The sequence below is a fragment of the Streptomyces sp. cg40 genome, assembly GCF_050320165.1.
GTDB lineage: Bacteria > Actinomycetota > Actinomycetes > Streptomycetales > Streptomycetaceae > Streptomyces > Streptomyces hokutonensis.
In genome coordinates, this window is the sequence record NZ_CP190128.1 from 3,667,861 (window position 1) to 3,724,073 (window position 56,213).

The 56,213-nt window shown below is 69.6% G+C and carries 53 protein-coding genes and 1 pseudogene (2 of these 54 only partly in view); 26 read left to right on the plus strand and 28 right to left on the minus strand.

Annotation, left to right across the window (positions count from 1 at the left end):
- The 3 genes in view from ACQHII_RS15915 to ACQHII_RS15925 are tightly spaced (at most 42 nt apart) and all read right to left on the minus strand, a layout consistent with a single transcriptional unit that may run on beyond the window.
- Positions 1–536: the 5' portion of a hypothetical protein gene (locus ACQHII_RS15915; protein ID WP_427919934.1), read on the minus strand. Its footprint begins 16 nt before the window's first position; 536 of the gene's 552 nt are visible here — the first part of the coding sequence; it begins with the start codon at positions 534–536; its stop codon lies beyond the left edge, outside the window.
- A 42-nt stretch (positions 537–578) separates the two neighbouring features.
- Positions 579–842 (minus strand): type II toxin-antitoxin system RelE family toxin, encoded by a 264-nt coding sequence (locus ACQHII_RS15920; protein WP_427919935.1) that lies wholly within the window; start codon positions 840–842, stop codon positions 579–581.
- A complete protein-coding gene (locus ACQHII_RS15925; RefSeq protein ID WP_427919936.1) occupies positions 835–1,101 on the minus strand; it encodes a type II toxin-antitoxin system Phd/YefM family antitoxin in 267 nt (88 codons plus the stop codon). The genes ACQHII_RS15920 and ACQHII_RS15925 overlap by 8 nt, the downstream gene beginning before the upstream one ends.
- 141 nt (positions 1,102–1,242) lie before the next feature.
- On the opposite strand from ACQHII_RS15925, the gene ACQHII_RS15930 reads away from it, so the two are divergent.
- Positions 1,243–2,115, plus strand: a complete 873-nt coding sequence (locus tag ACQHII_RS15930) for a nucleosidase (protein WP_427919937.1) — start codon at positions 1,243–1,245, stop codon at positions 2,113–2,115.
- A 103-nt stretch (positions 2,116–2,218) separates the two neighbouring features.
- A complete protein-coding gene (locus tag ACQHII_RS15935; protein ID WP_427919938.1) occupies positions 2,219–4,189 on the plus strand; it encodes a tetratricopeptide repeat protein in 1,971 nt (656 codons plus the stop codon).
- A 15-nt stretch (positions 4,190–4,204) separates the two neighbouring features.
- On the opposite strand, the pseudogene ACQHII_RS15940 reads toward ACQHII_RS15935, so the two are convergent.
- The 5 genes and pseudogenes from ACQHII_RS15940 to ACQHII_RS15960 all read right to left on the minus strand — a co-directional run.
- Positions 4,205–4,379: pseudogene (locus ACQHII_RS15940) on the minus strand (ATP-binding protein); the annotation flags it as partial.
- Positions 4,380–4,772: 393 nt separating this feature from the next.
- Positions 4,773–5,426 (minus strand): class I SAM-dependent methyltransferase, encoded by a 654-nt coding sequence (locus tag ACQHII_RS15945; protein WP_427919939.1) that lies wholly within the window; start codon positions 5,424–5,426, stop codon positions 4,773–4,775.
- 86 nt (positions 5,427–5,512) lie between these two features.
- A complete protein-coding gene (locus ACQHII_RS15950; protein WP_427919940.1) occupies positions 5,513–6,013 on the minus strand; it encodes a hypothetical protein in 501 nt (166 codons plus the stop codon).
- 117 nt (positions 6,014–6,130) lie between these two features.
- Complete coding sequence (locus ACQHII_RS15955) at positions 6,131–6,772, minus strand: DUF6415 family natural product biosynthesis protein (RefSeq protein ID WP_427919941.1); 642 nt, start codon at positions 6,770–6,772, stop codon at positions 6,131–6,133.
- Between the two features lie 214 nt (positions 6,773–6,986).
- Complete coding sequence (locus ACQHII_RS15960; RefSeq protein WP_427919942.1) at positions 6,987–8,171, minus strand: helix-turn-helix domain-containing protein; 1,185 nt, start codon at positions 8,169–8,171, stop codon at positions 6,987–6,989.
- 116 nt (positions 8,172–8,287) lie between these two features.
- Here ACQHII_RS15960 and ACQHII_RS15965 point away from each other — a divergent pair, with 116 nt between their 5' ends.
- From ACQHII_RS15965 to ACQHII_RS15975, 3 genes are all read left to right on the plus strand, one after another.
- Positions 8,288–8,836 carry a flavoprotein gene (locus ACQHII_RS15965; RefSeq protein WP_427919943.1) on the plus strand — a complete coding sequence of 183 codons (549 nt, stop codon included), beginning with the start codon at positions 8,288–8,290 and terminating at the stop codon, positions 8,834–8,836.
- A gap of 467 nt (positions 8,837–9,303) precedes the next feature.
- Complete coding sequence (locus ACQHII_RS15970; RefSeq protein ID WP_427925321.1) at positions 9,304–9,933, plus strand: XRE family transcriptional regulator; 630 nt, start codon at positions 9,304–9,306, stop codon at positions 9,931–9,933.
- Positions 9,934–10,250: 317 nt separating this feature from the next.
- On the plus strand, positions 10,251–11,135 hold the full coding sequence (locus ACQHII_RS15975) for a hypothetical protein (protein WP_427919944.1): 885 nt from the start codon (positions 10,251–10,253) through the stop codon (positions 11,133–11,135).
- 34 nt (positions 11,136–11,169) lie between these two features.
- On the opposite strand, the gene ACQHII_RS15980 is transcribed toward ACQHII_RS15975, so the two are convergent.
- On the minus strand, positions 11,170–12,195 hold the full coding sequence (locus ACQHII_RS15980) for an ATP-dependent 6-phosphofructokinase (RefSeq protein WP_427919945.1): 1,026 nt from the start codon (positions 12,193–12,195) through the stop codon (positions 11,170–11,172).
- Between the two features lie 211 nt (positions 12,196–12,406).
- Here ACQHII_RS15980 and pta point away from each other — a divergent pair, with 211 nt between their 5' ends.
- The 3 genes from pta (at position 12,407) to pyk (ending at position 17,218) form a co-directional block, all read left to right on the plus strand.
- Positions 12,407–14,506 (plus strand): phosphate acetyltransferase, encoded by a 2,100-nt coding sequence (pta, locus tag ACQHII_RS15985; protein WP_427919946.1) that lies wholly within the window; start codon positions 12,407–12,409, stop codon positions 14,504–14,506.
- Complete coding sequence (locus ACQHII_RS15990; RefSeq protein ID WP_427919947.1) at positions 14,503–15,714, plus strand: acetate kinase; 1,212 nt, start codon at positions 14,503–14,505, stop codon at positions 15,712–15,714. Before pta ends, ACQHII_RS15990 begins: the two co-directional genes overlap by 4 nt.
- Positions 15,715–15,787: 73 nt before the next feature.
- Positions 15,788–17,218: a pyruvate kinase gene (pyk, locus tag ACQHII_RS15995; protein ID WP_427919948.1), complete on the plus strand. Its 1,431-nt coding sequence runs from the start codon at positions 15,788–15,790 to the stop codon at positions 17,216–17,218.
- A gap of 98 nt (positions 17,219–17,316) precedes the next feature.
- On the opposite strand, the gene ACQHII_RS16000 is transcribed toward pyk, so the two are convergent.
- The 4 genes from ACQHII_RS16000 to ACQHII_RS16015 form a co-directional block, all read right to left on the minus strand.
- Positions 17,317–18,627, minus strand: a complete 1,311-nt coding sequence (locus ACQHII_RS16000) for a hypothetical protein (protein WP_427919949.1) — start codon at positions 18,625–18,627, stop codon at positions 17,317–17,319.
- Entirely contained in the window at positions 18,617–19,246 is a 630-nt protein-coding gene (locus ACQHII_RS16005) for a DUF6114 domain-containing protein (protein WP_427919950.1), read from the minus strand. The genes ACQHII_RS16000 and ACQHII_RS16005 overlap by 11 nt, the downstream gene beginning before the upstream one ends.
- Positions 19,247–19,363: 117 nt before the next feature.
- Positions 19,364–19,999, minus strand: coding sequence for a DUF6230 family protein (locus ACQHII_RS16010; protein ID WP_427919951.1), 636 nt, complete (start codon positions 19,997–19,999; stop codon positions 19,364–19,366).
- Positions 20,000–20,646: 647 nt separating this feature from the next.
- Positions 20,647–21,624, minus strand: a complete 978-nt coding sequence (locus tag ACQHII_RS16015; protein WP_427919952.1) for a tetratricopeptide repeat protein — start codon at positions 21,622–21,624, stop codon at positions 20,647–20,649.
- A 202-nt stretch (positions 21,625–21,826) separates the two neighbouring features.
- On the opposite strand from ACQHII_RS16015, the gene ACQHII_RS16020 reads away from it, so the two are divergent.
- Positions 21,827–22,468 carry a TetR/AcrR family transcriptional regulator gene (locus ACQHII_RS16020; RefSeq protein ID WP_427919954.1) on the plus strand — a complete coding sequence of 214 codons (642 nt, stop codon included), beginning with the start codon at positions 21,827–21,829 and terminating at the stop codon, positions 22,466–22,468.
- Positions 22,469–22,617: 149 nt separating this feature from the next.
- On the opposite strand, the gene ACQHII_RS16025 is transcribed toward ACQHII_RS16020, so the two are convergent.
- The 4 genes from ACQHII_RS16025 to ACQHII_RS16040 all read right to left on the minus strand — a co-directional run bounded on the left by ACQHII_RS16025 (position 22,618) and on the right by ACQHII_RS16040 (position 26,591).
- A complete protein-coding gene (locus tag ACQHII_RS16025; RefSeq protein ID WP_427919955.1) occupies positions 22,618–24,318 on the minus strand; it encodes an acyl-CoA mutase large subunit family protein in 1,701 nt (566 codons plus the stop codon).
- A gap of 73 nt (positions 24,319–24,391) precedes the next feature.
- Positions 24,392–24,730 carry a DUF3817 domain-containing protein gene (locus ACQHII_RS16030; RefSeq protein ID WP_200715382.1) on the minus strand — a complete coding sequence of 113 codons (339 nt, stop codon included), beginning with the start codon at positions 24,728–24,730 and terminating at the stop codon, positions 24,392–24,394.
- A gap of 66 nt (positions 24,731–24,796) precedes the next feature.
- Entirely contained in the window at positions 24,797–25,306 is a 510-nt protein-coding gene (locus ACQHII_RS16035) for a MarR family winged helix-turn-helix transcriptional regulator (RefSeq protein WP_019073137.1), read from the minus strand.
- A 22-nt stretch (positions 25,307–25,328) separates the two neighbouring features.
- Complete coding sequence (locus tag ACQHII_RS16040; protein ID WP_427919956.1) at positions 25,329–26,591, minus strand: MFS transporter; 1,263 nt, start codon at positions 26,589–26,591, stop codon at positions 25,329–25,331.
- Between the two features lie 73 nt (positions 26,592–26,664).
- On the opposite strand from ACQHII_RS16040, the gene ACQHII_RS16045 reads away from it, so the two are divergent.
- On the plus strand, positions 26,665–27,648 hold the full coding sequence (locus ACQHII_RS16045) for a DUF5937 family protein (protein ID WP_427919957.1): 984 nt from the start codon (positions 26,665–26,667) through the stop codon (positions 27,646–27,648).
- Between the two features lie 117 nt (positions 27,649–27,765).
- Positions 27,766–28,758 (plus strand): glycoside hydrolase family 6 protein, encoded by a 993-nt coding sequence (locus ACQHII_RS16050; protein ID WP_427919958.1) that lies wholly within the window; start codon positions 27,766–27,768, stop codon positions 28,756–28,758.
- A gap of 38 nt (positions 28,759–28,796) precedes the next feature.
- Here the strand turns inward: ACQHII_RS16050 and ACQHII_RS16055 are convergent, their stop codons facing one another.
- Together ACQHII_RS16055 and ACQHII_RS16060 are read right to left on the minus strand one after the other, a co-directional pair.
- Complete coding sequence (locus ACQHII_RS16055; protein ID WP_427919959.1) at positions 28,797–30,752, minus strand: galactose oxidase-like domain-containing protein; 1,956 nt, start codon at positions 30,750–30,752, stop codon at positions 28,797–28,799.
- 3 nt (positions 30,753–30,755) lie between these two features.
- Entirely contained in the window at positions 30,756–32,540 is a 1,785-nt protein-coding gene (locus ACQHII_RS16060; protein WP_427919960.1) for a glycosyltransferase family 2 protein, read from the minus strand.
- Between the two features lie 233 nt (positions 32,541–32,773).
- On the opposite strand from ACQHII_RS16060, the gene ACQHII_RS16065 reads away from it, so the two are divergent.
- Positions 32,774–33,742: a phosphotransferase enzyme family protein gene (locus ACQHII_RS16065; protein ID WP_427925322.1), complete on the plus strand. Its 969-nt coding sequence runs from the start codon at positions 32,774–32,776 to the stop codon at positions 33,740–33,742.
- 8 nt (positions 33,743–33,750) lie between these two features.
- On the opposite strand, the gene ACQHII_RS16070 is transcribed toward ACQHII_RS16065, so the two are convergent.
- Both ACQHII_RS16070 and ACQHII_RS16075 read right to left on the minus strand, forming a co-directional pair.
- Positions 33,751–34,044, minus strand: coding sequence for an MTH1187 family thiamine-binding protein (locus tag ACQHII_RS16070; protein WP_427919961.1), 294 nt, complete (start codon positions 34,042–34,044; stop codon positions 33,751–33,753).
- Entirely contained in the window at positions 34,041–34,391 is a 351-nt protein-coding gene (locus ACQHII_RS16075; RefSeq protein WP_427919962.1) for a DUF3817 domain-containing protein, read from the minus strand. The genes ACQHII_RS16070 and ACQHII_RS16075 overlap by 4 nt, the downstream gene beginning before the upstream one ends.
- A 301-nt stretch (positions 34,392–34,692) precedes the next feature.
- On the opposite strand from ACQHII_RS16075, the gene ACQHII_RS16080 reads away from it, so the two are divergent.
- The 4 genes from ACQHII_RS16080 (at position 34,693) to ACQHII_RS16095 (ending at position 37,340) form a co-directional block, all read left to right on the plus strand.
- Entirely contained in the window at positions 34,693–35,325 is a 633-nt protein-coding gene (locus tag ACQHII_RS16080) for an AIM24 family protein (protein ID WP_427925323.1), read from the plus strand.
- Position 35,326: 1 nt separating this feature from the next.
- Positions 35,327–35,977 carry an AIM24 family protein gene (locus tag ACQHII_RS16085; protein ID WP_019073147.1) on the plus strand — a complete coding sequence of 217 codons (651 nt, stop codon included), beginning with the start codon at positions 35,327–35,329 and terminating at the stop codon, positions 35,975–35,977.
- On the plus strand, positions 35,974–36,771 hold the full coding sequence (locus ACQHII_RS16090) for an AIM24 family protein (protein ID WP_427919963.1): 798 nt from the start codon (positions 35,974–35,976) through the stop codon (positions 36,769–36,771). Before ACQHII_RS16085 ends, ACQHII_RS16090 begins: the two co-directional genes overlap by 4 nt.
- A 92-nt stretch (positions 36,772–36,863) precedes the next feature.
- Positions 36,864–37,340, plus strand: coding sequence for a MarR family winged helix-turn-helix transcriptional regulator (locus tag ACQHII_RS16095; RefSeq protein ID WP_427919964.1), 477 nt, complete (start codon positions 36,864–36,866; stop codon positions 37,338–37,340).
- A gap of 77 nt (positions 37,341–37,417) precedes the next feature.
- Here the strand turns inward: ACQHII_RS16095 and ACQHII_RS16100 are convergent, their stop codons facing one another.
- The 3 genes from ACQHII_RS16100 to ACQHII_RS16110 form a co-directional block, all read right to left on the minus strand.
- Positions 37,418–38,674 carry an MFS transporter gene (locus ACQHII_RS16100; protein WP_427919965.1) on the minus strand — a complete coding sequence of 419 codons (1,257 nt, stop codon included), beginning with the start codon at positions 38,672–38,674 and terminating at the stop codon, positions 37,418–37,420.
- A gap of 119 nt (positions 38,675–38,793) precedes the next feature.
- A complete protein-coding gene (gene meaB, locus ACQHII_RS16105) occupies positions 38,794–39,750 on the minus strand; it encodes a methylmalonyl Co-A mutase-associated GTPase MeaB (protein ID WP_427925324.1) in 957 nt (318 codons plus the stop codon).
- A gap of 44 nt (positions 39,751–39,794) precedes the next feature.
- On the minus strand, positions 39,795–40,997 hold the full coding sequence (locus tag ACQHII_RS16110; protein WP_427919966.1) for an acetyl-CoA C-acetyltransferase: 1,203 nt from the start codon (positions 40,995–40,997) through the stop codon (positions 39,795–39,797).
- A gap of 149 nt (positions 40,998–41,146) precedes the next feature.
- Between ACQHII_RS16110 and mce the strand changes: the two genes are divergently transcribed.
- The 3 genes from mce (at position 41,147) to ACQHII_RS16125 (ending at position 46,774) form a co-directional block, all read left to right on the plus strand.
- Positions 41,147–41,587, plus strand: coding sequence for a methylmalonyl-CoA epimerase (gene mce, locus ACQHII_RS16115; protein ID WP_019073152.1), 441 nt, complete (start codon positions 41,147–41,149; stop codon positions 41,585–41,587).
- A gap of 209 nt (positions 41,588–41,796) precedes the next feature.
- A complete protein-coding gene (scy, locus tag ACQHII_RS16120; RefSeq protein ID WP_427919967.1) occupies positions 41,797–45,645 on the plus strand; it encodes a polarized growth protein Scy in 3,849 nt (1,282 codons plus the stop codon).
- Positions 45,646–45,838: 193 nt separating this feature from the next.
- Positions 45,839–46,774: a cellulose-binding protein gene (locus tag ACQHII_RS16125; RefSeq protein ID WP_019060749.1), complete on the plus strand. Its 936-nt coding sequence runs from the start codon at positions 45,839–45,841 to the stop codon at positions 46,772–46,774.
- Positions 46,775–46,831: 57 nt separating this feature from the next.
- On the opposite strand, the gene ACQHII_RS16130 is transcribed toward ACQHII_RS16125, so the two are convergent.
- The gene (locus ACQHII_RS16130; protein WP_427919968.1) at positions 46,832–47,398 is read right to left on the minus strand and encodes a TetR/AcrR family transcriptional regulator; all 567 of its coding nucleotides are present in this window, start codon (positions 47,396–47,398) and stop codon (positions 46,832–46,834) included.
- 93 nt (positions 47,399–47,491) lie between these two features.
- Here ACQHII_RS16130 and ACQHII_RS16135 point away from each other — a divergent pair, with 93 nt between their 5' ends.
- The 5 genes from ACQHII_RS16135 to ACQHII_RS16155 all read left to right on the plus strand — a co-directional run bounded on the left by ACQHII_RS16135 (position 47,492) and on the right by ACQHII_RS16155 (position 53,049).
- Positions 47,492–48,856 (plus strand): MDR family MFS transporter, encoded by a 1,365-nt coding sequence (locus tag ACQHII_RS16135; RefSeq protein ID WP_427919969.1) that lies wholly within the window; start codon positions 47,492–47,494, stop codon positions 48,854–48,856.
- A gap of 9 nt (positions 48,857–48,865) precedes the next feature.
- Positions 48,866–49,837 carry an ABC transporter ATP-binding protein gene (locus ACQHII_RS16140; RefSeq protein WP_427919970.1) on the plus strand — a complete coding sequence of 324 codons (972 nt, stop codon included), beginning with the start codon at positions 48,866–48,868 and terminating at the stop codon, positions 49,835–49,837.
- A 1-nt stretch (position 49,838) separates the two neighbouring features.
- Positions 49,839–50,609, plus strand: coding sequence for an ABC transporter permease (locus tag ACQHII_RS16145; RefSeq protein WP_427919971.1), 771 nt, complete (start codon positions 49,839–49,841; stop codon positions 50,607–50,609).
- Positions 50,610–50,920: 311 nt separating this feature from the next.
- The gene (locus ACQHII_RS16150) at positions 50,921–52,180 is read left to right on the plus strand and encodes an ABC transporter ATP-binding protein (RefSeq protein WP_427919972.1); all 1,260 of its coding nucleotides are present in this window, start codon (positions 50,921–50,923) and stop codon (positions 52,178–52,180) included.
- The gene (locus tag ACQHII_RS16155) at positions 52,177–53,049 is read left to right on the plus strand and encodes an ABC transporter permease (RefSeq protein WP_427919973.1); all 873 of its coding nucleotides are present in this window, start codon (positions 52,177–52,179) and stop codon (positions 53,047–53,049) included. The genes ACQHII_RS16150 and ACQHII_RS16155 overlap by 4 nt, the downstream gene beginning before the upstream one ends.
- A gap of 13 nt (positions 53,050–53,062) precedes the next feature.
- On the opposite strand, the gene ACQHII_RS16160 is transcribed toward ACQHII_RS16155, so the two are convergent.
- Positions 53,063–53,395, minus strand: coding sequence for an ATP/GTP-binding protein (locus ACQHII_RS16160; protein WP_427919974.1), 333 nt, complete (start codon positions 53,393–53,395; stop codon positions 53,063–53,065).
- A 221-nt stretch (positions 53,396–53,616) separates the two neighbouring features.
- On the opposite strand from ACQHII_RS16160, the gene ACQHII_RS16165 reads away from it, so the two are divergent.
- Positions 53,617–54,645, plus strand: coding sequence for an LLM class flavin-dependent oxidoreductase (locus ACQHII_RS16165; protein ID WP_427919975.1), 1,029 nt, complete (start codon positions 53,617–53,619; stop codon positions 54,643–54,645).
- A gap of 79 nt (positions 54,646–54,724) precedes the next feature.
- Here the strand turns inward: ACQHII_RS16165 and ACQHII_RS16170 are convergent, their stop codons facing one another.
- Positions 54,725–55,117 (minus strand): SCO5389 family protein, encoded by a 393-nt coding sequence (locus tag ACQHII_RS16170; RefSeq protein WP_019060740.1) that lies wholly within the window; start codon positions 55,115–55,117, stop codon positions 54,725–54,727.
- Between the two features lie 253 nt (positions 55,118–55,370).
- Here ACQHII_RS16170 and nucS point away from each other — a divergent pair, with 253 nt between their 5' ends.
- On the plus strand, positions 55,371–56,042 hold the full coding sequence (gene nucS, locus ACQHII_RS16175; protein WP_427919976.1) for an endonuclease NucS: 672 nt from the start codon (positions 55,371–55,373) through the stop codon (positions 56,040–56,042).
- 75 nt (positions 56,043–56,117) lie between these two features.
- Here nucS and ACQHII_RS16180 read toward each other — a convergent pair whose 3' ends face one another.
- On the minus strand, positions 56,118–56,213 hold the 3' portion of the coding sequence (locus tag ACQHII_RS16180) for an ATP-binding protein (protein WP_427919977.1). 2,400 nt of this gene lie beyond the right edge of the window; only the last 96 of its 2,496 coding nucleotides appear in the window; the start codon falls outside the window, past its right edge; it ends in the stop codon at positions 56,118–56,120.

The following is a 56,213-nucleotide window of genomic DNA, read 5'->3' on the forward strand; positions in this document are numbered from 1 at the left end:
TACCACACGACCTGCCACGCAAGCCCACCCACGGCAAGCGCCTCCACCACCGACAGGGCGACGAGCGCCCCGCTGCTCCCGCTGGCCACCCAGAACACCCCCAACGCGGCGAGCGGCACCGCACAGAACGCCATGAGATCGACGCTCAGTTGCACGACCTTCCGCGACTTCCTCCGCGTGTCCCCACGATGAGCCGTCTCCCACCCGAACACCTCGACCCCACCCCGACCACCCCCACCCTGCGCTGCCAACTCCCCCAGCCGAGGCCCGAGTTCATCCCGCACATACGCCCCGATCGCCGAGATCTTCTGGTCGTTGACGAGATAGGTCCACCCGAGCACGACACACACCGGCGGCAACGCAAGCAGCATCGACGCCTGCCCGGCCTGCGCGGCGGCGGCGATGACGGCGGCCACGACGGTCAGGGTCACGTACAGCAGATTGTCCCGGAACCCGATCCGCGCCTTCTGCTCGTCCTTGATCGTCTGATACTCGGCGAGCAGCAACTGCCCTACGGTGACGCCTTGTTGCGACACGTGCGCCCCTCCCCCAGGCCGGCTTCCGGAACGTCCAGAACCTCAGGTGTCGTAGACAGTGGAACGGTGGCCCACGTGTACCACCCAGACCACGAGTTCACCGTTGTCGATGGTGTAGATGACGCGATAGTCGCCGACACGCAGGCGACGCCGGTCCGGCTGGGAGACGAGCGCAGTGGTGTTGAAGCCGAGCGGGTCGGTCTCCAACTCCGTCAGTTTGACCAAGATGCGCAACGCCATGTCACGAGGGACCTTGCGCAGTTCCGCCTGAGCTTCGGGCCGGAAGAGGGTGCGGTACTTACTCACTGCGCGCCAGCGTCTCCTTCATGATGTCCTCAATGGGGACACCGACGGCAGGATTCGCCATGCGCTCGTCGATGATCCGGTTGATCTCGCGCTCTTCCCACTCCTGATACCTGCGCAGGACCTCGATCGACACGACCGCCGCGACCTCCTTGCCCCTCCTGGTAATGACCGTCGGGGTGTCGTCACGATCGGCCCGCTCAACCACCTCGGCAAGGTGGGCGCGCACATCACGGATGGACTCTATGGGCATCTGTGTCATACATTCAAGGTACCGAATGAACCAAGTGTACACAAGAGCTCACTGTGGACCTTGCGCACTTCAGTACACTCCACCGCACCGTTGCGGCTTGCCACCACCAACACCCCACCCGGACCGATGACCGGGCAGTACCTTGGAGAAGTGCCGGAGACCCAGCCCACCGCCCTCGTCCTGACCGCACTCCCCCTCGAATACACTGCCGTCCGTGCGTACGTCGAGCAGCGCCAAGAACGCGTCCACCCCGACGGAACCCGAGTCGAAGAGGGCCAACTCCCCGGCACCGACTGGCGCGTGGCCATCAGCGAACTCGGCGTGGGTGCCGAGCGCACCGCCGCACTCACCACGCAGCTCATCAACTGGCTGCGCCCGCAGGCCGTGTTCTTCGTCGGAGTCGCCGGCAGCCTGAAGGACGACATCGGGATCGGGGACGTCGTCGTGGGAACGCAGGTGTACGAGATCCACGGCGGCAAGCAGACACCCGAGGACTTCCTGGTCCGCCCGAAGGCCCTCCCGGGCTCGCACGCACTGGAACAGGCGGCCCGTTCCGCCGTACGCGACATGCCCGATGTCCGGGCCCACTTCATGCCGATCGCCACGGGCGACATCGTCCTCGCGGACGCCGCCTCCGAGATCGCCCAGTTCATCCGCCGCCACTACAACGACGCCGGCGCCATCGAGATGGAGGGCTCCGGCGCCGCCCAAGCCGCCCATCTCAACGGCCAGTTGGACGCCCTCGTCATCCGGGGCATCAGCGACCGCGCCAACGCCGAGAAGTCCAAGGCCGACGCCTCGGGAACCCAGGAGAGGGCCGCCGCGCAAGCCGCTTCGGTGACGGTGGCGGTACTGCGCAAACACCGGCCGCGCGGGAGTTCCACCGACACCGAGGAGGGGCCCCAACGACGCGGCGACGAACGCCGAGGGGACGACGGAGCGTCGTACGGCGGAGACCACATCGACTTCCGGGGCGGCACCTTCTACGGGCCCGTCGTCGGGAAGAGGGTCGACGGAAGGTAGGGGGACCGCCCACGGTCCGGTCCCTCGCGCGACTGCGACCCTGCCGCCCCGGCCGCCGGGTTTCACGGGCCGCTCAGCCGAACTCGACCGCCTGCTACCGCACTTGGCGCCAAGCGAGGACGACTCGACCGCCCTCCCGCTCCTCATCTTCGCCGTCACCGGCATGGGCGGCATAGGCAAGACGGCGCTGGCGTTGGAGGCGGCGCATCGGGCGCGTAGGGAGGGCTGGTTTCCGGGCGGGACGCTGTTCGTGGACCTGCGGGGGTACGACGAGGACCCGGTCACGGCCGATCAGGCGGTACTGGCGCTGCTGGACGCGCTCGGTGTGCGGGACCGGGATCTGCCGACGACTGCGGAGCGACAGTACGACGCGTATCGCGCGCTGCTGGGCGAGCGTCGGGACCGGATGCTCGTGGTCCTGGACAACGCGTCCGACCCGTCCCAGTACCTGCCACTGCTCCCCGGCACAGACCACCACAGGGTGATCATCACGTCCCGTGATCGACCTGTCTCGCTGCCTATACGCCTCATCGACCTTGAGACACTCGCCCCGGACGAGTCCGTGGCCCTGGTGACACGTGCCCTGCACGAGACCGACGAACGCGACGAACGCGCGGCACGCGAAACGGACGCGTTGCGTGAACTGACCGAGCTTTGCGGCTATTTGCCGCTGGCGCTTCAAATCGCGGCGGGGATGCTGCGGCTACGGCATCGGGGCATCGCCTCCCTGGTGACCGAGATCAAGACGGCCGGGGACCCGACTGCGATTCTCGACAACGGAAGCCCTGGCGTTGATGTGTACGGCCGCTCACTCGTGCTGCGCCCTGTACTGGAGACGTCGTATCGCCGACTACCACCTGATCAGGCCCGACTACTGCGTCTGCTGTGCCTTGCCCCGGGGGCGGAAACCAGCACAGAGGCGATTGCCGCTCTAACCGATCTCGACGCTGAAGCTGTTTTGTCCCTTCTGGACTGCCTGGCCGCCACGCATCTCGTCACGCCGGTGTGGAGCGTCGCCAGGACGGCTTCCGCTATGAGGTGGCGAGTTCATGACCTCGTGCGGGCATTCGGGGCGAGAGTGACGGCAGGGGAGACGGAGTTGCGGGAGGAGGGGGAACTGGCAAGGGAGCGGATACTCGCCTTCTACCTCCGGTGGGCAGACGCATCGGACGACCGGCTGCGGTGGCTACCGGGGAAGGACAAGCCGGAGCAGTTCACTGACCGGGCGCAGGCGTTGGCGTGGCTGGACTCGGAGCGGGCCAATCTGGTGCCGGTGGTGCAGTGGGCGCGGGAGGAACGGTTCACGACCGTGGCAGTGAAGCTCTCCGAGTGCCTGGGGGTGTATCTGGAGTGGCGGCGGTACTTCGACGACTGGATCACGGTCTGCCGGACCGCCCAGGACGCCGCCCGGCACGCCGGGAATGCGCTGGGCGAGGCGGTTGCGTGGAACAGCCTCGGCCTCGCCCTGCGGGAGGCAGGTCGGACAGAAGAAGCCATCGACGCGTACATCCGCGCCCGCGACATGCACAAGAACAGGGGGGACCACCACCGCGAAGCCATCGTGTGGGGCAATCTCGGCCTGGCCCTGCGAGACTCCGGCCGGACAGAAGAAGCCATCAATGCGCATACCCGGGCCCGCGACATGCACAAGAACACTGGGCACCACCACCTCGAAGCCAGTGCGTGGAACAACCTCGGCAGCGCCCTGCGGATGGCGGGCCGGGCGGAGGAGGCGGTCGAGGCCCACACCCGCGCCCGCGACCAGTACCAGGCCACCGGGGACCGCAGTCGCGAAGCCATTGCGTGGAACAACCTCGGCCTCGCTCTGCAGGACGCGGGCCGGGTGGAAGAGGCGATCGAGGCGTACGGCACATCCCTGGAGGCACGCCAGGAGTTCGACGACTGGTACGGCAAGGGCCAGACCTTCGAAAACCTGGGCCAGGCCTTAAAGGAAGCCCACCGCCCCGCCGAGGCCCGCACCGCCTACCTCCAGTCCGCCGACGCCTTCACCAGCGCCAACGCTCCCGCCGATGCCGCCCAAGCCCGCACCCGAGCCACCGAACTCCCGGAATAACCCCCACCACCCTCCTCACCCCCGCCGAGGCACCATCGCCCACATCCGCGTCCCACCCCCGGGCTCCCGCGCCTCCCCGAACCCCCACTCCCCCTCACACGCCCGCACCACGCACCCCAACACCCGTAGCGCCGCCCGCCTTCGCGCATCCGCAGGCCGCCGCCAGCCGGGGATGGGAGTGCCGGTCGTGTCCTTGAAGGCCGTACGGCGCCGCCCCATGCTGGTGGTACTCCACCTGTTTCGCGATGAAGGGGCCATTGAACTCCCCGTCCCGACAATCCTGGTGATCCCCGCTGTACTGCTCACCCATCGTGCCGCTGCCCCCGAATCGCGTGCCAACACGGTACGCCTACGGCCACCACCCAACACCCGCTCTGGCCAGGCGACTTGGGAGCACCGCGAAGAGGTGCTCGACACACCACCCGCGGTCGCCGTCCTGACCGCACAGTCGCTGGAATACACGGCAGTACGTGCCCATCTGACGGACATCGAGAAGCAGGTACCTCCCACCAGCCCGCGCGCAGAGACCGGCCAACTCGCCGGCACCTTCTGGCGCGTAGCCCTGCTGGACCGTGGACCGCTGCTAAGCCTCGCCTCTCACGATCAACGTCCCAATATGGCCAGGCACAGGCGCATCAAGAACAACCGCCCGAGCCGACGAGAACCCGGCTCGCACCAGCAACCGTTCCCAAACGGCAGGTCGATAGCTGTACCGATACGTGAACATGGCCTTGCCCGCGAAGCCCCCCTTGTACATACCCTGCGGACCGTACGCACCAGGGATCGCCGGAGGCTGAGAGAACACAAAGACACCACCTGGGTTAAGTCGAGCCCGTACGAGCGGAAAGAGCCGACTCGGGTCGGTGAACCAGGCCGCGCCGAAGATCGAGTAGACCGCGTCGTAGGTGTCCTCGCACGAGCCGAGATACTCCAGGACCTCCCCGCAAACGAACTTGGCGCCAGTACCGCCCCACCGTTCGCTCACCTTCTTGACCATGACCGGCGAGAGGTCGACGCCCTGTGCACTGACGCCCCGCCCTGCAAGGTACGCGAGCGCACGACCGGTCCCGCACCCGATCTCCAGCACGCTGCGTGGATCGCCGAGCAGTTCGGGACCGGGGCCATGGCCGGCGTACTGCGTCCAGCAGAACGAGGTCTCGGCATCGTCCTTGAACGCGGACTCGGCGTAGGCGTCCCACAGTTCGGTCTCGGCCGGGATGTCGTGGGGTACGGGCACGGCGTCATTCCTCTGCGTCATATCGAGATACTGGAGCCCCCGCCCTCCCGGAGAACGGGAGAGCGGGGGCCGACTGTAGCGGGCGGTCAGTGGCTGTCGGGGACCTTGTCGTCGCACGGCGAGCAGTCCGCGCCGTCGATGGCCCACAACTCCTCGTCCACGGGCCAGCCTTGGCTCTTCAGGAAGTCGCCGGTGCGCAGACACAGTCCGTCGTTGCGGCGTTGGATGAACGGGGCGTGGTGCTTGTAGCGGCCGTCGTTGTACAGGCGGCAGATGCCGAACCAGACGGGTGTGTCGAGGATGAGCTGATGCACTCCGATGTCCACCAGCTTGCCGACGCCCAGGTGCGCGTCGGGATTTTCGATGGAGCCGATCACGTACATGACGGCGTTGCCCAAAATGCGTTCGGCCATGTCGCGGACCATCGTGTGCTCGCGTAGCAGCAGCGCTGTCTCGCGGTCCCAGATACTCATGCCCGAGTCGAAGATGTTCACGGTCAGTTCCGTGATGTGCGGAGCGACGGAGTTGAGGAGTTCCTGGGGGTCCCGGGTACGGGTACCGGCAGGTCGTTCGAGAGCAACGGTCATAGAAATTCCCATCTGAGGTGTCGTGCCCCCCGTCCACGGCGAGACAGGGAGCGTGGGCGCGGCCCTGACCCGAAACGGCCGCCATGGGGCCCTGTTGCCGGGGCGGGAAGATACTCGTCAGCGGCGGCGCGGTTTGTCGGCGCAACGGGCATGGATACGTCCCGCCCTCGCCACGCCGCCCGAGTGACTTACCGTCTCGTACAGCACGGCCTCTTCACCGCCCTGGATTGGGCCGTCGCAGGCCAGGCACATCGTCAAGCCGGTCAGCGAGTCGTGGTGATCGCAGAGTGCGAGGACGGAACGGGCCAGTCGTTGGACCCGCTTGACCTCACCGTCCAGGCCCACGGCCTCGATCTCGTCGAGGCGGCGCCGGGCTTCTGCGACTCCGGCTTGCGCCACCTTGGACGGGATGTCGTCATCCGGGAGGCGTCCCGCGAGCTGCTCGACTTCCGGGACCAACTTCAGCAGGTCGCGATGGCACTGGGCCGCGAAGTTCTGTACGTCCTCGTAGCGCGGCAACGGCAGGCACTCGCCAAGGAATTCGGCAGCGTCGGCTCGCATGCGTGCGATGCCGGGAAGGGGCGGCGCCTCCTCGTGGAAGGCCCCGGTGGGCCGGTCCCCCTGTGCCGTGCAGCGGTGGCACCGGCACGGCAGGACAGGAGAGCTCAGCGGCAACTCCTGCCCCTCCAGGATGTTTACGACACCCCGATCCTCGGTGACTGTGCCGTCGCCGTTCACGGAATACACCCGGATGGTCATCTTGACCTCCGGCTTTCGCAGGGCAGTACCGTTCGTCATGTCGACGCTCCTCAGCAGCGTTGGCCGGCCCCGGAGTCGTTCGCGCGACTGCCGGGGCGCACCTTGCTGTCGAGCGAGGCCCGACAGCAAGGGTGTTGACCAGGTGTGACTACAGCGTGACGCTGCGAGAAGAGCGGAACGCTCACAGATCCGTGAGCGCTGTGAGCGCAGCGCGCTACATACCGACCCAGGCCGCCATATGACTGAGTGTCTCCGGTGTTCGCCGGGACAGGTGCACCAGACCCGTGATCGTGTCCCGGGCCGCCGGGTGGTAGCGGGTCTGCTCGGGAGCCAGACGGCGCGCCTCGACCAGCGACTTCAGGGCCGCCTCGGTGTGCCCGGTCTCCATTTCGGTGCGTGCCTGGTCGATCAGGAAGTGCGCGCGACGGGATGTGGCCAACTGCGAGGACAGCCTGATCTTCCGGGCCTGTTTGAGCGCGTCGTCGTAGCGTCGCATCTCGACGGCCGCGGACATCTGGTGAAGGGCGACGTTGGTCGGGCCGAAGCTGAGCCAGTGCACCTCGGAGGCGTCTCCGATGCGCTTCGCGATCCTGTCGGCCTCGGCGAGGTGCCCGCCGACACCCGTCTCGTCCTCGGCGCGCGCGGCGATGACCGAGCCTCCGAGATGGAGTTGCCCGGTGACGGCCAGGGCCTCACGGGTCTTGTCGGCCTGGCCGACCACCGCATGTCCCGAGGTGATCAGCCGTTGTCCGATCCCGTACTCCCCCTCGCGGAAGTAGACCAACGCCCGCATGTACTGGCGCACCGCGCCGAGGCAGGCGTCGGAAGCGCGCTCGGCCGCCCAGGCCATTCGGTCCAGGGCGACCGAGGAGAGGTCGTAGTAGCCGAGCTTCACGCTGATGTCGTGTGCCGTGCGATAGGCCGAGGCCAGTGTCTGCCACAGTTCGGTCGAGGGCGTCGACCACGCGGTGTGGGTGAGTTCGGCGATCAGATCCGGGAGTTCGCGGGCCGCATTGCGCAGGTGCGTCGCCCGGACCTCCGCGCACAGGTGATCGGCCCCCGCCATGAGCTGATCCGTGGGCCGGACGGTCAGGTCCGGGTTCGGACCGAGGTCGTAGAGGTCGAGGGACTCCCGGATGGGCCGCACCAGTTCGGCGAGCCGATCTCGCTGCAACTCGGTCACATAGGGCTGCCCAGTAAGCACGGTGACGTCGATCTGGAGCACGCGGGCGACGGCGGCGACGAAGTCTGCCGTGGCCGGACGGGCGCCGCATTCCACCTGATTCAGCAGGCTGTAGGAATAGGGCAGCCGAGCGGCAAGCTGGCGCTGGGTGAGTCGGGCCAGTCTGCGCTGTTCTCTGATACGGGCGCCCGTGTGGTTCTCGTCCAGCGTCGGCATACGGTCTCCGTTCTGAGCAGCCACTGGAACAGTACCCAGACTGGGCCGGTCAGCCGCGCCCTTCCACCCCGACTCCCTCCGAAGCAGGGACGGTTGCATGTGATCGGATGGCCCGCATGACGACCGCCTCTCATGTCCTTTACCTCTTCGCCTCCGCCGCACCCCCCGTCCTCGACATCGCCGAGGTCGTCGAAGACGCCCAGTCCCGCGGCTTCGACGTGTGCCTCGGCCTCACCCCCACCGCCGCCCGCTGGCTCGAACACCGACCCGGCGAACTGGCACGGCTCACTGGCCACCCCGTGCGCAGCGAGTACAAGATGCCGGGCGAGCCTGATGTGTGGCCGAAGGCGGACGTGATCGCGGTCGCGCCAGCGACCTTCAACACGATCAACTCGTGGGCACTCGGGCTGACTCACGACTTCGTGGTCGGTGTCGTCGCCGAGGGCATCGGGAAGGGCATCCCGATCGTCGCTATGCCCTGCGTCAACTCGGCCTATGTCCAGCACCGGCAATTCGAGCGCAGCATCGCCGAGTTGCGCGCGATGGGCGTACAACTCCTCTACGGCGAGGGCGGCTTCGTGCCGAACCAACCAGGGCAGGGCAAGCCGAAGGAGTTCCCCTGGGGACTGGTGCTCGACGCCGTGGAGGGCGCGACGCACACCTGAGCATCCGCCCGGCGAACCCCCGCAGACAGCGACCGTCGATATCCCGCCACCCCCCACTTCCCCCCACACCCGATCATCACCCCCACCACAAACGCACTCCCCTTCGACCCCCGCCCAAACACCCGACACCGAGCCCCCGCCCCCGCCCGCCCGGCCAGTGCCCGCCACCCACGCAAATGGCAAGGTAGATCGGCATATTCACCGCACCTCGGCCACCAGTCACCCCTTCCGGCCGCCACGCACCGTCACCACAGCCACCACCCCCGGCCGCATTCGATCTCCCCCGCCCGACCGAATCCGTACGTTCATACAATCCGTAATCCTGGCCGAACAGACCGTAGTCACCGCACCCAGGCGCCCCTAACTTGTGCCCCGTGCGCCGACCCCCAGTTGATCCCAGCCAGTCCACGCCGCCCACGCCGCCGTTCAACGCCCCCGCCGCCCGCAGGCTCAGGACCGCTCTGAACATGGGTCCCGAACATGTCGCGTACGGGATGCGTGCCTCGTTCGGGCTGCCCTACGTCACTCCGGACCTGGTCATCGCCTGGGAGCGTGGGCTCACCGCTCCGTCCGGCCCCGAACTCACCGCGCTCGCGGGCGTGTTGTGGTGTTCCGCGAGTGAACTCATCGGCAGGCCACGTACGCTGCGTGAGCACCGGCTCGCCCGGGGCCTCGCGCCGGAGGACGTCGCGCGTGCCGTCGGGCTCGAACTCCTCGTGTATTTACGGATGGAGGAGAACGACGAGTGGCGCGGCACCGAGCGCCAGTCCGCCGCGCTCGCCGATCTGCTCGACCTCTCGCTGCCCGACTTCATCACCCTCACTGGACGCGACGCCAGGCTCGCGGAGCTGCTGCGCAGCGCGATGACCACCCGCTGGCAGGCCTACGTGCGGCCGATCGGCAAAATGGTGCCCCTGGACCGGCACCTCCTGGAGGACGCCCTCAAGGAGCTCCACCAGGAGTACCAGGGGCAGATGGTCGCCACCCTCAGCTGGGCCGGCGGCAACTCCCCCGGCGACGCGAGCGAGGCCGGGCGCGACTTCCTCGACCAGATCATCAACCGTTTCTGGGCCGTGGTCGGGAAAGAGTCGTACTGATCGGGAAGTGACGGACGACCTGGTCGGAAAGAGACGGGCGGCCCGGTTGGAAAGCGACGGGCGGCCCGGTCTGAATGAGGCAGGGGGCCCGGTCGGAAGGAGGCGGGCGGTCGCGCACGCTTCCGCGACCACCGACACCACACCCGCCCTCAATCTCCGCGCGGCCCCGCACTCGCCCCGCGCTCGCCCCGGGCCGCCGACATGCGCGAGCGTCCGGTGACAAATGGGTAGGCGGTACTCACGTCGCCCCGCGGCCGCTCCGGCCACCATCCCTCTTACTCAACCGCAGCAACCAAGGGGGATATGTGTTACGGCACTTGAGAGGGCGATTCGCCACGCTGATCGGAATCGTCGTGGCGGTCCTGGCCCTGAACGCGATCGGCGTCGCACCGGCGTCGGCGGCCACGATTCCGCTGAAGTCCGTAAAGGGCTTCAGCACCCCGCCCGTCTTCAGCTCGGAGAACAAGCAGGCGCAGGCGTTCTGCCAGGACGGCCTGCGGGTTGTCGGCGGCGGCGCCCAGGTCTCCGGCAGCAACCACGTCGTCATCGTCGAGGCGCGCCCGTTCGTCAACGCGGGTCAGGACAGTTATCTGGTCACCGCGATCGAGGACCAGACCCACCCCACCGAGCAGTGGGCGGTGTCGGCGTTCGTGCTCTGCGCACCCCAGCCGCCCGGCTGGGAGATCCCGCCAGGGGTCAACGGGAACCCGACCTCGAACGCGGTCGGCTCGCTGACCTCCCCGTGTCCGGCGGGAAAGGCCGTGACCGGGTCAGGCGGTCTCGTCCAGGGCGTCACCGCGTCCACCAACGGTGAAGTGGACCTGGGCCTGATTCCGACCACCACCGGATTCGCCACGAGCTCCACCGTGATCGCCAAGGAGGACGCGGACGGGTTCACCGGCCAGTACCAGCTCTTCTCGTCCGTGGTGTGCGCGACGGTGAACTTCTCGCCCGTCGACAACCTGTCCGACCTCGTGGTCGCCACCGGCTCGGTGACCGGCACAGGCCCCCAGCACGTGTCCGTCACCTGCCCGAGCGGCTACGGAGTCACCGGCGTCAACGGCTTCAGCAGCGCGCCCGGCACCCACGTGATCTCCTTCAAGCCGACCACGAACGACGCCCCGACCGCGGCCGAAGTGGCCGCCGTCTCGGGGATCGGCAGCACTTGGACGCTGACGGCGTACGCCTACTGCGCCAGGTGAACCGACCGAAGGACCGGATGGATAGAAGGCCCGGCTAGAAGACCGACTCCGCCTCGTCCATCCGGTCCTTCGGTACCGTCTTCAGCTCCGTGACCGCCTCCGCCAGCGGCACCATCACCACGTCCGTGCCGCGCAGCGCCGTCATGCGGCCGAACTCGCCCCGGTGCGCGGCCTCCACCGCGTGCCAGCCGAAGCGCGTCGCGAGGACCCGGTCGTACGCGGTCGGTACGCCGCCGCGCTGGATGTGGCCGAGGATGACCGGCTTGGCCTCCTTGCCGAGGCGGCGCTCCAGTTCGTACGCCAGTGCCGTGCCGATGCCCTGGAAGCGCTCGTGGCCGAACGCGTCGATCTCGCCCTTGCCGTAGTCCATGGAGCCCTCGGCGGGGTGCGCGCCCTCGGCGACGCAGACGACGGCGAACCGCTTGCCGCGGGCGAAGCGCTCCTCGACCATCTTGACCAGGTCGGCGGGGTCGAAGGGCCGCTCGGGCAGGCAGATGCCGTGGGCGCCCGCCGCCATCCCGGACTCCAGCGCGATCCAGCCCGCGTGCCGGCCCATGACTTCGACGACCATCACCCGCTGGTGGGACTCGGCGGTCGTCTTGAGGCGGTCCATCGCCTCGGTCGCGACCCCCACCGCCGTGTCGAAACCGAAGGTGCGGTCCGTGGCCGAGATGTCGTTGTCGATCGTCTTGGGGACGCCCACCACCGGCAGCCCGGCTTCGGACAGCATGTGCGCCGCCGTGAGCGTGCCCTCGCCGCCGATCGGGATCAGCGCGTCGATGCCGAAGGCCTCGACCATGTCCTCGGCCCGTTCACAGGCCTCGCGCAGCCGGTCGCGCTCCAGCCGGGAGGAGCCGAGGATGGTGCCGCCGCGGGCGAGGATGCCGCTGACCGCGTTCAGGTCGAGGGTGCGGTAGCGGCTCTCCAGCAGGCCCGCGTAGCCGTCCTCGAAGCCGATCACCTCGTCGTCGTAGTGATCGACCGCCCGGTGCACGACCGATCGGATCACTGCGTTCAGGCCGGGGCAGTCGCCGCCTGCGGTGAGAACTCCGATGCGCATCGTGCTGTGTCTCCTGCTCGCTGTCGGTACCGGTGAGCCGGATCCGATTGTTTCACGTCCCCCAGGGCGATGCCGCTCCCGTCCGACCGGCGGGCGCCTTAACTACCCCCAGAGGTATTGTCAAGAGGCTTCCGCTCACCCCGGTGGGCGATTTTTATGACCATCGAAACGACCACCGAAACGACCACCGAAACGAAGCGAGGTAGCACGCGTGACCCGCAGCGTGTACGTGACCGGGATCGACCGCGGCGACGGCCGTCAGGTCGTCGAGCTGGGGGTCATGGAGCTCCTGACCCGCCAGGTCGACCGGGTGGGGGTGTTCCGTCCCCTCGTCCACGACGATCCCGATCGATTGTTCGAGCTGCTGCGCGCCCGCTACCGGCTCTCCCAGGACCCGGCGACCGTCTACGGCATGGACTACCACGAGGCGTCCGCCCTCCAGGCCGAGCAGGGCACGGACGAGCTGGTGTCGACGCTCGTCGAGCGGTTCCATCTGGTCGCCCGCGACTACGACGTCGTCCTGGTCCTCGGCACCGACTTCGCGGACACCCAGTTCCCGGACGAGCTGGCCCTCAACGCCCGGCTCGCGAACGAGTTCGGCGCGTCCGTGATCCCCGTCGTCGGCGGCCGCAAGCAGACCTCGGAGTCCGTGCTCGCGGAGACCCGCAACGCGTACCGCGCCTACGACGGCCTCGGCTGCGACGTCCTCGCCATGGTCACCAACCGGGTCGCCCGCGAGGACCGGGAGGAGATCGCCCAGCGCCTCACCACCCGGCTCCCGGTGCCCTGTTACGTCGTACCGGACGAGCCCGCGCTCTCCGCGCCGACCGTCGCGCAGATCACCCACGCCCTCGGCGGCCGGGTGCTGCTCGGGGACGACTCGGGGCTCGCGCGGGACGCGCTGGACTTCGTGTTCGGCGGGGCGATGCTGCCCAACTTCCTCAAGGCGCTGACCCCGGGCGCGCTGGTCGTCACCCCCGGCGACCGCGCCGACCTCGTCATCGGGGCGCTGGCCGCGCACAGCGCCGGCACCCCGCCGATAGCCGGTGTCCTGCTCACCCTGAACGAGGTGCCGAGCGACGGGATCCTCACCCTCGCCGCCCGCCTCGCCCCGGGCACCCCGGTGGTCTCGGTGGCCGGGAACTCCTTCCCCACCGCCGGCGAACTCTTCGCCCTGGAGGGGAAGTTGAACGCGGCCACCCCGCGCAAGGCGGAGACCGCGCTCGGTCTCTTCGAGCGGTACGTCGACACCGGCGACCTGCTCAGGCGGGTCTCGGCACCGAGCAGCGACCGCCTCACCCCGATGATGTTCGAGCACACGCTCCTGGAGCGGGCCCGCTCCGACAAGCGCCGCATCGTCCTCCCCGAGGGCACCGAGCCCCGCGTCCTGCACGCCGCCGAGGTGCTGCTGCGCCGGGGCGTCTGCGAGCTGACCCTGCTCGGCCCCGAGGACCAGATCCGCAAGAAGGCCGCCGACCTCGGCATCGACCTCAGCGCCGCCCAGCTGATCGACCCGCAGACCTCCGAACTCCGCGACCGCTTCGCCGAGAAGTACGCCGAACTCCGCGCCCACAAGGGCGTGACCGTCGAGCTGGCCTACGACGTCGTCGCCGACGTGAACTACTTCGGGACGCTGATGGTGCAGGCGGGCCTCGCCGACGGCATGGTCTCGGGCGCCGTCCACTCCACGGCCGCCACCATCCGCCCCGCCTTCGAGATCATCAAGACGAAGCCGGACGCCGGCATCGTCTCGTCCGTCTTCTTCATGTGCCTCGCCGACAAGGTGCTGGTGTACGGCGACTGCGCGGTCAACCCGGATCCGAACGCGGAGCAGTTGGCCGACATCGCCATCCAATCCGCCGCCACCGCCGAGCAGTTCGGGGTCGCCGCGCGGATCGCGATGCTGTCGTACTCCACCGGTACGTCCGGCTCGGGCGCCGACGTCGACAAGGTGCGCGAGGCAACGGAGCTGGTCCGGCTGCGGCGGGCCGATCTGCGGATCGAGGGGCCCATCCAGTACGACGCCGCCGTCGAGCCCAGCGTCGCCGCCACCAAGATGCCGGAGTCCGAAGTCGCGGGCCGCGCAAGCGTGTTGATCTTCCCCGACCTCAACACCGGCAACAACACCTACAAGGCCGTGCAGCGTTCGGCCGGCGCGATCGCCGTCGGGCCGGTGCTCCAGGGGCTGCGCAAGCCGGTCAACGACCTGTCCCGGGGCGCTCTCGTCTCCGACATCGTGAACACCGTGGCCATCACGGCGATCCAGGCCCAGAACCCGAAGTCCCCGAACGAGAAGGCCTCCCAGCAGTGACCGCGACCCGCGTCCTCGTCCTCAACTCCGGCTCCTCGTCGGTGAAGTACCAGCTGCTCGACATGCGGGGCGGCGAGCGGCTGGCCCTGGGGCTCGTCGAGCGCATCGGCGAGGAGACCTCCCGGCTCAAGCACACCTGCGTCACGACCGGCGCCGTACGGGAGTTGATCGCGCCGATCGCCGATCACGAGGCCGCTCTGAAGGCCGTGGCGGAGCAACTCGACGCGGACGGGCTCGGGTTGGACTCTCCCGAACTCGCGGCCATCGGGCACCGGGTCGTGCACGGCGGGCAGACCTTCACCGCGCCCACGGTCATCGACGGCGCCGTGCTCGCCGAGATCGAGCGGTTGATCCCCGTCGCCCCGCTGCACAATCCGGCGAACCTGGTCGGGATCCGGACCGCGCAGGCGCTGCGGCCGGATCTGCCGCAGGTGGCCGTGTTCGACACCGCGTTCCACACGACGATGCCGGAGTCGGCCGCGCGGTACGCGATCGACACGGCGACCGCCGACGCGTACCGGATCCGGCGGTACGGGTTCCACGGGACCTCGCACGCGTATGTGTCGCGGGCGACGGCGAAGCTGCTGGGCAAGGCGCCCGAGGACGTCAACGTGATCGTGCTGCACCTCGGGAACGGGGCGTCCGCCTCGGCCGTGGAAAAGGGGCGGTGCGTGGAGACCTCCATGGGGCTGACCCCGCTGGAGGGGCTGGTGATGGGGACCCGGTCGGGAGACCTGGATCCGGCCGTCATCTTCCATTTGATGCGTGTTGGCGAAATGTCCACCGATGAGATCGACACTCTTCTCAACAAGAAGAGCGGTCTGATCGGGTTGTGCGGGGACAACGACATGCGCGAGATCCGGCGCCGGATCGACGAGGGCGACGAACGGGCGGAACTCGCCTTCGACATCTACATTCACCGTTTGAAGAAGTACATCGGTGCCTACTGCGCGGTACTCGGCCGGGTCGACGCGGTCGCCTTCACGGCGGGGGTCGGGGAGAACGCGGGCGCGGTGCGGGAGGCCGCGGTGGCGGGCCTGGAGCTGCTGGGGCTGGAGGTGGACGGCGCGCTGAACGCCGTACGGAGCGACGGGCCGCGGCTGATCTCGCCGGCGTCGTCGCGGGTCGCGGTCGCGGTGGTGCCGACGGACGAGGAATTGGAGATCGCCACGCAGACGTATGCACTGGTCGGAAATTCCAACGCCTGAGCGCATGCCCGCCCATTTGTATCTTCCGCCAGACGGAATATTCCGCAGCGAAACAAACCGATAGGATCGTCCCATGCGCCGTTCGAAAATCGTCTGTACTCTCGGCCCCGCGGTCGACTCCCACGAGCAGTTGGTGTCGCTGATCGAGGCCGGCATGAATGTGGCCCGCTTCAATTTCAGCCACGGCACCCACGCCGAGCACCAGGGCCGGTACGACCGGGTCCGTGCCGCGGCCAAGGAGACGGGCCGCGCCATCGGCGTCCTGGCCGACCTCCAGGGCCCGAAGATCCGCCTGGAGACCTTCGCCGAGGGTCCCGTCGAGCTGGTGCGCGGTGACGAGTTCACCATCACCACCGACGACGTCCCGGGCGACAAGACCATCTGCGGTACGACGTACAAGGGCCTGCCCGGTGACGTCTCCCGCGGCGACCAGATCCTGATCAACGACGGCAACGTCGAGCTGAAGGTGCTGAGCGTCGAGGGCCCGCGGGTGAAGTCGATCGTCATCGAGGGCGGCGTCATCTCCGACCACAAGGGCATCAACCTGCCCGGCGCGGCCGTGAACGTGCCCGCGCTGTCCGAGAAGGACGTCGAGGACCTGCGGTTCGCGCTGCGGATGGGCTGCGACATGGTCGCCCTGTCCTTCGTGCGCGACGCGAGCGACGTGTACGACGTCCACAAGGTGATGGACGAGGAGGGCCGCCGGGTCCCCGTCATCGCCAAGGTGGAGAAGCCGCAGGCGGTCGCCAACATGGAGGCCGTGGTCGCGGCCTTCGACGCGGTGATGGTGGCCCGTGGCGACCTCGCCGTGGAGTACCCGCTGGAGAAGGTCCCGATGGTGCAGAAGCGCCTGGTGGAGCTGTGCCGGCGCAACGCCAAGCCGGTGATCGTGGCGACCCAGATGATGGAGTCGATGATCACCAACTCCCGCCCCACGCGCGCCGAGGCCTCCGACGTGGCCAACGCGATCCTGGACGGCGCGGACGCGGTCATGCTCTCCGCCGAGTCCTCGGTGGGCGCCTACCCGATCGAGACCGTGCAGACGATGTCGAAGATCGTCCAGGCGGCCGAGGAGGAGCTGCTCAGCAAGGGCCTCCAGCCGCTCGTGCCGGGCAAGAAGCCGCGTACGCAGGGTGGTTCGATCGCGCGTGCCGCGTGCGAGATCGCCGACTTCCTCGGCGGCCGGGCCCTGGTGGCGTTCACACAGTCCGGTGACACCGCCCGCCGGCTGTCCCGCTACCGCGCCGCCCAGCCGATCATCGCCTTCACCACCGACGAGGGCACCCGCAACCAGCTGGCGCTCAGCTGGGGCGTGGAGTCGCACGTGGTGCCGTTCGTCAACACCACCGACGAGATGGTCGACATGGTCGACGGCGAGATCGCCAAGATCAACCGCTTCAACCCGGGCGAGACCGTCATCATCACCGCCGGCTCGCCCCCCGGTGTCGCGGGCACGACGAACATGCTCCGCGTCCACCACCTCGGCGGCGGCGAGGGCAACTGACGTACCGCTGAAGGCTCTTGTACGGCGCTGAGGGCGCCCCCTGCGACAGGGGGCGCCCTCAGTTCGTGCGCGGCTCCCGAACGGGCTTGTGGGGACGCTCAGTCGATGTAGTTGTGCAGTCCCGGGACGGTCAGCGTGCCGCCGAACTGGCCCGCCTGGACCACCTTCACGTTGGTGAAGTAGATCAGCGGGATGTTCAGCGGGGGCGGGTTGTCCGGGTCGAACGTGATCGGGATCAGACCGAACAGGTTGCCCGAGATGGACTCCGTGTACATCACCGTGTCGCCGTCGCGGATCGTGGACGTCGAGCCCTTGGCCGCCTGCACGTGGTAGGTCTTGCCGGACTGCTTGTCGTCCACCGTCTGGTGCAGGTCGCCGATGTCGGTGCCGCCGGAGATGACGTACTTCAGGACCTTCTTGACCTTGCCGCTGGCGGTCTTCACCTCGACGACGCCCTGGTAGTCGGCGCCCTTGAGCAGCAGCGAGCTGGCGTTCAGGTACCAGGGGTCGTCGGGCACCAGGATCTTGTTGTCGACACCGCTGGTGTCGTCCGTGGCGACCGGGCAGTCCGAGGTGTCGGCGCTCGCGCTCGCGGACGGGGTGGCCGTCGCGGTGGCCGTGTCCTCGGCCGCCTTGGTGGCCTCGTCGGCCGCCTTGGTCGCCGTGTCGGTGGTGTCCTTCACGGTGTCGTCGACCGTGTCGGTGACCTTCTTGGTGGTCTCCTTGACGGTGTCGGACGCGCTGGAGGAGCCGGCGTCGGAGCTCGCCGAGGCGGACGCGGACGCGGTCGGCGTCGGCGTGGCGCTCGCCGTGGAGTCCGAGCTCGACGAACCGCCGGTGAGGATGCCGGTGATCGCGTCGCCGATGGTGTCCAGCAGGCTTTCGCTGCTCGCGGACGCGGAGGGCGTCGCGGTGGCGGTGCTGCCCGACGAACCGCTCGTGTCGGCCGACTTGCTCGCCGTGGCGGACGGCGTGGGCGTGGCCGTGTCGTCGGAACCTGAATCCGACGAAGAGGTCTTGCCCGAGTCCTTCGTGGCGGAGTCCGTCGCCGTGGCCGACGGTGTCGCGTCGTCCTTGGAGGAGTCCGAGGACTCGCTCGCGGACGCGGACGGCGTGGCCGAGGCGCTGGACGTCGACTCGGCGAGGGCCGAGACGCAGTCCTTGTACTCGTCGGCGGTCAGGCTCTTCGACGTCGGCGAGGTCGTCGAGCCGTTGTCGGCGAGTGCCAGGGACGACGTGAAGCCCATCCCCATGATGACGGCGGTCGGCATCGCCACCGTGGCTATCGCCTTGCCGGCGGGCATGTGGAGCCTGGTGAACAGCGGCTTCTTGGGCGCCGCGTGCCGCGGCCCGGTTCTCACACGGGACGCGTCCACGTCAGTCCCGTGGGTCACCTCGTCAGCCGGCACTGTGCCTCCCGTTCGCCCCGTTGCTCACCGGGCTCGTTCCTGACAGATCCTTGGGCTCGTCCGCTTCGTCGGCGGACTCCTGCGGCGCGGACTCGGCGGGCGCCGACTCCTGAGGCGCGGCTTCGTAGTACGCCGCCGACTCGTGGGGCGCGGCCTCGTACGGTGCGGCTGCGGGCGCGCCGCCCTCTCCCTGCGTGTCGTCCTGTACCGCCTGCGGCTGCGGCGGTGCGCCCGGCGCCCACGACACGGCCAGTGCTCCGCCGACCATGGCGAAGAGGAAGCCGATGAGGAAGCCGCCGAGGTTGGACACGGGGATGGACACCAGCGCCAGCAGAATCGCCGCGACACCCGCGAAGGTGCGCACGTGCTTCTGGAACCAGAGGCTGAAGCCCAGGACGACGAGCAGCACGCCGATGATCAGGGACCCGGCGCCCGCGGTGGTGGCCATCGCCAGCGTCAGATGCCCGATCTGGAGATGCGCGTACGGGAAGTAGGCGATCGGGAGTCCGCCGAACATGACGAACAGACCGGCCCAGAACGGCCTCGTGCCACGCCAGGCGCGGAACTGCAGCCTCCGGCGGGTGAACTGACCGGGTGCGGCAGGAGTCTCGGCGCTCATGGAAAACAGCTCCCTGGTACGGCGTTGCTGTGGTGGAGAGTTGCACCTTGTGTGAAGGTGCGGTCGGAAGATGGACGGGCGGGGGCGCCACCGGCTCCCCCGCCCGCCGTCACGTGCCTAGTAGCACTCGTGGGTGCCCGTCGACACCGACATCTTCAGCCCGCTGAGCTTGAAGGTTCCGGCAGTGGTGGCCCACGCCGTCTGCTTCACGTTGGTCAGCGTGGCCGACTCGGCCTGCTGGGCGAATCCGTACGGGTTGGCAGCCTCGCTGCCGCCCTTCATGCCCGGACCCTTGGTCGCGTTTCCGGCGGCCACACCGATGTCGATGTTGTGGAACACCGCATCGGCGCTGAGGTCCTGGACGTCGATGTACAGGTTCTCGGCCTCGACCGGCGTACCGTCGCCGCCGGCCTTCAGCACCAGGCTGACCGATCCGAAGATCGGGATGTTCGGGGTGACCACCGACTGGCACATGTTGGTGATCGAGGCGGACTTGAACGCCGAGACGGCGACGGGGTGAGCCGTCTTGCTGCCGTCGAGGTTGTAGCCCGAGTCCAGGGCTCCGTACTGCGTGAAGCCCGTGCCGTCGAGCTGGTCGGCCGTCACCTTGAACGACTGGCCGGAAACACTGAACGACGCGGCAAGAGCACCCTGCGCGAGGGCGACACCTATACACGCCGTAGCGGCGACGCTGGGCACCATGACCACAGCGAAGCGCTTCCATCTCGTCCCGCCACGCACCTGGGACTCCATATTTCCTCCTTCTCGGACGTACATCTCCTGGCCCTGACTGCCCCCAGATGGCGGCTCAGCCGGGCAGGGATGGGAGAAGTGCTACGTCCTCGGGAAGGGGAGCGCCTGTACCCGGAGGCGCGAACCCGCGCACCGATCACCGGCGATCACCCCCGAGCGACAACCACTGGTCGCGCCTGACGCACATCACGCACAACCTTGCTGGACAGGCTCCGCCGTGCGGCGAAGACCCCCCTGCCCAAGAGCCGACTCCATAGTTTCCGGCTCTACTCGGTGGGGACCCAGGAGACCCGTCGCCCCGACCGGCTGTCGGGGGTACGGAAACGGACCGAGCGTCGCCGATCGTGGTGCATTCTCGCCGCCCGCACAAGGGGCTTCGTTACTCGGTAGTAACGACCGGATAACCGAACAACGACCCGCCGGTATCGGCCGACGACGCTGGGTGTCTTCATGGGCCAGGACAAAACCGTCGATCTTCGGACGGAATCCGACAGAACAACGACCTCGGCTTACTCCAAGTAACAGCGACCGCGATTACCAAGATTTGGTAAAGCGCGGTCGCAGTGACACTCCGTCGGCAAATCTTTCACACCGGCAACACCGTTCCCGAGGTTTACCGACTGGTCAGAACCGGCCTCGGACCCCGCTCAGAACAGCGCCCGCGCCAGTGCCCGCCGGGCCGCCGTCACCCTCGGGTCGTCGGCCCCGACGACCTCGAACAGCTCCAGCAGCCGCACCCGTACGGTGTCCCGGTCGTCACCCACCGTGCGCCGCACGGTGTCGATCAACCGGCCGAAGGCGTCCTCGACATGACCGCCCACCAGGTCCAGGTCGGCGGCGGCGATCTGGGCCGGCACGTCACCCGGCTTCTGGGCCGCCTCCGTACGCACCTGCTGCGGGTCGAGCACCGACACCCGCTGCAACAACTCGGCCTGCGCGAGCCCGAGCCTGGCCTCCGAGTTGGCCGGGTCGTCGCTCAGCACGTTCTTGTAGGCCTGCACGGCCCCGCCGAAGTCCCCCGCGTCCAGGGCCTGTACGGCAGCTTCCAGCAGGCCGTCGTAGGGTCCGGCCGGCACCTCGGCCGGGGCCTCGGGCCGCTCCCCCGGTACGGCGTCCGGGTCGACGTCCAGCCCGGTGAGGCCGAAGCGCTGCTCGGCGACCTGGATCAGCTGGTCGAGGGTCTGGCGGATCTGCGGTTCGGCGGCGGCCCCCTGGAAGAGCGGCAGCGCCTGCCCGGCGACCACCGCGAAGACGGCCGGGATGCCCTGCACCCCGAACTGCTGCATCAGCATCTGATTGGCGTCTACGTCGATCTTCGCGAGGACGAAGCGCCCGTTGTAGTCGAGGGCGAGCCGCTCCAGGACCGGGCTCAGCTGCTTGCACGGCTCGCACCACTCGGCCCAGAAGTCGATGACGACCGGGACCTCGGTGGACCGCTGGAGGACCTCGCTCTCGAAGCCCGCCTCATCTACGTCGATCACAAGGTCGGCCGGCGAGACGGCTCCGCCACCGCCCTGCCTGGCGGACTCGGCGCGCGCCTGCTCCGCCTTGGCCTTGGCCTCCTGGGCCGCCTTCACCGCGGCGAGGTCGACGACTCCGCTCATGGACATGTTCCGTGGCTGCATGCGTCTATCCTCCCCCGTCCGCGCGTGTGAATGAAAAGCGTTGTGAAAGCCGGTCCGGTAAGTGCTGTTCGGCGTCGGGTCCCCACCCCACACCCGTGGTTTCGCTACGAGTCGTAGCGTAATGGTGCCGGGTGCCTCGCGGAAAGGGATACCCGGTGATCTCCCTCACTGCACCACAGGAACCGCCGGTTATGGTCAAGGGATGCAGAGCCGCACTCCCGTCCCACGCGCCGCGGGACGCCCCCGCAGCGCCACCGCGGACACCGCGATCCTCGCGGCCACCCGGGAGGCGCTGGTCGAACTCGGCTGGTCCAAGCTCACGTTGGGAGACGTGGCGACGCGCGCCGGGGTTGCGAAAACGACCCTCTACCGTCGCTGGGCCGGCAAGAACGAACTCGTCGTAGACGCCGTCGCCGAGCTCTTCGACGAGCTGGAGCTCCCCGACCGCGGCACCCTGGCCGCCGACATCGAGGGCGTCGTCCTCCAGTTCGCGGCGATCCTGGCCCGCCCGGAGGCCAAGAGCGGACTGATGGCGGTGGTCGCGGAGTCCGTCCGCGACGAGGCCCTGCGCGAACGCATCCGCGAGTCGATCGTCGACCGGCAGAAGTGCCTGGTCGTGGAGGGCCGGGCCCGCGCCCAGGCCCGCGGCGAACTACCCCCGGAATCCGACCCCTTGGAAGCCGCCCGCACCGCCGACCTGATCTTCGACGTGGTCGCGGGCGCGGTCGTCCACCGCACCCTGGTCAGCGCGGAACCGGCCGACGAGGACTGGGTCCACAGCTTCACCCAGGTCCTGCTGCTCGGCCTGACCTCGCTCAGCGGGGGTCAGACACCTCCGCGCTAGCGCCGGTCCAGCGGATCGGGCCGCAGAGGAGCAGGGGAGCAGGGAAGCAACGGCACCTGAGCGGCGGCTGTCGTCGCGGGTGACGCGACGGGTCCCCCACGCCCTCAAGGCAGTTGGGGAGCGCGGCCGACGCCCCGCCTGCGGCAGCCCTAGAACCCGGCGGGTTCCGTGTAGACCCCCCACTCCTCCCGCAGCACCCCGCAGATCTCACCCAGCGTCGCCTCGGCCCGTGCCGCGTCCAGCATCGGTCCGATCATGTTCGAGCCGTCCCGCGCGGCGGTGAGCATCGCGTTCAGTGCAGCCGCTACGGCCGCCTCGTCGCGCGCTCCCTTCCGCGCCCCCAGCTCCCGGACCTGCTCCCGCTCCACCTCGTGGCTGACCCGCAGGATCTCCAGGTCCCCAGTGACCGACCCGTGGTGCACATTGACGCCCACGACCCGCTTGTCGCCCTTCTCCACGGACCGCTGGTACTGGAACGCGGCCTCGGCGATCTCGCCGGTGAACCAGCCGTCCTCGATCCCGCGCAGGATGCCGGAGGTGATCGGCCCGATCGGGTGCCGCCCGTCCGGATGCGCCCGCAGCCCCCGCTCCCTGATCTGCTCGAAGATCTTCTCGGCGTCCGCCTCGATCCGGTCGGTGAGCTGCTCGACGTACCACGAACCGCCCAGCGGATCCGCCACGTTGGCGACCCCGGTCTCCTCCATCAGCACCTGCTGCGTGCGCAGCGCGATCTCCGCGGCCTGCTCGCTCGGCAGCGCGAGGGTCTCGTCCAGGGCGTTGGTGTGCAGCGAGTTGGTCCCGCCGAGAACTGCGGCCAGCGCTTCGACTGCCGTACGGACGACGTTGTTGTACGGCTGCTGCGCGGTCAGCGAGACGCCGGCGGTCTGGGTGTGGAAGCGCAGCCACTGCGCCTTCTCGGACTTCGCGCCGTAGACGTCCCGCATCCAGCGGGCCCAAATGCGGCGCGCCGCGCGGAACTTGGCGATCTCCTCGAAGAAGTCGACGTGCGCGTCGAAGAAGAAGGACAGGCCGGGCGCGAACACGTCCACGTCGAGGCCCCGGGACAGGCCGAGTTCGACGTACCCGAAGCCGTCCGCGAGGGTGTACGCCAGCTCCTGCGCGGCCGTTGAGCCGGCCTCGCGGATGTGGTAGCCGGAGACGGACAGCGGCTTGTAGGCGGGGATGCCGGTCGCGCAGTACTCCATGAGGTCGCCGATGAGGCGCAGGTGCGGCTCGGGCTGGAAAAGCCACTCCTTCTGGGCGATGTACTCCTTGAAGATGTCCGTCTGGAGCGTGCCGTTGAGGACGGCGGGGTCGATGCCCTGCCGTTCGGCGGCGACGAGGTACATGCAGAAGACGGGGACGGCGGGCCCGCTGATGGTCATGGAGGTCGTGACGTCACCGAGCGGGATGTCCTTGAAGAGGACCTCCATGTCGGCGGCGGAGTCGATCGCCACCCCGCAGTGCCCGACCTCGCCCAGCGAGCGCGGGTCGTCGGAGTCGCGCCCCATGAGCGTCGGCATGTCGAAGGCGACGGAGAGTCCGCCGCCGCCGTTGGCCAGGATCTTCTTGTACCGCTCGTTGGTCTGCTCGGCGTTCCCGAACCCGGCGAACTGCCGGATCGTCCAGGTTCGCCCCCGGTAGCCGGTGGCGTGCAGCCCGCGCGTGTAGGGGTACTCGCCGGGCCATCCGATCCGCTCGAAGCCGTCGTACGTATCCCCGGGTCGTGGCCCGTACACCGGCTCGACGGCATCCCCGGAGAGCGTGGTGAAGTCGGCCTCGCGCTTACGTGCGGCGTCGAACCGGGCCTGCCAGCGTCGGCGGCCCTCTGCGATGGCGTCAGCGTCCATGCTTCGAATTTACTAGGACGTCCAAGTAAATGTCGATGGACAACCGCCGCACGGAACCCGTACGGCGGCGGGGTTACGCCTTGGCGGCGACCGGAGTCGGCTCGACGATCTTCGACTCCAGCTCGTGGCTGATCTTCCGCTCCACGAAGAAGGCGGCGGTCGGGATCGTCCCCGCGAGCAGTACCCAGAGCTGCTTGCCGACCGGCCACTTCGCCTTGGAGCCCAGGTCGAACGCGAAGAGGAGGTACACGACGTACAGCCAGCCGTGCGCGATGGCGACGACCTCGGTGAAGCTGCCGGCGCCGTCGATCTTGAGGAGGTACTTGGCGATCATGCTGAGGCACAGCAGGACCAGCAGGACACCCGTGACGTACGCCATGACGCGGTAGCGGGTCAGCACGCTCTTTTTCATGAGGACGAGCGTAACGACCGGTTCCGGGCGATCTTTCCCCGGGTCGCTCCTCGTCCGCGGCCCGGGTCAGTCCTCGTCGAAGTCCGCCGCCGCGACCCTCAGCGGCCGCAGCATCGCGAAGATCTCCGCGCACTCCTCGGCGTCGTAGGCACTCAGCCCGAAGTCCATCTCCATCAGGTCTCGGGTGGCCGCGTCGCAGACCTCGCGGCCCTTGTCGGTGATGGAGGCGAGGGTGCCGCGGCCGTCGTTGGGGTTGGGGCGCTTGTCGACGAGTCCGGATCTGACCAGCCGGTCCACGGTGTTGGTGACGGACGTCGGATGCACCATGAGCCGCTCGCCGATCTTCGACATCGGCAGCTCACCCGCCTTGGAGAAGGTGAGCAGCACCAGCGCCTCGTACCGCGCGAAGGTCAGTCCGTACGGCTTGACGACCGCGTCGACCTCGGCGAGCAGGATCTGCTGTGCCCGCATGATCGAGGTGATGGCGGCCATCGACGGTACGTTTCCCCAGCGCTGCTTCCAGTGTTCGTCGGCACGGGCGATGGGGTCGAAAGGGAGACTGAGCGGCTTCGGCACGTCACCAGACCTTACCGGCCGGTCACATCGTGGTCAGCCCCGTCTCGTCTTTCGGTCCCATCGCGGTTCTGCGGGCTCCCGCAGTCCTACGGGCTTCCAGCGCGAGCAGGGCGCAGCACACCGTGCCGAGCGCCCCGGCTCCCACGACCGCCCCGCGCACCCCGGCGAACTCGGCGGCCACACCGGCCAGGGCCATGCCCACGCCCTGGATGGTCATCAGCCCGGCGGTGAGCAGGGTCATGGCCCGGCCGCGCAGTTCCTGCGGCACGTCCCGTACGAACCACTGGTCGAGGCCGAGCGTGTACGCGGACCCGGCGCCCGCGACCGCCAGCAGCGCCAGCGAGAGGGCGAGGCCGGGCCGGCCGGCGTAGGCGAGGTAGGGCAGGAGGGTGCAGCAGACCAGCGGGAGGGCGATCCGTTCCCGGGTGGCGGGGCGCAGCCGGGCGCCCGCGTACAGCTCGCCGGCGATCGTGCCGACGGGCAGGGCGCACATCAGCAGCCCGAGCCCGGTGGAACCGGCGCCGAGTTCGGCCGCGTAGGGGGCGGCGAGCGCCTCCGGGGCGACGGAGAACATCGCGGGCAGCCAGAACAGCAGGAGCAGCGCCCGTACCCGGCGGTCGGCGAGCACCTGCCCGGAGCCCTTGAGGGAGTCGGCCAGCAGAGCGCCCCCGCCGCTCGCCCGGGCGGGGCGGCGCCGGGTGCCGAGGCGCAGCAGGGCGGCGGAGGTGAGGAAGGTCCCGACGGTGATCAGCAGGGCGTGGCGCGGAGAGACGACGGTGAGCAGCAGGCCGCCCAGCCCGTACCCGACGAGCAGCGCGCTCTGCGAGACGATCCGCAGCAGCGAGCGGCCGAGCACGAACAGGTCGCCGTCGCCGAGGATGTCGGCGAGGGTCGCCATCCGGGTGCCCGCGAACACCGGTGCGACGACGGCGAGCGCGCAGCGGAGCAGCAGCAGGAGCGCGATGCCGGTGCCCGGCGTCACCATCGCGGCGACGCACGCCGCGCACACCAGGTCGCAGACCACCAGCACGCGCCGGGCCGGGTAGCGGTCGGCGACCCCGGCGAGGAGCGTCCCGCCGACGAGATACGGCAGGAAGCCCACCGCGAACGCGAGCGCGCTCATCAGGGGCGAGCCGGTGAGGTCGTAGACGAGGACGGAGAGCGCGATCTCGGTGACGATCACGCCGAGCAGGGACAGCGCGTGCGCGGCGAAGACGACACGGAACTCGGGCACGGCGAGGACGCGACGGTAGCCGGTGGGCGGCGCGGGCGGGGCTTGGAGCATGGGGAGCAGCGTGGCCGGAGGCGCCCCGGCGTCCTAGAGTTTCGGACAGAGCCGAATCTTCCAGGGGTGGGGCATGCCGTCGCGACTGTATTTCGGGGAGGACGACTTCCTCCGGTGCCGGTTCGCGGTGTCGCCGCTCTGGGAGACGCAGGAGGTCGTACGCACGCTGAAGCGGCCGGAGCGGCACGGGTATCACGCGGACTGGCTGCGGCGGAACGGTGCGGCCGTGGCCGGTCTCGATCTCGCGCCGCTGTGGCTGCTGATGCCGCAGACCGGGCACTGTCCCGACTGGCTGTGCCCGCCGCCGATCGGTCCGGCGGCCACGTTCGAGGAGGAGATCGCGGCCGTCCGCGCGGCCGATCCGGCCGAGGCCCGGGAGGACACGGCCAGGTCGCTGGCGTCCACCCCGGGCGCGCTCAAGTCGGCGCGCGGCCGGGCCTGGCTGCGTGAACCGGCCCGCATGATCGAGGAGTTGGCGGACGCGATGGAGTCCGTCTGGCACACCCTGGTCGCGCCGGACTGGCCCCGGCTGCGCGCCCTGCTGGAGGCGGACATCGCCTTCCACTCGCGCCGGCTCGCCGAGGTCGGCCTCGGCGTGCTGCTCCCGGAGATCAGCCGGCACTGCGCCTGGGACGCGGGGACGCTGACCGTGGACTTCCGCGGCGAGCACGAGCGCGACCTCGGCGGACAGGGCCTGGTCCTGCTGCCGAGCGTCTTCATCTGGCCGAACGTGGTGAGCACCTTCGAACACCCCTGGCAGCCCACCCTCGCCTACCCCGCCCGAGGCATCGGCGCCCTGTGGTCCGAGCCCACCGACCACACCCCGGACGCGCTCCTGCGCCTCCTGGGCCGCGGCCGGGCCACCGTACTGACCGCCCTCACCGAACCGTCCTCCACGACCGCCCTCGCCCACCGCCTACGCCTCGCACCCTCATCGGTGTCGGCCCACCTGACAGTCCTGCGCGACGCGGGCCTGCTCACGGCGCGACGCTACGGCCACCAGGTGCTGTACGAGCGGACGGCGCTGGGGACGGCGCTGGCCTCGGGCGGGGGCTGACCGCACACACCGGCCTCAAGGACCGGCCGACCGGCGCGCCAGGGCCCGGCAGGGTGATGGATCGTTCACAATTGCTGACGAATCGTCACTTAATGTCCCCTCGCGCAAGGGAGCGGCATGTCCCGGCTGATCCGCACGTTCGCGGTGGTCTCGGTGTTCGGGCTCGCGGTGGGCTGTTCGTCCGCCGCCGATGTCGACGAGGCCTCCGTCGCCGGTGCCCGGTCCAAGGATCCGGCGCACGCCACGTCCTTCTGGGTCGACCCGGCGAGCCCGGCGGCCGAGCAGATCCAGCTGTGGGAGCGGGAGGGGCGCAAGCAGGACGCCGCGCTGCTCAAGCGGATCGCCGACCAGCCGACCGCGCTGTGGCCGGCCGGTGAGCTCGATCCCGGCCCGGTGATCCGGGCGGCGACCGCGTCGGCGCGTCAGGAGGGGCGTACACCCGTCTTCGTGGCGTACGACATTCCGCACCGGGACTGCGGTCAGCACTCGGCGGGCGGGGCGGCGGACGCGGACGCCTACCGGGCCTGGATCGGGAAGTTCGCCGAGGCGCTGGGCGACTCCAAGGCGCTCGTCGTCCTCGAACCGGACGCCGTCGCGCACATGGTGGACGGGTGCACCCCGGGCGAGTACCAGGGCGAGCGGGAGCAGTTGCTCGGCGAGGCGGTCGTCCGGCTGAAGCAGCAGTCCGGTACGACGGTGTATCTCGACGCGGGCAATCCGGCCTGGATTCAGGACCCTTGGAAGCTGGTCGAGCCGTTGAAGCGCGCCGGGGTCGAGGAGGCCGACGGGTTCTCGCTCAACGTCTCCAACTTCCAGACGGACGACGTGACGAAGAAGTACGGCGTCCGGTTGTCGAAGGACCTCGGCGGCAAGCACTTCGTCGTCGACAGCAGCCGGAACGGCAACGGGCCGCTGGCCGGCGCCTGGTGCAACCCGCCGGGCCGGGGCCTGGGCACCCGCCCGACCACCGACACCGGCGAGCCCTCCCTGGACGCCTACCTCTGGATCAAGCGGCCCGGCGCCTCGGACGGCACCTGCGAGGGCGGTCCCGACGCCGGGCAGTGGTGGCCGGAGTACGCCTTGGAGCTGGCGCGCAACTCCAAGGCGTAGAAAGAGACTTCACGGGGGTCTGGGGGTGTCCCCCAGTGTCACAGCACTTGAATCCATTTCGCCTCTGACGGCGTGCCCTGTGCGTCCGTCACGAACAGCATGTACCAGCCGGGCGGCACCAGTGCCCGGTCGTTCGGTACGTCCACCGTCACCGACCTGCCGTCCTTGACCAGGCCCAGCTCGATGGAGCGCTGCTCGACGTCCGTCGTGTGCGTGACCGAACTCGGCCGCATCAGGCGGGCCTTGACTACCCGGTCGGGGTGCTCGGTGCGGAAGGTCGCCCGGTGGTGGCGGTCGAGGGTCTCCGGACCGTCCTGGAGTACGGGCCTGTTGGAGCCGTTCTTGTGCAGTGCGGGCGGGGTGAAGATCTCCATGCGCTGCTCGAAGTGGCCGAGTTTGGTGTTGGCCTGGTCGTCGAAGAGCGGGTCGGAGCCGAAGGTGACGACGCGGCCGTCGGGCAACAGCAGTGCCTCGGAGTGGTAGTTGCGGCCGACCATGGGGGCGGCGGCCTCGCGGAAGGCGTTGCCCTTCGGGTCGTAGAACTGTGCCTTGAAGATGTTGCTGGCGCTGCGGCCGCGGTAGTCGGAGGAGCCGTTGGTGGTGAAGACGGAGTCGTCCGGCATGATCACGCTGTTCAAGTACCGGGTGCCCTGGGGGAGGTTGGGGCCGTCCTTGAAGACCGGGCTGTCCTGCTTGAGGTCGACGACGGCCGTGCGCGGGGTCGACTTCTTGGACTCGCCGACGCCGCCGCCGCCGAGGATCATCACCTTCTGGTCCTGGGCGGGGGGCAGGAGCAGGGAGGACGAGGTCTCGGTCTCGTCGGGGTCGCGCAGGCCCGCCACCGTCGTGAACTTGTTGGTCTTCAGGTCCCAGATGCCGGGCTCGCGGCCCTTGTTGGCGGGTCCGTAGCCTGCGTTGGAGGCCGGGTAGAAGAGCTTGCCGCCCTTGGTGAGGAAGAGGGCCGGGTAGGTGGGGAAGTAACGCTTGGGGCCCGGGGTCCACTTCTTGGTCTTCGGGTCGTAGATCTCGTTGTCGCCCTGGTCGATGACGCCGACGTCGTCGAGCCCGGAGACGGCGAGGACGCGGCCGTCGTCGAGGCCTACGAGGGTCGGGTACCAGCGGGCCTTGTCCATCGGGTCGACGGCGATGTACCGCTCGGCCTTCGGGTCGAACTCGTAGGCGGCGCGGATGCCTTGGTAGTCCTGCTTGTCGAGGGTGATCTTCTCGGAGAGGCCGTACGTGTTGTTCGCGTCGATGCCCTTGAGGCCCACGATGTCGTACTGGGCCTGGTTCTCGGTGACCGACATCGGGCCCGCCTCGGTGGCCTCGACGAAGACGCGGACCTCGCTCGCGGTGACCTTGGTCTGCCAGGGCTGCATCACACCACGGGCGTTGTACGTGACCTTGAACTCGCGCTTGGCCTTGGGGACGGTGACGTCGAACCTGCTGACGTAGTCGACGCCGGCCGGTGAGCGGAAGACGGTGCCCTTCTTGAGGAACATGGGCTTGTTGGGGTTCTCGTTCTTCACGCGCATACCGCCGCCGGCCCGCTTGACCTCGCCGTCGAGGAGCTCGTAGCGGGCGGTGCCGCCGGCCACCAGCAGGTTGCCGCTGGGGAGTTGGCTGTGGCCGCCGCAGAAGAAGTCCACCGGGGTGGGGATCTTCTTGAAGGTGTTCGCCTTCGGGTCCCACAGGACGGTGTCGAAGGACCCGGCGTTGAACTTCTTCTGCTCGTTGCCGGAGCCCGCGACGATCAGGACCTTGCCGGTGTGCAGCAGCGAGGCGTGGATGGCGTTGGTGCGGTACTCCTTCGGGATGTCGATCTGGTCCCAGGAGCCGTACTTGGCCATGTAGTCGGGCCGCGTGATCTTGTACTCGTGGTACTGCTCACCGGCGAACTCGAGGGCGGCCGGGGCGTTGAGACCGGCCAGGACGGCGATGCCGCCGATGCCGAGGACGGTCTTCCTGGTCTTCTGGGACGGCTGGTACGCCATGGTCTAGTTGCCCCCTGTCGTGGTGCCGGAGACGGACGGGCCGGCCCCGGTGGTGGCGAGAGCGGGTTCGACGGTGTCGAGGGTGCGCGCGGCGCCGAGCAGCGCGTGCCGCTCCCGGCGCTCCTTGAGCAGCGAGCCGACCCAAATCCCCAGCGGCGCAAGGGAGATGACCATCGCGAGGACGGCCCAGGTGCGCATGGCCGCGTGGGTGTGGTCGAGGACGACGGAGGCGGCCAGCGAGGTCGCCAGGAGGATCGCCCAGAAGAGGTGGATGCGGAAGGTCATCACCCGGTCCGGGCTGGCGTCGCCGCCCTTGGGGGTGACGACGAACCGGCTGGGCCGGCGGATCAGCGCCTCGCCGAAGGACTTGAGGTAGATCGGCGCGGAGAGCGCCGACATCGCCATGCCCGCGAGACCGCCCGAGCCCTCGGGTTCGTGCGGGGAGACGTTGTGCCGCCGGTTCCAGAGGTACAGCCCGATCTGGAGAGCGGCCGCGTCGCTGTAGAGCATCAGCCACACGGACGCGGCGACCTGCGTGCCGGACGCCCCGAACCACAGGAACAGGAAGCAACTCAGGATGCCCAGCAGCCAGTTGACGGCCGTCATCGGGTAGTAGACGAGCATCATCGTGTACGAGAACAGCCGCCCGGGAGGCATCGTGAACGGCGCCTTCCAGTACTGCTTGATCAGCGTCTCGTACGTCCCGCGCGACCACCGCATCTGCTGGGTGAAGAAGTCGGTCCAGGAGGCCGGCCCCTCCCCCACCGCGAGCACGTCCGGGGTGTAGACGGAGCGCCAGTGCGTGCGGGTCAAGGGGTTGCGGTGCCGGTGGAGTTCGAAGCCGGTGGCCATGTCCTCGGTGATGGAGTCGTAGAGCCCGCCGATCTGCTTGACGGCGGCGATCCGTACGACGTTGTTGGTGCCGACGAACATGGGGGCGCGGTAGCGGTTGCCGGCGCGCTGGATCAGCGCGTGGAAGAGGAACTGCTGCGACTCGGCGGCCTTGGTGACGGGGTTGTGGTAGTTCCCGTACACCTGCGGCCCCACGACGAAGGCCACGTCCGGGTCGCGGAAGTAACCCATCATCCGCTCAAGGAAGTTGGGGAGCGGAACGTGGTCGGTGTCGACGGAGGCGAAGAACTCGTAGTCGCCGCCGTGCATCGCGATCCAGGCGTTGTAGTTCCCGTGCTTGGTACGGGCCTTGTGGACACCCTTGGGGCGGTTCCACTCGGGAACCCCGTGCCGGGTGAAGTGCCGTACGCCCAACTCGGCGCACAGCGCCTTGGCCTGCTCGTCGTCACCTTCGTCGAGGAGCCACACGTCCACGGGCCCGGTGTGGGTGACGTTGACCGCGCCTTCGAGGGTGGCGCGGACCATGGAGAGGGGTTCCTTGCCCGGGACGTACGTCGTGAGGAAGGCGACGCGGGTGCCGGGGGCGGGGACGACGGGGATGGGGTCGCGGGCGACCAGCGTGGCGTGGGCGACGGAGGCGACGTTGACGACCATGAACAGCTCGATGAGACCGATGGCTATCAGCATCGTGACGTCGAGCCCGACCATCCACTCCTGACCTCCCTCGCGCTCCACCCAGTGGGTGGGCCACACGAGGTAGACGAGCAGGGCGGCGGTCAGCACCGGGGCGAGGCTCATCAGGAGGACAGCGCGTATTCGGTGGGGCTCGCGCGAGAGGAGCGAGGTGTACTGCACCTGGTACGACGCACCGGACGGCTCGCTGAGCGGCCCGGCCAGTCGGCTGTAGGTGTCGTAGTCGTAGCCCTCCGGCCGCACAGCGCCCTCCAATGATTGAGGAGTGATCGACGCCCGGGGGACCGCCGGAACCGTTGCGCTCCGAAGATCGATCGGGCCGATACCCACACACAAGTGGAGAATTGAGGGCGTGTCGAACTGGGTGCGTCCAGGTGGGTGGGGGGTTGACCCCGGCGGCGGAACGGGCGGAGAAGCAGGTGGAGAGACGGCTCCGGGAGAATGCCGCGACGATCACCACTCCGAAGGGCACCCGCATGCACGACACCGCCGATCTCGTCGCCGAGACCTACGCGCTCGGCGCCGGACCGTGGACGATGACACCGGTCACCCGGGGCGCGCTCGGCCAGATCTGGAAGCTGTCCGGAGCCGGCACCTCCTGGGCGGTCAAGGAGCTCCTCTTCGGCTGCGACGAGGAACAGGTCCGCCGCGAGGCCGCGTTACGGCAGGCCGCCGAGCGGCTGGGCATCGCCTCGCCGCGGCTCATGCCCGACCAGCAGGGGGCGTACGTCTCCCGCCTCGCCTCCGGCTCCCCCGTCAAGCTGTACGACTGGGTCGACGGCACCCGCGCGGACGCCTCCGACCCGGAGGTCCTGGACTGGTTCGGGCGGACCATGGCCCTGCTGCACCGGGCGGGAGCGGGCGAGACCGAGCCGCCGAGCGGCTGGTACGAGCGGTGCCCGCGGGACGACGAGTGGGCGACGCTTCACGCTGAGGTCCGGCGGGCGGGGATGCCGTGGGCGGACGCGCTGGGACGGTTCATCGACACCTCCGCGCGGGAGCTGGCGCAGTGGGTGACGCCGTCCGGCCCCGGTGACGACCTGGTGACGTCCCACCTCGACCTGCAACCCCAGAACGTACTGGTCGGCCCCGGCGGTCCCGTCCTCCTCGACTGGGACAACGCCGGATCCGCTTCGGCGGAACGGGAGTTGGCCCGCGCCCTGTTCGTGTGGTCGGGCGGGAACGAGGGGGACGTCAAGGCCGGTGGCCGGGTGGCGCGGGCCTATCGCGATGCCGGCGGGACAGTGGTCGTACGGGGGCCGGGGTCGTTCTCGATGCTCTTCGCGACCGAGCTCAACTACGTGCGGGTGCAGGCGGAGTGCGCGGTCGACCCGACGGTGACCGCCGCCCAGCGGGAGTTCGCGAGCGGCCAGGTGTTCGCCGCGCTGGTCCGGGTGCCGGACCTGGCGGCGGTGTCGCGGTTGTGCGCGGCGCTGGAGGGGTGAGGGGTCGGCTAGTCCGCCAGGTGTCGCTCGACCGTCTCCACCTTGGAGGTGAGGCCGTCCGTCACTCCGGGGCGGATGTCCGCCTTGAGGACCACGGAGACGCGCGGGGCGCGGGCCTCCACCGCGGCGACCGCGCGCTTGACGACGTCCATGACCTGGTCCCAGTCACCTTCGATGGAGGTGAACATCGCGTCGGTGCGGTGGGGCAGGCCCGACTCACGGACCACGCGGACGGCGTCGGCGACGTACTCGCCGACCTCCTCGCCGACACCCAGGGGCGTCACGGAAAAGGCGACGATCATGCCTTCACCGCTCCCTGCTGCTCCTGGCGGGCGCGGGAGGCGATGAGCGCGTCCTCGGACTCGCGGCGGAGCTTGCGCTCGGCGAAGAAGCCGCCGGTGGGCAGGACGGAGAGGACGAAGTAGAGGGCGGCCTTCTTCGGGCCCCACTTGGTGCGGTTCCAGGCGTCGGCCCAGAAGAGGACGTAGAGGATGAAGAGGACGCCGTGGACCATGCCCATCACGGGCACCGCGTTGAAGTCCGTGGTCCGCTTCAGCACCGAGCAGACGAGCAGCAGGAGGAAGGACACGGCCTCGGGGGCCGACACCAGGCGGAGGCGGCGGATTGCGGTGGCGGTCTTGATGTCCACGGGTCACCTTCGGTGGGAGAGACGTCCACAGTTTGTGAACGCGAGCACAAACGTTCGTCCATTGTGGCAAACGGCGGAGCCGACGAAGACCGGGGGGTAGTGGAGTCGACGGCGGTTCGGTGGCGCCCTGAAGGGGCGCGGGCTGTGTTCGTCAGCGGCTCCGCCGCGGGGCGCGCCCGGCCACGACGGCGCGGCGGCCGACCGCGCCCGCGCGACACGCCCTAGGGGGCAGGTCAGGGTAGTTCTCCACCCACGGGCCCTGTCGGCTTTCGCACCCTACGGCTACCTTCGCACCGTGGCGATGTTTCGACTCCAGGGCAGCAAGGTGCTCGCCGTCGACATGACCGGGGACGCCGTGAAGGCGAAGAACGGCTCGATGGTCGCGTACGACGGACAGATGGCCTTCAAGAAGATGAGCGGCGGCGGTGAGGGCATCCGGGGGATGGTCACCCGGCGGCTCACCGGTGAGCAGATGACGGTGATGGAGGTGAGGGGGCAGGGCACCTGCTGGTTCGCGGACCGGGCCTCCGAGATCAACCTCGTGAACCTCCGGGGCGACAAGCTGTACGTCGAGTCGAGCAACCTGCTCGCGACCGACGCGGGGCTGAGAACGGGCACGACGTTCACGGGCCTGCGCGGCGCCTCGCAGGGCAACGGCCTGTTCACCACGACCGTCGAGGGTCACGGCCAGGCGGCGATCATGTCGGACGGCCCGGCGGTGGTGCTGCGGGTGAGCCGGCAGTACCCGCTGACCGTCGACCCCGGCGCGTACATCGCGCACCAGGGAAACCTGCACCAGTCCTTCCAGTCCGGTGTGACCTTCCGCACCTTCTTCGGGGAGGGCGGCGGCGAGGCCTTCCAGATCCGCTTCGAGGGGGACGGGCTCGTCTACGTCCAGCCCAGCGAGCGGAACACGATCGCGCGGGACGTGTGACATGACGTTCACGGAGATCAACTCGAAGATGATCCAGGCCACCGTCATGCCGGGTCAGCGGCTGTACAGCCAGCGCGGCGCGATGCTCGCCTACAAGGGCGACGTCTCCTTCACCCCGAACATCCAGGGCGGCCAGGGCGGCGTCATGTCGATGCTCGGCCGCCGGGTGGCCAACGAGGCCACGCCCCTGATGACCGTCGAGGGCAGCGGCACCGTGATGTTCGGGCACGGCGGCCACCACATCCAGATCATCGAGCTCACCGGAGACACCCTCTACGTGGAGGCCGACCGTCTCCTCGCCTTCGAGGGCACCCTCCAGCAGGGCACGATGTTCATGGGCTCGCAGGGCGGCGTCATGGGCATGGTCCGCGGCCAGGTCACCGGCCAGGGACTGTTCACGACCACCCTCCAGGGGCGGGGCGCGGTCGCCGTGATGGCCCACGGCGGGGTCTTCGAGGTGCCGATCACCCCCGGCAGACCCGTCCACGTCGACCCGCAGGCCTACGTCGCCCACCACGGCGACGTCCGCAACAAGCTGTCCACGGCGCTCGGTTGGCGCGACATGGTGGGCCGGGGCTCCGGCGAGGCGTTCCAGCTGGAGCTGAGCGGCAGCGGCGCGGTGTACGTCCAGGCGTCGGAGGAGAAGCTGTGAGCCAGTACGCGGGGTCCGGCCCCACGGTCTTCGACCCGATGACCCTGCCGGTCGACGACAACGTCAACAAGTACACCTTCTGCGTGGAGCTCAAGGGGAGCCAGTGGTTCCTGCAGAAGGGGAAGATGATCGCCTACTACGGCTCGATGGAGTTCAACGGCATCGGGCACGGGCGACTCGACCGGCTTGTCCGTACGTCCTTTCATTCGCCTCTGCACGCGAGCGACTGGGTCGTGGCGGACGGCTCGGGCAAGATGCTGCTCGCCGACCGGGCCTTCGACGTCAACGCGTACGACCTCGAAGACGCCAACATGACCATTCGCTCGGGCAACCTGCTCGCTTTTCAGCCAAGTCTCGCTCTCAAGCAGTCGATTGTTCCCGGCTTTCTGACACTCATCGGAACCGGCAAGATCGTGGCCGCCTCCAGCGGGCCGGTGGTGTTCGTGGAACCCCCGATCCGGGTCGACCCGCAGGCACTCGTCGGCTGGGCCGACTGCCCCTCCCCGTGCCATCACTACGACCACGCGTACATGACCGGTCTGATGGGCGGTCTACGTGCGATGACGGGCATCGGCGGGGCCTCCGGGGAGGAGCACCAGTTCGAGTTCGTCGGGGCGGGTACGGTGCTGCTCCAGTCCTCCGAGAATCTGATGCCCGAGCAGGCCACAGGGGTTGTGCCGCACGAGCCGGGGGTACCGGGTGGGGGCGGGGTGCGCACAGGGCCCTCACAGCAAGCGGGCGCACCGCGCCTTCCCGGACAGCTGGGGGATCTCCAGCGTCGCTTCGGGCTGTGAGCGGTAGTCTGCGGAGTGTGACGTCGAACGTGTGCGCGCCGTCACGCCACCCTCACTAGTTCGCCTTTCAACATTTTAGGTAGACTTCATTCATGGAGACCGAGACGGCCACGCGCTGGCTGACCGATGAGGAGCAGTGCGCCTGGCGCACCCACCTGGAGGTCAACAGGCTGCTGACGTACCAGCTCGAAAAGGACCTGCAGCCGTTCGGCCTGACGATGAACGACTACGAGATCCTGGTGAACCTCTCCGAGGCGGAGGACAAACGGCTGCGGATGAGCGACCTCGCCGCCGCCACGCTCCAGTCCAAGAGCCGCCTCTCGCACCAGATCACCCGCATGGAGAACGCGGACCTGGTACGCCGGGAGAACTGCGAGTCGGACCGCCGGGGACTGTACGCGGTACTCACCGAACACGGCCTGGAGACGATGCAGAAGGTCGCGCCCCACCATGTCGCCTCCGTACGGCGCCACTTCATCGACCTCGTGACACCCGAGGGCTTGTCGGAACTCTCCAAAACACTGAAGCCGATCGCGGAGCATCTGCGGGGGCAGCGGGGGCGTCCGTAACGGCAACTGATAGACGGGCGGCCGGAGTTCAAAGGAACTCCGGCCGCCTTGTCATCTCCGGTCGCTACAGCACGCCCTTAGGGGCGCGGGGCCGTGTCGATTGCGGCTCCGCCGCGCGGGCGCGACCAGCCACAACGGACCGGCAGACAAGACACAACCCCCGCAGCCCCCGCCACCACCCCGGCGATCACAAAACAAACCCCCACCGGAACCCGCCCGATCAGCAGCCCCGTCACCACCGATCCCCCCGAACTCCCCGCGTTCACCGCCGTGTTGACCCACGCCCCCGCCTGCGTCCGCACCTCGGGCGCGGCCACCTCGTCGGCGAGCAGATACGCGGTGGTCAGAGCCGGTGCGACAAAGAAGCCCGCGCACGCCACCGCCACGGTGAGTGACCACACCCCCGCCGCCAGCCCGGCCGCGGCCAGCGCCAGCCCCAGACCCAGCGCCGACAACGCCAGCCGTACCCGCGCGGCCCGACGCCAGTCGACCGCACCGTTCAGCAGGCCGCCCACCGCGCTGCCCGCCGACACCGCGGCCAGCACCCAGGGCACGACACCGTCGCCGTACCCCCGCTGTTCGGCGAACGCCATCACCAACAGGTAGACCGCGCTCAGCGCGAGCCCCATCCCGGCGGCCACGACGACCGGGCCGAGCAGCCCTCGGACCCTGGAGAGCTTCAATCCCCGCCCGGCGCCTGCCGGAACGCGCACCCCGGCCAGTGCGGGTGACGTGACGAAGGCGAGGGTCCCCACGCCGATCAACACCGCGCTGAGCAGGATCGCGGCGGCCGGCGGGGCGAAGGCCAGCACCGCGCCGACCACCAACGGGCCGATGACGTACAGGAGTTCCTCGGCGACGCCGTCGAGGGTGTACGCGCGCTGCAACAGGCCGCGGTCACGGACGATTTCGGCCCACACGGAGCGCATGGTGGGGCCAAGTGGGGGCGCGCACATGCCGGTTGGCGCAGCCACCGTGCCGAGCACCACCTCCGGTGTTCCGGGGCGCCAGGTCACCACCGCGAGGACGCACAGGAGGGTGCCGTGGAGCAGGGCCATGGGGAGCAGGGCGCGGCGTGGGCCGTGGCGGTCGACCAGGGCCGCGCGGAGGGGCATCAGGAGGACGGCCGTGGCGCCGAAGACGGCCATGACCGTGCCTGCCGCGGCGTAGGAGCCGGTGGAGTGGACGACCGCGAGCAGCACGGCCGGAGAGACCGTGCCGTAGGAGAACCGGCCGACGAGGGCGGCGGTGAACGTGCGGCGCGCGTACGGGACTTGGAGCACGGCGGCGTACGAAGGGTACGCCGGAGTCGGCGTGCGGGAAGGCGCGGACATGCGGATGTTCCTCAACTGGAGGCATGGGAAAGGGACGCCGGTGTGTTCGGCGCGCCCTATGCCATGAGGAGGAACATGTGGGTCAACGTAGCAGCGGCATCAGCGCGTTGACCATCGACTCAGCCCTCTGTGATGCCCGCGATCAGCTCGTCCGCCGCCCTGTACACATCCAACTCCCCCGCCACCACCCGTTCCACGAGCGCGCCGACCCGTCGGTCCCCGTGCAGGTCGCCGATCCGTGCCCGCAGTGCCGTGACCGCGATCGTCTCGATCTCGCGGGCCGCGCGGGCCGCCCTGCGTTCCGCGAGGACGCCGTGTTCCTCCATCCATGCGCGGTGCTTCTCCAGGGCTTCGACGACCTCGTCGATGCCCTCCGCGCGGGAGGCGACCGTCTTGACGATCGGGGGGCGCCAGTCGCCGGGGCCGCGGGACTCGCCGAGGCCGAGCATGTGGTTCAGCTCGCGGGCGGTCGCGTCGGCGCCGTCCCGGTCGGCCTTGTTGACGACGTAGACGTCGCCGATCTCCAGGATTCCGGCCTTCGCCGCCTGGATGCCGTCGCCCATGCCCGGGGCCAGCAGCACCACGCTGGTGTCGGCCTGGGAGGCGATCTCCACCTCCGACTGGCCGACCCCGACCGTCTCGACCAGGATCACCTCGCAGCCCGCCGCGTCGAGGACGCGGATCGCCTGCGGGGCCGACCAGGCGAGGCCGCCGAGGTGGCCGCGGGTGGCCATCGAGCGGATGTAGACGCCGGGGTCGGAGGAGTGGTCCGACATCCGGACCCGGTCGCCGAGCAGCGCGCCGCCCGAGAACGGCGAGGACGGGTCGACGGCCAGGACGCCGACCCGCCTGCCCTGCTTGCGGTACGCCGTGACCAGCGCGGACGTCGAGGTGGACTTGCCCACGCCCGGCGATCCCGTGAGGCCGACCACGTACGCCCCGCCGGTCAGCGGTGCGAGGGCCGCCATGACCTCCCTGAGCTGGGGGGACGCCCCCTCCACCAGGGAGATCAGCCGGGCCACGGCCCGCGGCCGGCCTTCCCTGGCCTGGGCCACCAGCGAGGCGACGTCCTGCATCACGGCTCCGTTCACTTGCGGATGGTGCGAGAAGGTACTGCCGCTCAGGCCTTGGGCACCCGCACGATCAGCGCGTCGCCCTGACCGCCGCCGCCGCACAGCGCCGCCGCGCCGACCCCGCCGCCGCGCCGCTTGAGCTCCAGGGCCAGGTGCAGGACCAGGCGGGCGCCGGACATGCCGATGGGGTGGCCCAGGGCGATGGCTCCGCCGTTGACGTTCACCTTTTCCGTGGACACCCCGAGGTCCTTCATTGACTGGACCGCGACGGCGGCGAAGGCCTCGTTGATCTCGATCAGGTCGAGGCTCTCGACCTCCAGGCCCTCCTTCTTCAGGGCGTGCAGGATCGCGTTGGACGGCTGGGACTGGAGCGAGTTGTCGGGTCCCGCCACATTGCCGTGGGCGCCGATCTCGGCGATCCACGCAAGGCCCAGCTCCTGCGCCTTGGTCTTGCTCATCACGACCACGGCCGCGGCGCCGTCCGAGATCTGCGAGGAGGTGCCGGCGGTGATCGTGCCGTCCTTGGTGAACGCGGGACGCAGCTTGCCGAGCGACTCGACCGTGGTCTCGGCGCGGATGCCCTCGTCCTTGCTGAAGACGACGGGCTCGCCCTTGCGCTGCGGGATCTCGATCGGGGTGATCTCGGCCTCGAAGACACCCTTCTGCTGCGCTGCCGCCGCCCGCTGGTGGGACAGCGCGGCGACCTCGTCCTGCTCGGGGCGCTGGATGCCGAGGCGCGTGTTGTGCTTCTCCGTCGACTCGCCCATGGCGATGTTCTCGAAGGCATCGGTCAGGCCGTCGTAGGCCATCGCGTCGAGCATCTCGATCGCGCCGTACTTGTATCCCTCGCGGGACTTGGGGAGCAGGTGGGGGGCGTTGGTCATCGACTCCTGGCCGCCCGCGACGATCACGTCGAACTCACCTGCACGGATGAGCTGGTCGGCGAGCGCGATGGCGTCGAGGCCCGAGAGACAGACCTTGTTGATGGTGAGCGCCGGGACGCTCATCGGGATGCCCGCCTTGACGGCGGCCTGGCGTGCCGGGATCTGCCCTGCCCCGGCCTGGAGCACCTGGCCCATGATCACGTACTGCACCTGGTCGCCACCGATACCCGCACGGTCGAGGGCGGCCTTGATCGCGAAGCCGCCGAGGTCGGCTCCGGAGAAGGTCTTCAGGGAGCCCAGCAACCGTCCCATGGGCGTCCGGGCGCCCGCGACGATCACCGAGGTCGTGCTGTTCGTTCCAGACATGAGGTGCGATCCCCTTCCAGCGTGTTTCAGCTGAGGAGTGAACGAGGGTTTACTTGAAATGTACTGAGCGGTAGACCACCCCGTCATCGGGCCGTCGGTGTGATCGCGCGCACGTTGCGTAACCACCCGGTGAGCGCTGCACTACATACATGCTGACGCGAATCGACCACATCGGGATCGCCTGCTTCGACCTCGACACCACAGTCGAGTTCTACCGGGCCACGTACGGCTTCGAGGTGTTCCACTCCGAGGTCAACGAGGAACAGGGCGTACGCGAGGCCATGTTGAAGATCAACAACACGGACGACGGCGGCGCCTCCTACCTCCAGCTCCTCGAACCCACCCGCGAGGACTCCGCCGTGGGAAAGTGGCTGGCGAAGAACGGGGAGGGGGTCCACCACATCGCCTTCGGTACGGCGGATGTCGACACGGACTCCGAGGACATCCGGGGCAAGGGCGTACGCGTTCTGTACGAGGAGCCCCGGCGCGGCTCCATGGGGTCACGGATCACGTTCCTGCACCCAAAGGATTGCCATGGCGTACTGACAGAACTGGTCACTTCGGCGCCTGTTGAGTCACCTGAGCACTGACCCTCGTACATATGGGCCGGTAGGGTTGGGGTCGGTCGTCGCTCGCAACCAGGGCAACGGCATGCCGGGGTCCGGTTTCGGGGGGCGAGCGTCGGGGCAGCAGCCCGTGCTCCGCCGTTGATCTGACACCATTCCCCGGGAGCACCGTTCGGCGGATGGACGGAGCTCGTTGGAGTAAACCGCGACCAGGGGACGGATGGGACCGCGCAGTGCGGGGCTACGAACGCCAGGAGCGAGAGCCGGCGGCTGACGTCGACCACCTCTCTCGGTTCGAGGCCGAGATGGAGCGGCTGAAGACCGAGCGGGAAAAGGCGATCCAGCATGCCGAGGACCTCGGCTACCAGGTCGAGGTGTTGCGCGCCAAGCTCCACGAGGCGCGCCGCACCCTCATGTCCCGCCCGGCATACGAGGGCGGCGACATCGGCTACCAGGCCGAGCAGATGCTCCGTAATGCCCAGATCCAGGCCGACCAGCTGCGCCAGGACGCCGAGCGGGAGCTCAGCCAGGCCCGCGCGCAGACCCAGCGCATCCTCCAGGAGCACGCGGAGAACGCGGCCCGCCTCCAGGCCGAGCTGCACCAGGAGGCCGTGACCCGGCGCCAGCAGCTCGACCAGGAACTGGGCGAGCGCCGACAGACCGTCGAGTCGCACGTCAACGAGAACGTGGCGTGGGCCGAGCAGCTGCGCGCCCGCTCCGAGGCACAGGCCCGCCGGCTCGTGGAGGAGTCCCGCGCCGAGGCCGAGCAGGCGCTGGCCGCCGCCCGCGCCGAGGCCGAGCGGGTCGCCGCCGAGGCCCGGCAGCGGCTGGAGATGGACGCCGAGGCGGCCCGCGGGGAGGCCGAGCAACTCCTGCGCCGCGCCCGCACGGACGCCGAACGCCTGCTGAACGCGGCCTCCAGCCAGGCCCAGGAAGCCACCGACCACGCCGAACAGCTGCGCAGCTCCACCGTCAACGAGTCGGACTCCGCCCGCCGGCAGGCCACCGAGCTGAGCCGGGCCGCCGAGCTGCGGATGGCGGAGGCCGAAACCTCACTGCGGGAAGCGCGCTTGGAGGCCGAGAAGGTCCTCACCGAGGCCAAGGACTCCGCCGCCAAGGCCCTCGCGAGCGCCGAGTCGGCCAACGAGCAGCGCACCCGGACCGCGAAGGAGCAGGTCGCCCGGCTGGTCACCGAGGCCACCAAGGAGGCCGAGACCACCAAGGCGGACGCCGATCAGATCGTCGCGGACGCCCAGGCCAAGGCCGAGAAGATCGTCGCGGAGGCCGAGGAGAACGCCCGCAGCCTCACCGCCGAGGAGACCGCCTCCCAGCTCGCGAAGGCCGCCCGGACCGCCGAGGACGTTCTCGACAAGGCGTCCGAGGAGGCCAAGAACACCACGAAGGCCGCCGCCGAGGAGGCCGAGCGGATCCGCTCCGAGGCGGAGGCCGAGGCCGACCGGCTGCGCGCCCAGGCGCACGACATCGCCGAGGGGCTCAAGGGCGCGGCGAAGGACGACACCAAGGAGTACCGCGCCAAGACGGTCGAGCTCCAGGAGGAGGCGCGCCGGCTGCGCGGCGAGGCCGAGCAGCTGCGCGCCGACGCGGTCGGCGAGGGCGAGCGGATCCGCGCCGAGGCCCGCCGCGAGGCCGTCCAGCAGATCGAGGAGGCGGCCAAGACCGCCGAGGAACTCCTCTCCAAGGCCCGCGTCGACGCCGACGAGCTGCGCCAGACCGCCACCACGGACAGCGAGAAGGTCCGCACCGAGGCCATCGAGCGCGCCACCACCCTGCGCCGGCAGGCCGAGGAGACCCTCGACCGCACCCGCAAGGAGGCCGAGCGGCACCGCGCGGAGGTCGTCGAGCAGTCCGAGGGCATCAAGGCGGACGCCGAACAGGCCGCGCGCGATCTGCGCGACGAGACCGAGCGGGCCATAGAGGCGCGCCGCGAGGAGGCCGCCGAGGGCCTGACGCGGCTGCACACCGAGACCGAGGAGCGGCTCGCCGCGGCCGAACAGGCCCTGACCGACGCCCGCGAGGAGGCCGAGCGGATCCGCCGCGAGGCCGCCGAGGAGACGGAGCGCCTGCGCGGCGAGGCCGCCGACCGCATCCGCTCGCTCCAGGCGCAGGCCGAGGCGGAGGCCGACCGGCTGCGCAACGAGGCCGCCGCCGACGCGTCCGCCTCCCGCGCCGAGGGCGAGTCCATCGCCGTACGGCTGCGGTCCGAGGCGTCCGCCGAGGCCGAGCGGCTGAAGACCGAGGCGCAGGACACCGCGGACCGGGTCCGCGCGGAGGCGCAGGCCGCCGCCGAGCGCCTCGCCATCGAGGCCTCGGAGACTCTGGCCGCTGCCCAGGAGGAGGCCGTACGACGACGTCGTGAGGCCGAGGAGCTGCTCGGGTCGGCCCGTGAGGAGGCCGGGCAGGAGCGCGAGCGGGCCCGGGAGCAGAGCGAGGAGCTGCTCGCCTCCGCCCGCAACCGGGTGGAGGAGGCGCAGGCCGAGGCGGTCCGGCTGGTCGAGGAGGCCGACCGGCGCGCCACCGAGATGGTGTCGGGCGCCGAGCAGCACGCCCAGCAGGTGCGGGAGTCGGTCGCCGGGCTGCACGAGCAGGCCCAGGAGGAGATCCAGGGGCTGCGGTCGGCCGCCGAGCATGTCGCGGACCGGGTCAGGCGCGAGGCGCAGGAGGAGGCGGACCGGGTCCGCGCCGACGCCTACAGCGAGCGGGAGCGGGCCACCGAGGACGCCAACCGCATCCGCCGGGTGGCCGGCGAGGAGACGGACGCCGCCAAGGCGCTCGCGGAGCGTACGGTCGCGGAGGCGATCGCGGAGGCCGAGCGGATGCGTTCGGAGTCCGCCGAGCACGTCCAGCGGGGGCGCACGGAGGCGGCGGACGCGATCGCGCAGGCCGACCAGGACGCGGCGCGGGCCCGGGCGGACGCCCGCGAGGACGCCAACCGGATCCGTTCGGACGCGGCGACACAGGCCGACACCCTCATCACCGAGGTGACGGCGGAGGCGGAGCGGCTCCAGACGGAGACGGCCACCGAGGCGGAGCGGGTGCGTTCGGAGGCCGTGGCCAAGGCCGAGAAGCTGATCTCGGACGCGACCGGGGACGCGGAGCGGCTGCGCGCCGAGGCCGCCGAGACGGTCGGGGCCGCGCAGCTGCACGCCGAGCGGACCCGGGCCGAGGCGGCGCGGCTGCGGGCGGACTCGGAGGCGGAGGCCGAGCGGGTCACCGCGGCGGCGCGCGAGGAGTCCGAGCGGACGCTGGACGAGGCCCGCAAGGAGGCCAACAAGCGCCGGTCGGACGTGGCCGAGCAGGTCGACACGCTCATCACGGAGACCGCGGCGGAGGCCGACAAGCTTCTCGGCGAGGCGCAGCAGCAGGCGCAGAAGACCACGGCGGACGCCGAGGCGCAGGCCGACTCCATGGTGGGCGCGGCCCGCAAGGAGGCGGACCGGCTGGTGTCCGAGGGCACCGTCGAGGGCAACTCCCGGGTGGAGCAGGCCCGTACGGACGCGGACGAGCTGCTGGTCGGCGCGCGCCGGGACGCCACCGCCATAAGGGAGCGGGCCGAGGAGCTGCGCGACCGCATCACGAGCGAGATCGAGAGTCTGCACGAGCGGGCCCGCCGTGAGTCCGCGGAGACGATGCGCTCGGCCGGCGACCGCTGCGACGCGCTCATCAAGGCGGCCGAGGAGCAGCTCGGCAAGGCTCAGGCGAAGGCCAAGGAGCTGGTCTCGGAGGCCAACTCCGAGGCGGGCAAGGTCCGTATCGCCGCGGTGAAGAAGGCGGAGGGTCTCCTCAAGGAGGCCGAGCAGAAGAAGTCCACGCTGATCCGTGAGGCCGAGGACCTGAAGGCGGAGGCGATCCGCGAGGCCCGGCGCACGGTGGAGGAGGGCAAGCGCGAACTCGACGTGCTGGTCCGCCGCCGCGAGGACATCAATGCCGAAATCTCCCGTGTCCAGGACGTCCTTGAGGCGTTGGAGTCTTTTGAGGCCCCGACGGCGGCGAAGGACGGCGCGGTCAAGGCCGGCGCCGCCGCGGGCGCAACTCGTTCGGGTGGCAAGTCGGTTGAAGGCTAGCCGAGGTTAAGAACCTGCTGTGAGGTTCGGGCGTTCTGGGGCCTTTGACCCGGTCTTTGGCAAGCGCTCGGACGGTTAGCCACTCAAAAGGGGTGTCATTCTCCAGATCAAACACGCATCCGCTCGATGACACACCGCTTCGGCCCCTAGGATTCCACCTATCACCTCACCGGTCTCATTCGACAGGAACCCCATGAGCGACACTTCCCCCTACGGCTTCGAGCTTGTGCGGCGTGGGTACGACCGCGCTCAGGTGGACGAACGCATCTCGAAGCTCGTCTCCGACCGTGACAGCGCTCTGGCTCGTATCACTGCTCTTGAAAAGCGCATCGAGGAGCTCCACCTCGAAACGCAGAACGCCGCGGCCCAGGTAAGCGACGCCGAGCCGTCGTACGCCGGCCTCGGCGCGCGGGTCGAGAAGATCCTCCGCCTCGCCGAGGAAGAGGCCAAGGATCTGCGCGAGGAGGCCCGGCGCGCGGCCGAGCAGCACCGCGAACTCGCGGAGTCCGCTGCCCAGCAGGTCCGCAACGACGCAGAATCGTTCGCTGCGGAGCGCAAGGCCAAGGCGGAGGACGAGGGCGTCCGGATCGTCGAGAAGGCCAAGAGCGACTCCGCGCAGCTGCGTGGCGAGGCCCAGAAGGACGCCCAGCAGAAGCGTGAGGAGGCCGACGCCCTCTTCGAGGAGACCCGCGCCAAGGCCGCCCAGGCCGCCGCGGACTTCGAGACGAACCTCGCCAAGCGCCGCGAGCAGTCCGAGCGCGACCTGGCGTCCCGTCAGCAGAAGGCGGAGAAGCGTCTCGCGGAGATCGAGCACCGCGCGGAGCAGCTCCGGCTGGAGGCCGAGAAGCTGCGCACGGACGCCGAGCGCCGCGCCCGCCAGACGGTGGAGACGGCCCAGCGCCAGGCCGAGGACATCGTGGCCGACGCGAACGCCAAGGCCGACCGCATCCGTTCGGAGTCCGAGCGCGAGCTGGCCGCCCTCACCAACCGCCGCGACAGCATCAACGCGCAGCTGACGAACGTGCGCGAGATGCTCGCCACGCTCACCGGCGCCGCCGTGGCCGCCGCGAGCTCTCCGGTCGAGGACGAGCCCATCTCCCGTGGGGTTCCGGCTCAGCAGTCCCGGTAGTCACGCGGTAGTTCTTGCGTACGGCTGAGGCCCGCATTCCCTCCGGGGGTGCGGGCCTCAGCCGTGTCCGCGCAGCAGCGGCAGGTAGACGTCGTCGACGATCTCGACGAGCGTGGCGTCGGTGACCGGTTCGTGCGAGACGACCATCTCGTAGCGCAGCAGGTCCGCGGGAACGGTGACGGCCCGCCGGGGAAGGTCGGCGGTAGGGATCTCGCCGCGCTTCGCGGCCCGCCGAAGCAGCGTCAGCAGGATGTCGTGCATGATGCCGAAGACCTTCGGGTCCAGGTCGGTCGCTTCCGCGAGCAGGCCCCGGAGGACGTCCGAGCCCAGTTGCCGCTGCCGCTCGATCATCAGCCGCAGCAGGGCCAGCAGGTCGGCACGGAGTTCCCCGGTGTCGGGGACCTGGTCGACGATGAAGCCGGTGCGGTGCGGCAGGGCGGCCTTGACGAGTTCGGCGCGGTTGGCCCAGCGCCGGTAGAGGACCTGCTTACCGGTACGGGCGCGGGCCGCGACGCCCTCCATGGTGAGCCGGCTGTAGCCGACCTCGGCCAGCTCCTCCCACACCGCGTCCAGGATGTCGGCCTCCAGCGCGGCCCCACGCCGCCGCGTCTGCTCTCCGGTCATCGCCGACACCTTTCATTAGGAGACCTTGCGTCTCTTACAAGGCCACCCTATCCTGCCCATTAGAGACGCAGCGTCTCCAAAGGGGGTACCGCCATGTCCACCACAACCGTCACCTCATCTCAACGCCTCGACCCCGCCGTCCGCAAACTCGCCGGCATCCTCGTCCTGGGCGCGCTGGCCCCGCTCCTCGACAGCACGATCGTCTCCATGGCCCTGCACACCCTGGGCCACGACCTGGGCGCGTCGACGGCGAGCCTGCAATGGGTCAGCACCGCCTACCTCCTCGCCCTCGCCACGGTCGTCCCGGTCTCCGGCTGGGCGGTCGAGCGCTACGACTCCCGCCACGTCTGGCTCGGCGCGCTCACCCTCTTCCTCGCCGGATCCGTCCTCTGCGGCCTCGCCTGGAACATCGGCTCGCTGATCGCTTTCCGGGTCCTCCAGGGCATAGGCGGCGGACTGCTCCTGCCCGTCCTCCAGACCCTGGTGATGCGCGCCGCCGGAGGCCGCTCCCTCGGCCGCCTGATGACCGCGATCACCCTGCCCGTCGTGGTCGTACCGATCCTCGGCCCGGTCCTCGGCGGCCTGATCGTCGGCCACCTCAGCTGGCGCTGGATCTTCTACGTCAACGTGCCCGTCTGCCTCCTGGCCCTCGCCCTGGCCTGGCGCGGCGTCCCGAAGGACACCCCCCGCCCCGGCCACCACCTGGACCTGACCGGCCTCCTGCTCCTCTCCCCCGGCCTCGCCGCCCTCGTCTACGGCCTGTCCGAGACCGGCACGGCCCGCACGATCGCGATCCCGGCCGGCGCCGTACTGACAGCCCTGTTCACCCTCCACGCACTCCATGCCCGCGACCCCCTCGTAGACCTCCGCCTCTTCAAGGACCGCGCGTTCGCCGTCTCCTCCCTCCTGACGTTCATGAACGGGCTCACCCTCTTCGGCGGCATGTTCCTGCTCCCCCTCTACTACCAACAGGTGCGCGGCGAGGGCGTGATCGCGGCCGGGCTGCTGCTGGCGCCACAGGGCCTCGGCAGTCTGCTGGCCCGGGTCACCGGCCCGCTCACCGACCGCATCGGGCCCCGCCCGGTCGTCGTGTCGGGCATGCTCCTCTGCGCTCTCGGCACCCTCCCCTTCCTCCTCCCGCACCCCGGCGCCGCGCTGCTCGCCGGGGCCCTGGTGGTACGCGGGTTCGGGATGAGCGCGGCCAACATGGCCGTCATGGTGGGCGCCTACCAGGGCCTCGACCGCGCCCGCATCCCGCACGCCAGCACCAGTACCCGGATCGTGCAGCAGCTTGGCGGCGGCGTCGGCACCGCGGTACTGGCGACGATCCTCGCGCACGGCCACGGCACCACCGCCTTCCCCCACACCTTCGCCTGGGCGACGGCGTTCACCGTTGTTGCCTGCGCCGTCGGACTCTGTTTGCCCGTCCGGGTGGCATCAGCCCAACAGCGGTCCTAACGTGGCCGCATGATCGAGCTCGAGGGGCTGACCAAGCGGTACGGCGACAAGGTGGCGGTGAACAACCTCACGTTCGCCGTCCGGCCCGGAATCGTCACGGGCTTCCTCGGCCCGAACGGCGCCGGCAAGTCGACGACGATGCGCATGATGCTCGGCCTCGACCGGCCGACCGCAGGTGACGTACGCATCGACGGCCAGCACTACGACCAGCTCAAGGACCCGCTGAAGTACATCGGCGCCCTCCTGGACGCCAAGGCCATGCACGGCGGACGCAGCGCCTTCAACCACCTGCTGTGCCTGGCACAGAGCAACGGCATCCCGAACAGCAGGGTGCACGAGGTCCTCGACACCGTCGGACTCACAGCCGTCGCGAAGAAGAAGGCCAAGGGATTCTCCCTCGGCATGGGCCAGCGGCTCGGCATCGCGGGCGCGCTCCTCGGCGATCCCCGCATCCTCATGTTCGACGAACCGGTCAACGGCCTCGACCCCGAGGGCATCCACTGGATCCGCAACCTGATGAAGTCCCTTGCCGCGCAAGGCCGTACCGTCTTCGTCTCCTCGCACCTGATGAGCGAGATGGCACTGACGGCCGATCACCTCGTGGTCATCGGCCAGGGCCGCCTCCTCGCGGACACCTCCATGGCCGACTTCATCCAGCAGAACTCGCGGTCCTACGTCCGGATCCGCACCCCGCACCGCGAACGGCTGCTCGACGTGCTGCACCAGGCAGGGGTCACCGTCGTCGAATCCGGCAACGGAACCCTTGAGGTGGACGGCGGCAAGTCCGAGCAGATCGGTGAGCTGGCCGCGCAGCACCAGCTCGTGCTGCACGAGCTGAGTCCCCAACAGGCCTCCCTGGAGGAGGCGTTCATGCAGTTGACCGCGGAGTCGGTGGAGTACCACGCGCATTCCGATACACCACTCCCCGTCGCACCTGCCGCGCAACAGCAGGGCTGGGGCGACGGCTGGAAGAAGGACTGACATGGCGGCGACCCAGGTCATCCGGTCGGAGTGGACGAAGATCCGCTCCGTGGCATCGACAATCTGGACACTGTCCCTCGCGCTGGTGGTGACGATCGGGCTGGGCATGCTGATCTCGGCGCTGTCGAAGAACCAGTTCGACGACATGAGCGAGAAGGACAAACTCTCCTTCGACCCGACCTTCATCAGCTTCGCCGGGATGAGCCTCGGACAGCTGGCGATGATCGTGTTCGGAGTGCTCGTCGTCTCGAACGAATACAGCACCGGCATGATCCGCACATCCCTAGCGGCGGTCCCGCAGCGCGGCACCTTCCTGTTCGGCAAGATCGCGGTGGCCACCGGTCTCTGCCTCGTCGTCGGCCTGGTGACCAGCTTCGTCACGTTCTTCCTGGGCCAGGCGATGCTCGGCTCCCACAGGGCGGAGATCGGCGACTCCGGCGTACTGCGCGCGGTGATCGGCGGCGGCCTCTACATGACCCTGATCGCGATGTTCTCCATGGGCGTCGCCTCGATGCTCCGCTCCCCGATGCTGTCCCTCGGCATCCTGATGCCCTTCTTCTTCCTGATCTCCAACATCCTCGGCAACGTCTCCGCCACGAAGAAGATCGGCCAGTACCTCCCCGACCAGGCCGGCAGCAAGATCATGCAGGTCGTCACCCCGGTCGACGACTCCGCACCGTACGGCCCCTGGGGCGGCTTCGGCATCATGGCCCTGTGGGTGGCCGCGGCACTGATCGGCGCATACGTCCTGCTGAAGCGACGGGACGCGTAGTACTGGGCCCCGCACCCGCCGACGGACGCGAGCGGGTCGTGGCGGTACGGCGAGCCCGCCGCTTAGCTGGTCCCAACGCCGCCCACTCCTGAACCGACAGAGGGGCGCAACCCGCGGCGGGCTCGTCGTACCGCCACGACCCCGACACCCCCACCGGCCCGTGTCGGGACAAAACGCCGGGCACCGCCACGCCCCCATCCAAGGCCACGGCTTTACTTTCTCTTGAGCGGAACCGTCAGCGCCCCGATATCCTCCTAACCCTTACGGGGGCGTGTGCCCTGCTGTCCTGATCCTTTCGATGGGTGCGGAGCATGATCGAGGCTGTCGGCCTGACCAAGCGCTACGGCGACAAGACCGCCGTGTACAACCTTTCCTTCCAGGTGCGGCCCGGTGCCGTCACCGGCTTCCTCGGACCCAACGGCTCGGGCAAGTCGACGACGATGCGCATGATCCTCGGCCTGGACAACCCCACGTCGGGACAGGTGACGATCGGCGGCTTCCCCTACCGCAAGCTGCCCAACGCCCCCCGCCAGGTCGGCGCCCTGCTCGACGCCAAGGCCGTGCACGGCGGCCGCAGCGCCCGCAGCCACCTGCTGAGCCTGGCCCAGCTCTCGGGCATCCCGGCCCGGCGCGTGGACGAGGTGCTCGGGGTCGTGGGCCTCCAGGACGTGGCGAGAAAGCGCTCCAAGGGCTTCTCCCTCGGCATGGGCCAGCGGCTCGGCATCGCCGCCGCGCTGCTCGGCGACCCGCAGGTGCTGCTCTTCGACGAGCCGGTCAACGGTCTCGACCCCGAGGGCATCCTCTGGGTGCGGAACCTGATGAAGGCGCTCGCGGCGGAGGGCCGTACCGTCTTCGTCTCCTCGCACCTGATGAGCGAGATGGCGCTGACGGCGGACCACCTGATCGTGATCGGGCGCGGACAGCTGCTCTCGGACATGAGCGTCCGGGACTTCATCTCGGCCAACTCCGCCGACTTCGCGCGCGTACGCACTCCGGACACCGAACCACAGCTCCGCGAGAAGCTGACCTCCGCGCTGACCGAGGCGGGCGGCCACGTACTGCCCGAGCAGGACGGCGGCCTGCGCGTGACCGGACTGCCACTCCCCCGCATCAGCGACATCGCCCACGACACGGACGTACGGCTCTGGGAGCTGTCCCCGCATCAGGCCTCGCTGGAGGAGGCGTACATGCGGATGACGCAGGGCGCCGTCGACTACCGCTCGACGATCGACCAGAAGGCCGGTCTGATGCAGCCGCTTCCGCCGGGCGCGCAGCCGCCGATGCCGGTGCCCGGCCAGGGCCAGCCGGGCTGGTACGCGCCGCCGCCCCCGGCGCAGGGCGGCCAGCCGTTCGCGATGGGCCAGCCGAATCCTTACGGCGCCGCCCCGAACCCCTACGCCGCTCCTGCGGCGCCCGCCGCGGCCGCACCGGGCCCGTACACGCCTCCGACCCCGCCGGCCCCGCAGACGCCGCCACAGCCGCCCCAGGACGCACCTCCGGCCGCGGACGCCCAGCCCTCGGCCACCCCCGCCTCCACGCCCGACCTGACCAAGCCCGAGGACGCCCGATGAGTACGCCCCAGCTCCCGATGCCCCCGGCAGCCGCGCCCAACTGGCAGGCGGCGAACGGTCCTTCGTACGGCGGCTACACCTCGCCGATCCCCGTGGTGCGCACGCATCTCGGGCACGCGCTGGCCTCCGAGTGGACGAAGATCAAGTCGGTCCGCTCGACGATCTGGACGCTCGGGGTGTTCATCGTCCTCGTGCTCGGCATCGGACTGCTCGCCGCGGTCGTGGTCAGCAACTCCTCGTCCGAGATGAACGGCGAGAACCCGCTCTCCCTCGGCTTCTTCGGACTGCTGCTCGGCCTCATGTGCATCATCACGCTCGGCGTGCTGACCACGGCCTCCGAGTACGGCACCGGCATGATCCGCACGACGATGACGGCGTGCCCGAGCCGGGCGCGCGTGCTCGCGGCGAAGGCCATCGTGTTCTTCGCGGTCGCCTTCGTGGTGACGCTGGTGACGACGTCGTTCATCGCCTTCGTGGACGCCTCGCTGCTGAAGGACAACGGCGCGAAGGACCCGTCCGCCGGCGAGTGGCTGAAGGGGACCCTCGGGGTCTCCCTCTACGTCGCGCTGCTCGGGCTGCTCTCGCTGATCGTCGGCTCGATCATCCGGCACTCGGCGGGCGCGATCACCATCATGATCGGCGCCGTGCTCGCCCCGCTGGTCGTCGCGCTGTTCATGTTCGCGCAGTCCCTGGAGAACGTACGGCAGGCGCTGTTCGAGTACTCGATCCCGAACCAGCTGAGCGTCTTCTACTCCAACTCCCTCAGCGAATCCGGCCCTTCGGGCTGGGACCCGCTGTGGATCATCCTGGGGGTGACGGCCGTCGCGTTCGCGGGCGCCGTCGCGCTGCTGGAGAAGCGGGACGTGTGAGCAGGAACACCTTCTAGAACTTCGGCGCGTTCCTGGACCGCTGCACCCGTGTGGTGCGGCGGTCCTTCGCGTTCCAGCACGCCTTGTGCCAGTGCCGCCGGTCGTCCACACCCGCGCGCTCCGGCCAGGCCACCACGTGCGGGACACCGGAGGGAATCTGCTGGTCGCAGCCGGGGCAGCGGTACGTCTTGCCCTCCGCGCTGGCCCCGGCGACATGGCGCACGCTCCACTCCTCGCCCTGCCAGTGCTCCGTGGACTGCCAGCCGCCGTAGCGGCCCGAGCGGTCCTCGTCGGCACTGGGGCCGGAGGAACCGGACTCCTTGGGTCGGTTGCGACGCGGGGACACAGAACACCTCACGGGGCTATACAGGAGGCACGGGCTGTGTCCAGCCTACGTGCCCCGCACAGGGGTACGCGAAGGGCATCAACCCGCACAAGTCCCCCTCAGGGCCGCACATTCTGCAGACAATCCGCAAATCTCTCCGCCAGGCCGTGTCCTAGGCACGTGTCGGGCGGTTATGCCCGGTGGGGGAGCTCCGTGTCGGAGCCGAGGAAGCAGGAAGAACCATGCGCGTCGGAAGTTTTGTGTTGGCGGCCCAGTTCCCGGGTCAGGGCCAGGGGGAGGCCCTGCACCGTGCGGTCCGCTCGGTGGAGGTCGCCGAGGAAGCCGGTCTCGACACGGCCTGGCTGGCCGAGCACCACTTCGTGCCCTACGGCACCTGCCCGTCCGCGGTCACCCTGGCCGCGTTACTGCTGGGCCGCACCCGGCGTATCCGCGTCGGCACCGCGGTCAGCGTGCTGCCCACCGTGCACCCGGTCGCCCTCGGCGAGCAGGCCGCGCTGCTGCATGTGACGAGCGGGGGCCGCTTCTCGCTGGGCGTGGGGCGCGGCGGGCCGTGGGTCGACCTGGAGGTGTTCGGCGCGGGCCTCGCCGCGTACGAACGCGGGTTCCCGGAATCACTGGATCTGTTGATGAGCTGGCTTCGCGAACCGTCGGTCGCGGGCACCGGTGACCGCTACGCGTTCCGTGAAGTCCCGGTCGTACCAAGGCCGTCGGAGGCGCTGTCGGACGCGCCGGGCCCCGAGGTCGTCGTCGCCTGCACCTCGCCCGCGAGCGTGCGGCTGGCGGCCGAGCGGGGCCTGCCGATGCTGCTCGGCATGCATGTCGGGGACGAGGAGAAGGCCGAGATGATCGCCCTGTGGCGGCAGTTGGCGCGGGCGGCCGGGCGGCCGGCGGAGGAGATCCGGGACGCGGCCCATGTGTCGGCCGGGGTCTGCCAGATCGCGGACAAGCGGGCCGACGCGGTGGAGGCGCTCGTGAAGGCGATGCCGGGCTGGCTGAAGCAGGGGCTGGACGCCCATGTGACGGTGGACGACCGGGAGCGCTCGATGCGCGACCCGCTGGCGTACACCGAACTCCTCTGCGGACTGCACCCGGTGGGCACCCCGCGGCTGTGCGTGGACCGGCTCGCGGCGACCTCGGAGCGGACCGGCATCTCCCGCTTCGCGCTGCTCGTCGAGGGCTCCGGGGACCTGGCGTCGACCGAGGAGAACGTACGGCGGCTGGGTGCCGAGGTGCTCCCGCACCTCGGCTGAGCAACGTGCGGGGAGCTTGCCGCCCCAGTACAGAAAGCACCTCCCGCGTACGGAGCGGCAAGCAATGCGCATCGCCTCGTCAGCAGTCCCTGAACTCCGGGGACTGGTTGAGCAGTTGGCTGCGCACCGAGGTGAAGCGAGCCAGCGTCTCGTCGACCGAGCCGTCCAACGGGAACACCGCCACCCGGTGGCAGTTCTGGAAGGCCAGCCGCACACCGAAGTGCCGCTGCAGCGCGCCGCGTATCGCGTCACTCGCGAGCGCACGCAGCAACTGACCGCGTGCCTGCTCGTCCGGCGGCGGCGTCTGGTTGTCGGCGAACGCACCGCCGTCGACCTTCAGCTGAGCCACCAGGGAGCTGATCATCTCCCATGCGTAAGGCAGGGAGGTCCGGACGCAGTCGACGAATTCCGCTTCGTCGACCTCGCCTCGCTCGGCCTTTTCGAGTAGGGCCGGTGAGACGTCGAGCGACATGGGTTCTCCTCTCGCACCCCCAACCAGCGGGGGTTGCCGGACAGATAAGGGAGTCCGCGATTACGAACACGCTGCGTACACGCCTCGCGACCTCCCGTTTATACGGTAGGCAACGGAAGGTGGCGGCACCAGGAGAATGCGTACATAGGGAACTCTCAATGGGCCCACAATCGGCCATTAATGAACAAGGGGCGTCAGGGGTCTTCCAGGGCGAATCGCGTGCACCCACGCCCGTCGAGTAGCGTTGCCGACCATGCGTCTCGTCATTGCCCGGTGTTCCGTGGACTACGCGGGCCGGCTCACCGCCCACCTCCCCTCCGCCCCCCGTCTGATCCTGGTGAAGGCGGACGGCAGCGTCTCGATCCACGCGGACGACCGGGCCTACAAGCCCCTCAACTGGATGTCGCCGCCCTGCACGCTGAAGGAGGGTTCCGGGGACGACGACGGCGTCTGGACCGTCATCAACAAGGCGGGCGAGAAGCTCATCATCACGATGGAGGAGATCCTCCACGACTCCTCGCACGAACTCGGCGTGGACCCCGGCCTGATCAAGGACGGCGTGGAAGCGCACCTCCAGGAGTTGCTGGCCGACCGCATCGAGACCCTCGGCGACGGCTACACGCTCATCCGCCGCGAGTACATGACGGCCATCGGACCGGTCGACATCCTGTGCCGGGACGCCGAGGGCCAGACCGTCGCGATCGAGATCAAGCGGCGCGGCGAGATCGACGGCGTGGAGCAACTCACGCGCTATCTGGAGCTGTTGAACCGCGATCCGCATCTCGCCCCGGTGCGTGGCATCTTCGCCGCCCAGGAGATCAAACCGCAGGCCCGCGTCCTCGCCACCGACCGCGGCATCGGCTGTGCGGTCCTGGACTACGACGCCCTGCGCGGCATCGAGGACGACAAGCTCCGCCTGTTCTGACCGACACCGATCTCACTACGCCGAAAAGGGCCGGTTCCGATCATCGGAGCCGGCCCTTCAGCGTTGCACGGAGGGTCAGATCACGGTGCCCGAGGCGATGCTGCTCGCGGGGGCGGCGGAACTGGTCGTGTCGACGGGGGCGCTGGAGGAGGCGATGCCGCTCGCCGAGGT

Excerpts from the sequence above, each read along its gene's own strand:
- ACQHII_RS15925 (WP_427919936.1), bottom strand. The coding sequence starts at position 1,101 with ATGACACAGATGCCCATAGAGTCCATCCGTGATGTGCGCGCCCACCTT.
- ACQHII_RS15950 (WP_427919940.1), bottom strand. The coding sequence starts at position 6,013 with ATGACCGTTGCTCTCGAACGACCTGCCGGTACCCGTACCCGGGACCCC.
- ACQHII_RS15955 (WP_427919941.1), bottom strand. The coding sequence starts at position 6,772 with ATGACCATCCGGGTGTATTCCGTGAACGGCGACGGCACAGTCACCGAG.
- ACQHII_RS15960 (WP_427919942.1), bottom strand. The coding sequence starts at position 8,171 with ATGCCGACGCTGGACGAGAACCACACGGGCGCCCGTATCAGAGAACAG.
- ACQHII_RS15965 (WP_427919943.1), top strand. The coding sequence starts at position 8,288 with ATGACGACCGCCTCTCATGTCCTTTACCTCTTCGCCTCCGCCGCACCC.
- ACQHII_RS15970 (WP_427925321.1), top strand. The coding sequence starts at position 9,304 with ATGGGTCCCGAACATGTCGCGTACGGGATGCGTGCCTCGTTCGGGCTG.
- ACQHII_RS15980 (WP_427919945.1), bottom strand. The coding sequence starts at position 12,195 with ATGCGCATCGGAGTTCTCACCGCAGGCGGCGACTGCCCCGGCCTGAAC.
- pyk (WP_427919948.1), top strand. The coding sequence starts at position 15,788 with ATGCGCCGTTCGAAAATCGTCTGTACTCTCGGCCCCGCGGTCGACTCC.
- ACQHII_RS16005 (WP_427919950.1), bottom strand. The coding sequence starts at position 19,246 with ATGAGCGCCGAGACTCCTGCCGCACCCGGTCAGTTCACCCGCCGGAGG.
- ACQHII_RS16010 (WP_427919951.1), bottom strand. The coding sequence starts at position 19,999 with ATGGAGTCCCAGGTGCGTGGCGGGACGAGATGGAAGCGCTTCGCTGTG.
- ACQHII_RS16015 (WP_427919952.1), bottom strand. The coding sequence starts at position 21,624 with ATGCAGCCACGGAACATGTCCATGAGCGGAGTCGTCGACCTCGCCGCG.
- ACQHII_RS16020 (WP_427919954.1), top strand. The coding sequence starts at position 21,827 with ATGCAGAGCCGCACTCCCGTCCCACGCGCCGCGGGACGCCCCCGCAGC.
- ACQHII_RS16025 (WP_427919955.1), bottom strand. The coding sequence starts at position 24,318 with ATGGACGCTGACGCCATCGCAGAGGGCCGCCGACGCTGGCAGGCCCGG.
- ACQHII_RS16030 (WP_200715382.1), bottom strand. The coding sequence starts at position 24,730 with ATGAAAAAGAGCGTGCTGACCCGCTACCGCGTCATGGCGTACGTCACG.
- ACQHII_RS16040 (WP_427919956.1), bottom strand. The coding sequence starts at position 26,591 with ATGCTCCAAGCCCCGCCCGCGCCGCCCACCGGCTACCGTCGCGTCCTC.
- ACQHII_RS16045 (WP_427919957.1), top strand. The coding sequence starts at position 26,665 with ATGCCGTCGCGACTGTATTTCGGGGAGGACGACTTCCTCCGGTGCCGG.
- ACQHII_RS16050 (WP_427919958.1), top strand. The coding sequence starts at position 27,766 with ATGTCCCGGCTGATCCGCACGTTCGCGGTGGTCTCGGTGTTCGGGCTC.
- ACQHII_RS16055 (WP_427919959.1), bottom strand. The coding sequence starts at position 30,752 with ATGGCGTACCAGCCGTCCCAGAAGACCAGGAAGACCGTCCTCGGCATC.
- ACQHII_RS16065 (WP_427925322.1), top strand. The coding sequence starts at position 32,774 with ATGCACGACACCGCCGATCTCGTCGCCGAGACCTACGCGCTCGGCGCC.
- ACQHII_RS16070 (WP_427919961.1), bottom strand. The coding sequence starts at position 34,044 with ATGATCGTCGCCTTTTCCGTGACGCCCCTGGGTGTCGGCGAGGAGGTC.
- ACQHII_RS16080 (WP_427925323.1), top strand. The coding sequence starts at position 34,693 with ATGTTTCGACTCCAGGGCAGCAAGGTGCTCGCCGTCGACATGACCGGG.
- ACQHII_RS16085 (WP_019073147.1), top strand. The coding sequence starts at position 35,327 with ATGACGTTCACGGAGATCAACTCGAAGATGATCCAGGCCACCGTCATG.
- ACQHII_RS16095 (WP_427919964.1), top strand. The coding sequence starts at position 36,864 with ATGGAGACCGAGACGGCCACGCGCTGGCTGACCGATGAGGAGCAGTGC.
- ACQHII_RS16100 (WP_427919965.1), bottom strand. The coding sequence starts at position 38,674 with ATGTCCGCGCCTTCCCGCACGCCGACTCCGGCGTACCCTTCGTACGCC.
- meaB (WP_427925324.1), bottom strand. The coding sequence starts at position 39,750 with ATGCAGGACGTCGCCTCGCTGGTGGCCCAGGCCAGGGAAGGCCGGCCG.
- ACQHII_RS16110 (WP_427919966.1), bottom strand. The coding sequence starts at position 40,997 with ATGTCTGGAACGAACAGCACGACCTCGGTGATCGTCGCGGGCGCCCGG.
- mce (WP_019073152.1), top strand. The coding sequence starts at position 41,147 with ATGCTGACGCGAATCGACCACATCGGGATCGCCTGCTTCGACCTCGAC.
- ACQHII_RS16125 (WP_019060749.1), top strand. The coding sequence starts at position 45,839 with ATGAGCGACACTTCCCCCTACGGCTTCGAGCTTGTGCGGCGTGGGTAC.
- ACQHII_RS16130 (WP_427919968.1), bottom strand. The coding sequence starts at position 47,398 with ATGACCGGAGAGCAGACGCGGCGGCGTGGGGCCGCGCTGGAGGCCGAC.
- ACQHII_RS16135 (WP_427919969.1), top strand. The coding sequence starts at position 47,492 with ATGTCCACCACAACCGTCACCTCATCTCAACGCCTCGACCCCGCCGTC.
- ACQHII_RS16140 (WP_427919970.1), top strand. The coding sequence starts at position 48,866 with ATGATCGAGCTCGAGGGGCTGACCAAGCGGTACGGCGACAAGGTGGCG.
- ACQHII_RS16145 (WP_427919971.1), top strand. The coding sequence starts at position 49,839 with ATGGCGGCGACCCAGGTCATCCGGTCGGAGTGGACGAAGATCCGCTCC.
- ACQHII_RS16150 (WP_427919972.1), top strand. The coding sequence starts at position 50,921 with ATGATCGAGGCTGTCGGCCTGACCAAGCGCTACGGCGACAAGACCGCC.
- ACQHII_RS16155 (WP_427919973.1), top strand. The coding sequence starts at position 52,177 with ATGAGTACGCCCCAGCTCCCGATGCCCCCGGCAGCCGCGCCCAACTGG.
- ACQHII_RS16165 (WP_427919975.1), top strand. The coding sequence starts at position 53,617 with ATGCGCGTCGGAAGTTTTGTGTTGGCGGCCCAGTTCCCGGGTCAGGGC.
- ACQHII_RS16170 (WP_019060740.1), bottom strand. The coding sequence starts at position 55,117 with ATGTCGCTCGACGTCTCACCGGCCCTACTCGAAAAGGCCGAGCGAGGC.
- nucS (WP_427919976.1), top strand. The coding sequence starts at position 55,371 with ATGCGTCTCGTCATTGCCCGGTGTTCCGTGGACTACGCGGGCCGGCTC.